Raw genomic sequence first — 56,638 nt, 5'->3', positions numbered from 1 at the left:
GCGCGGTGATGGCCTCCAAGGTCGACAACGACCTCGCGGGCAACTGGGCCGAGGCGGGGCTCCCGAAGCTCTCCCCGGCCGAGCTGGACCAGGCCGCGGAAGCGGTGCAGGTCGGCGCGCCGCCGGTGGCGCCGGGTACGCCGCCCGAGATCGCCGCGAAGATCACGGATGTCGCCCACGACACGTTCATCTCCGGCATGAGCCTGGCGAGTCTTGTCGCGGCGGGCGTCGCGGTCGTGGCCGTCTTCGTCGCCTTCCTCACGAAGAGGGGCGCCAACGCGGAGGCGGGCGCGGGAGTCGGCCACATCTAGGTCGGATCCGCTCCGTTTCCGAAATCCCTTTACACCCCGCCGAGTTCGCTCGGCGGGGTTTTCGCTTATCCGGGTGACACCTCTGCGTATGACTTTCATACCGCCCGTATCCCACGTCAGAGTGGTCTCAACTGATCTGTACGGAACGGGCAGTTCGGTTGAAGTGGCGGCGTGCTGCCGGAGGGGGGCAGCACGCCGCGCAACCACTTCAAAGAAGTACGCGTCTGAATTGACATGACCGGGGTACCCGACTTCCGAGCCCGAACCGACCGGCATTCGGTCGGCTCAGAGGTCCAGGGAGTTGATGATGGCGGGCTACAGCCACACCTCGCGCAAACACCCTCGCTCGCGTAGCCGTACGAGGTCACGGAGCGGGCCGGACAGCGCGACGCTCGGAATCATCGGAGTCATCTGCGCGGTCGCCGGATTCTTCGTGCTGGGGATCATCCTCGGCCCGGTGGCCATCGTCTGCGGCTGGCTGGCCATGGGACGCCGCTGGAGCGGCACCCGTCAGGTACCGGCGCTGATCGCGGTGGTACTGGGAGCGATCGACACCGTCCTGGCCATCGTGTGGATGGCCGGAACGGCGTCCCCCGGCGGAATGATGTTCTGACCGAGCCACAGCATTCAGATGTGCCCCGCGCCCTTCGTACGGGTGCGGGGCACATCGCTGCGCCGCGCATGCCCGTGCGGGTCCGGTGCTTTTAGGGGCGCGGGGAACGGCGCGCTCAGCCCCCACCGGACCCGCACCCGGTGCTTTTAGGGGCGCGGGGAACTGCGCGGCCAGCCCCCACCGGACCCGCACCCGAAGGTCACCCCCCGCGCGGAGCGCTACGCGTCACCCCCCGCGGCCCCGGGATCAGCCGCAGCCACATCAAGCAACTGATACCGATCGATCGCCTGCTTCAACAGCGACCGATCGACCTTCCCCTCGCGGGCGAGTTCCGTCAGCACCCCCACCACGATCGACTGCGCGTCGATGTGGAAGAACCGCCGAGCAGCACCCCGCGTATCAGCGAACCCGAACCCGTCGGCGCCGAGCGACTGGTAAGTCCCCGGCACCCACCGCGAGATCTGGTCCGGAACGGACCGCATCCAGTCGGAGACGGCCACGAACGGCCCCTCGGCCCCCGACAGCTTGCGCGTCACGTAAGGAACACGCTGCTCCTCCTCCGGGTGGAGCAAGTTGTGCCGCTCCACCTCCACCGCCTCGCGCCGCAGTTCGTTCCAGGAGGTCGCCGACCACACGTCGGCCCGTACGTCCCAGTCCTCGGCGAGCAGCCGCTGCGCCTCGACGGCCCACGGCACCGCGACCCCGGACGCCATGATCTGCGCAGGGATGGAGCCCGCGGTTCCCGCGGCGAAGCGGTGGATGCCCGCGAGGATGCCCTCGACGTCGACGTCCGCCGGCTCGGCGGGGTGCTGGATCGGCTCGTTGTAGACGGTGAGGTAGTAGAAGACGTCCTCGCCGTGCGGGTGCGCCTCGGACGAGCCGTACATCCGCCGCAGCCCGTCCTTCACGATGTGCGCGATCTCGAACCCGTAGGCAGGGTCGTAGGCGACACAGCCCGGGTTGGTCGAGGCGAGCAGCTGCGAGTGCCCGTCCGCGTGCTGCAGACCTTCACCGGTCAGAGTCGTACGCCCAGCGGTCGCGCCCAGTACGAACCCGCGCGCCAACTGGTCGGCCATCTGCCAGAACTGGTCACCGGTGCGCTGGAAACCGAACATCGAGTAGAAGACGTACACCGGGATGAGCGGCTCGCCGTGCGTGGCGTAAGCCGAGCCGGCGGCGATCAGGGAGGCCGTGCAGCCCGCCTCGGAGATGCCGTCGTGCAGCATCTGCCCGGTCGGCGACTCCTTGTACGCGAGGAGCAGCTCCCGGTCCACGGCCTCGTACTGCTGCCCGAGCGGGTTGTAGATCTTCGCGCTCGGGAAGAACGAGTCCATCCCGAACGTGCGGTACTCGTCCGGCGCGATCAGCACGAACCGCTTGCCGATCTCCTTGTCCCGCATGAGGTCCTTGAGTAGCCGTACGAACGCCATGGTCGTGGCGATCGACTGCTGACCCGAACCCTTCTTCACACTCGCGTACGTCTTGTCCTCGGGCAGCGTGAGCGGCTTCGAGCGCACGACACGCGTCGGGACGTACCCGCCGTTGCCCTTGCGGCGGTCGTGCATGTACTGGATCTCTTCGGAGTCCCGGCCCGGGTGGTAGTACGGCGGCGCGCCGGACTCCAGCTCCTTGTCGGAGATCGGCAGGTGCAGCCGGTCGCGGAAGCCCTTGAGGTCGGCGACCGTCAGCTTCTTCATCTGGTGCGTGGCGTTGCGGCCCTCGAAGTTCGGGCCGAGCGTCCACCCCTTGACCGTCTGGGCGAGCACCACGGTCGGCTGGCCCTTGTGCGCCTTGGCCGCCGCGAAGGCCGCGTAGACCTTCCGGTGGTCGTGACCGCCGCGGCCCAGGTGCAGGATCTGGTCGTCGGTCATGTTCTCGACCATGCCGCGCAGCCGGTGGTCGCCGCCGAAGAAGTGCTCGCGGATGTACGCGCCGGTCTCGGTGGCGTACGTCTGGAACTGGCCGTCGGGCGTGGTGTTCAGCTTGTTGACGAGCACGCCGTCGCGGTCCTGCGCGAGCAGCGGGTCCCAGCTGCGGTCCCAGACCAGCTTGATGACGTTCCAGCCGGCACCCCGGAACTGCGACTCCAGCTCCTGGATGATCTTCCCGTTGCCGCGCACGGGACCGTCGAGGCGCTGCAGGTTGCAGTTGACGACGAACGTGAGGTTGTCCAGGCCCTCGCGCGCGGCGATGGACAGCTGCCCGAGCGACTCCGGCTCGTCCATCTCGCCGTCGCCCAGAAACGCCCAGACGTGGGATTTGGAGGTGTCCGCGATGGAACGCGCCTCCATGTAGCGGTTCATCCGCGCCTGGAAGATCGCCCCGAGCGGACCGAGGCCCATCGAGACGGTCGGGAACTCCCAGAAGTCCGGCATGGAACGCGGATGCGGGTACGAGGACAGTGCGCGCGGGGCCTTCGACTTCTCCTGGCGGAACGCGTCCAGCTGCGCCTCGTCGAGGCGGTCCAGGAGGAACGCGCGGGCGTAGATACCGGGGGAGGCGTGCCCCTGGAAGAAGATCTGGTCGCCGCCGTCACCCCCGTCCTTGCCGCGGAAGAAGTGGTTGAAGCCGACGTCGTAGAGCGAGGCGGAGGACGCGAAGGTGGCGATGTGGCCGCCGACACCGATACCGGGCCGCTGGGCCCTGGACACCATCACGGCCGCGTTCCAGCGGGTCGCGTTGAGGATCTTGCGCTCGATCTCCTCGTTGCCGGGGAAGAACGGCTCGTCCTTGGTGGCGATGGTGTTGATGTAGTCGGTGCTGCGCATCTCGGGAACGGCCACGCGCTTCTCGCGGGCGCGTTCGATCAGCCTCAGCATGAGATAGCGGGCCCGCTCCCGGCCGCGCTGGTCCACGGCGGCGTCGAGGGAGTCGAGCCACTCCTGGGTCTCTTCGGGATCGAAGTCAGGGACCTGACTCGGAAGGCCGCCAATGATGATCGGGTTGCGATCGGGTCCGGAAGCCACGCTGTTCCTTCGCTCTCGGGGGGCCGCTTCTTCTCAGTTTTTTCTTTGCTTTATCTCTGGTTTCCTGGGCGTCTGCACCGTTCCCCATCGTGTACCTCGGGAGCGGAAACGTCATCTCTACCGAGAGGTAACCGTCACGTTCGAACCGTTCTCCCCAGGGCGGGTCCGGCAAATCGCAACGATACGCCCGACCCGTGACGCGTACCGCAAAGGCATTCGAGTCTCGTACCCTCGTAGGGTTCCGAAATTCACAAACCGGGCAGATTCCTGTGGTGTGTGTCACCAACGGCTGTGATTCCCTGACTGGAGTTGCGGCGACACGGCCTGGATCGTCACCGTTTCGGCGGTCTTGACGGCCGGGTACTTGCGCGATCCGCCCCGCCCGTGTGGACTACGGCCAATGCTGCGCGCACGCGCGTGGCTTGAACTTCCCCAGGATCTCGGCTTCGCCCGGGCCGGGGAGGACCCCATTACCGAACATGATCAGGAGGCAACCCGTGAGCGCGACCGCGGACCACGCGGAGGAGCGGACGAGCCTGGCCGCCAGGCTGGGATTCCAGCCCGAGCAGGTGGTCCAGGAGATCGGCTTCGACGACGACGTCGACCAGGAGCTCCGCTCGGCCATTGAAGAAGTAATCGGCAGCGAGCTCATGGACGAGGAGTACGACGACGTCGCCGACGCCGTTGTGCTCTGGTTCCGAGACGACGACGGCGACCTGACGGATGCGCTGGTGGATGCCACCACGTACGTCGAAGAGGGCGGCGCCGTCCTGCTGCTGACGCCCAAGACCGGCCGAGACGGTTATGTGGAGCCCAGCGACATCGCCGAAGCTGTGACGACCGCGGGTCTGTCCCAGACCAAGGGCATCAGCGTGGGGAAGGACTGGAGCGGCACGAAGCTGGCTACGCCGAAGACGGCGGCCAAGAAGCGCTGAGGCGCAGCCGAGGCCAGGAGGCCCCCACCGACTCGTCGGTGGGGGCCTCGCCCCGTTGGGGGCGCGGGGAACTGCGCGGCCAGCCCCCACCGGGCCGCACGGGCTTCCACGGGCCTGTCTGCCGGGTGCGGCGCCGTCGTGGCTGAGCGCGCAGTTCCCCGCGCCCCTTACGGGGCCGGTGGGGCGCGTGGTCCGCTTTCGGGGGGTCTGCGTAGGGTGGGTGTCACCCGAACGGCCGGATCTACGGAAGGGACGCAGGACCATGGCGATCGAGGTCGGCGACAAGGCTCCGGACTTCGAGCTGAAGGACAACCACGGTGCCACCGTGAAGCTCTCCGACTTCCGGGGCGCGAAGAACGTGGTGCTGCTCTTCTACCCCTTCGCCTTCACGGGCGTGTGCACCGGCGAACTCTGCGAGCTGCGCGACAACCTGCCGCGGTTCGCCGACCGCGACACCCAGCTCCTCGCCGTCTCGAACGACTCCATCCACACCCTGCGCGTCTTCGGCGAGCAGGAGGGCCTGGAGTACCCGCTGCTGTCGGACTTCTGGCCGCACGGCGAGGTCTCGCGCGCGTACGGAGTGTTCGCCGAGGACAAGGGCTGCGCGGTGCGCGGCACCTTCGTCATCGACAAGGAGGGTGTCGTCCGCTGGACGGTCGTCAACGCCCTGCCGGACGCACGGGACCTGGAGGAGTACGTGACCGCGCTCGACGCCCTGTAGGGCCCTGGATGCCGACACTTCGGGATTCTTCGTGCCCCAGGGACTGCGGTGGCGGGGAACCTCTCACTAGGATCGGCACGTTGATCCGATACCAACGCACTACGGGGCTTCCCGCCCCCGGACACCAATGGGAGGACTCGTGGGAGTCAGCCTCAGCAAGGGCGGCAACGTATCGCTGTCGAAGGAGGCCCCGGGCCTGACCGCGGTCATCATCGGTCTGGGGTGGGACATCCGCACCACCACCGGTACCGACTTCGACCTCGACGCGAGCGCGATCCTGACGAACGCGGAGGGCAAGGTCAGCAGTGACGCCAACTTCGTGTTCTTCAACAACCTGAAGAGCCCCGACGGCTCCGTCGAGCACACCGGTGACAACACCACCGGTGAGGGCGAGGGCGACGACGAGCAGATCAAGGTCAATCTCGCCGGCGTCCCCGCCGACATCGAGAAGATCGTCTTCCCGGTCTCGATCTACGACGCCGAGAACCGCCAGCAGTCGTTCGGCCAGGTGCGCAACGCGTTCATCCGCGTGGTGAACCAGGCCGGCGAGGCGGAGATCGCCCGGTACGACCTCTCCGAGGACGCCTCGACGGAGACCGCCATGGTCTTCGGCGAGTTGTACCGACACGGCGCGGAGTGGAAGTTCCGCGCCATCGGCCAGGGCTACGCCTCGGGCCTGCGCGGTATCGCGCAGGACTTCGGCGTCAACGTCTGAGCCGTTCCTCGGGGCCGGTCCGGCCCCGAGAAGCATCACCGCTTCCCGTCCGGCGCCGCACACTCCTAGTGCGGCGCCGGACGTGCTGGTACCACGGAACGATCAAACGGTTTCACCGGGGAGGACCGAACATGGGTGTCACGCTCGCCAAGGGGGGCAACGTCTCCCTCTCCAAGGCCGCACCGAACCTCACGCAAGTGATGGTCGGGCTCGGCTGGGACGCACGCTCCACCACCGGAGCGGATTTCGACCTCGACGCCAGTGCGCTGATGTGCAACTCGGGCCGGGTGCTCGGCGACGAGTGGTTCATCTTCTACAACCAGCTCAAGAGCCCCGACGGCTCGGTCGAGCACACCGGTGACAATCTCACCGGAGAGGGCGACGGCGACGACGAGTCCATCCTCATCGACCTCCACAAGGTGCCCGCCAACGTGGAGAAGATCGTCTTCCCGGTCTCCATCCACGACGCCGACAACCGCGGCCAGACCTTCGGTCAGGTGAGCAACGCGTTCATCCGGGTCGTCAACCAGGCCGACGGCCAGGAGCTCGCCCGTTACGACCTCTCCGAGGACGCCTCCACGGAGACCGCGATGATCTTCGGCGAGGTCTACCGCTACGGCGGCGAGTGGAAGTTCCGCGCGGTCGGCCAGGGCTACGCGTCCGGGCTGCGCGGCATCGCCCTCGACTTCGGAGTCAACGTTTCGTAAAGCCGAGTACGAGCCGAGTGTGAGCCGAGTACGCGGTGGGCGGCCCCTGTGATCAGTGGGTCGGCCGTGGTGTCACGAAGTGGTGCCGGTGCGTGAGACGGCCCAGGTGGCAGAAGGCGCGTCACCTGGGTTCGGACCCCCTGGACCTGCGATTCTTCGAGCGGCAGGGCCCGGCCCTCTCCTTCGGGGAGTCGGCCCTCTAGACTTCGAGGTCAATGTTTCGTAAAGCCGGGTACGGCGGGGGGAAACCCCCTCCGGACTTCGTCCGGGGGTAGCCCCCCAACTCACGATTGGGTAGCCAGTGGTTCTGAAAACCTTCGGCTGGTCGTTCGCGGTCACCGCGCTCGGTCTGGTCGCAGCGGTTTTGATCGGCGGATGGACCGCGTTCGGGATCGTGCTGATCCTGTCCATCCTCGAAATCTCGCTGTCCTTCGACAACGCGGTCGTCAACGCCGGAATCCTGAAGAAGATGAGTGCCTTCTGGCAGAAGATCTTCCTCACCGTCGGCATCCTGATCGCCGTCTTCGGAATGCGGCTCGTCTTCCCCGTCGTGATCGTCGCGATCAGCGCCTCGCTCGGCCCCATCGAAGCGGTCGACCTCGCCCTGAACGACGCCGACCGCTACCAGGAACTGGTCACCGACGCCCACCCGTCGATCGCCGCCTTCGGTGGCATGTTCCTGCTGATGATCTTCCTCGACTTCATCTTCGAGGACCGTGACATCAAGTGGCTCGGCTGGCTGGAGCGCCCGCTCGCCAAGCTCGGCAAGGTCGACATGCTCTCGGCGTGCATCGCCCTGATCATCCTGCTGGTCACCGCGCTGTTCCTGGCCCCGCAGGCCCACCTGCACGCGGGCTCCGCCGACAAGGCCGAGACCGTCCTGCTCTCCGGTGTCGCCGGCCTCATCACGTACCTCGTCGTCGGCGGCCTCTCCGGCTTCTTCGAGAACCGCCTCGAAGAGGCCGAGGAGCGCGAGCACGAGGCCGAGGAGGAGGCCAAGGCCAAGGGCAAGGAGATCTCCGCCGGAGCCCTCGTCGGCAAGGCCGCCTTCTTCATGTTCCTGTACCTCGAAGTCCTCGACGCGTCCTTCTCGTTCGACGGCGTGATCGGCGCGTTCGCCATCACCAACGACATCGTCCTGATGGCGCTGGGCCTGGGTATCGGCGCCATGTACGTGCGTTCGCTGACCGTGTACCTGGTCCGCCAGGGCACCCTCGACGACTACGTCTACCTGGAGCACGGCGCCCACTACGCCATCGGCGCCCTGGCCGCCATCCTGCTCATCACCATCCGCTTCGAGGTCAACGAGATCATCACCGGCCTCATCGGCGTCGTCCTGATCGCCTGGTCCTTCTGGTCCTCCGTCCGCCGCAACAAGGCACTGGAGGCCGCGGAGGGAAAAGCTGACCCCTCGGACGACAAGACAGAGGTCTCGTCCGGGGTGTGACACCGGTCAGGTTGAGGAACGCTCTGTGAGGGGCGGCCACCGAGGAGTCCTCGGCGGCCGCCCCGGCGCATGAGGCCCCGATCCTTCGTCGGGGCGGGGTGAACAGGCGAGGTGGGGGCGGGAATGAGTTTCTGGGATGGCCTGTGGCGTGGGCGGTCGACGCAGTTCGACTCGGGCAGCGCGGCGACCAACGCCATCGAACTGACCAAACGGAACCAGACGATCTCACTCAGCAAGCAGGGTGCGGCGACCGGCAATCTCCGTATCAACCTCTCGTGGCGGATGCGGACCTCCGACATAGGCGGGCCCCAGCGGGGCAGTCTGCTGCGGCACCCCTTCAAGGCCCTGAAGCCGGAAGTGGTGCAGGCGCACACCCAGTCCATGGTCAACGTCGACCTCGACCTGGGCTGCATGTACGAGCTGGCCGACGGCAGCAAGGGAGTCGTCCAGCCGCTCGGGGGCTTCCTGGGGGACCTGAACGGCGCGCCCTACGTGAAGCTCAGCGGTGACGACCGCTTCGGCTCCGGCTCGGGCGAGACGATCTTCGTCAACCTCGACCACCGGGAGAACATCAAGCGGTTGCTGGTCTTCGTCTACATCTACGACCAGACCCCCGCCTTCGACCGTACGCACGCGATCGTGACGCTGTACCCGAGCAACGGGCCGCGGATCGAGATCGGGCTCGACGAGCGGCACTCCCAGGCGCGGTCCTGCGCGGTCGTCATGATCGAGAACGTCAAGAACGAGCTGGTGGTACGGCGCGAGGTGAAGTTCGTGTACGGCTTCCAGGCGGAACTGGACCGCCTCTACGGCTGGGGCCTCCAATGGGGCCGCGGCTACAAGGCAAAGGCCGACCGTTAGCGCCCGTCAGGGGCGCGAGGAACCGCGCGCCCAGCCACGAACCACCCGCGGCCATGGACGCACGGGGCCCCGTCAGGGGCGCGGGGAACTGCGCGATCCGCCCCCACCGGGCCGCAGTCGAGGCGCTGCCCGCGGTCGGCTTCGCCGGGACGCCGCCGAGCTCGGGAGCGCGCGTTCGGGGGCGGGTGCGGCGCCGTCGTGGCTGATCGCGCAGTTCCCCGCGCCCCCAAATGCGCTCACGTCGGCCCCCGCGCACCCAGGAGGGGTGAGGGGCTGGCGGCTGCCCCTAGCGGCCGATGAACTGCGGCCCCTGCGGCGGGAGCCGGAAGTCGGGGTCGGGGGCCGGGCCCACAGGCTGCGGGTAGCCGTACCCGGTAGGAGCCGCCGCGGCGGGCTGGGGCGGCGGCGGATACCCGTAAGCCGGCGCACTGGTCGGCTGCGGATACCCGTAAGCCGGCTGCGTGGCCGGCGGCTGCTGCCGCGTCGGCTCCGGACCGGGAGCGGCCGGCGGATACCCGTACGCGGGCTGCACCGGCTGCTGAGGCACCTGCGTGGTCGGCTCCTCGGGCGGCAACGGCTGCGAACCGGCCCGCCCGGCGGACGCCGCCCCCTCCTCGGCCCCGGACTCGTCCACCGAGATACCGAAGTCGGCCGCGAGCCCCTGCAGCCCGTTCGAATAGCCCTCGCCGAGGGCCCGGAACTTCCAGCCCTCACCGCGCCGGTACAGTTCACCGCAGATCAGCGCGGTTTCCTCACCGGTCTCCGGCTTGATGTCGAAGTACGCCAGCGGCTCGGCGTCCCCGATCGTGGCGTCGAAGACGACGATCCGCAGTCCGCGTACCCGGTCGAAGGTGACGTCGTCGGCGGAAGCGACAAGGAGAATCCGTCCCACACCGTTGTCAACGCCCGCCAGATCCGACTGAATCGTATCGGTGAGCCCCTCGGCGAGGCCGTCGTTCACGCGCTTCTTACCGAGTCGCCAGACCTTCCCCGAAGGATGCCGGGGCTGGTTGTAGAACACGAAGTCCTCGTCGGACCGCACACGGCCGTCGGGACCGAGGAGGAGTGCGGAGGCATCCACGTCCGGGACACCCCGTCCAGGCGTCCAGCGCAGCACGGCGCGCACCGCCGTGGCGTCCAGCGGGACGTTCGACCCCTTCAGCATGGCGTGCGTCATACGGTCATCCTGCCTTCTCGGCCCTGGTCACGACAACGTGGGGGTGCGCTCCCGTTCGGCTTGCCGCCCGGATGGGCGGGCACAATGGTGTTTGTCTGCGTTACCTGAATTTCATGCCCGATGGGAATCCCGGACACGGATCTCTACGTACTATTACCGGCCACATATCGTCAGGCCATCTAGCCGCCCCGGGGGAGACTCATGCGTCATTTCGGGCATATTGCCCCTGAGGTGCGGGACCGCCTCTTCTTCCAGGAGCCGTGCGTCTTCACCGCGGACTCCTCGCCCCGGGTGCTGGCCACAGCACTCGGAGCCACCCTCTACAGCCCCGCGACCAGGCCGAAGCTCGCCGACGACATCGTGAAGCAGGCCGGTGCCGGGGTCGTCTCGATGGTGGTGTGCCTGGAGGACTCCATCGGCGACGCGGACGTCGCGGACGCCGAGGAGAACCTCGTCCGGCAGTTCCACGACCTGGCCGACCGCCCCGGCGACGAGCTGCCCCTGCTCTTCATCCGGGTCAGAGCGCCCGAGCAGATACCCGACCTCGTCCAGCGGCTCGGCGCCTCCGTGCGGCTCCTGTCCGGATTCGTACTGCCGAAGTTCACCGAGGAGCGGGGCATCCCGTTCCTGGAGGCGCTCACCGAGGCCGAGGGCGCGAGCGAGCGGCGGCTGTTCGCCATGCCCGTCCTCGAATCGCCCGAACTGCTGTACCGCGAGTCCCGGGCGGAGACCCTCGCCGGGATCTTCCGGGCCGTCGACAAGTACCGCGACCGCGTACTCGCGCTGCGGCTCGGCGTCACCGACTTCTGCTCGGCGTACGGGCTGCGGCGGGCGCCCGACATGACCGCCTACGACGTGCAGATAGTGGCCTCCGTCATCGCGGACGTGGTGAACGTCCTCGGACGGGCCGACGGCACCGGCTTCACGGTGACCGGACCCGTGTGGGAGTACTTCCGCGTCCAGGAGCGCATGTTCAAGCCGCAGCTGCGCCGCAGCCCCTTCACCCCGGAGGCCGAGGACCTGCGCGCCGCCCTGATCGAGCACGACATGGACGGCCTGCTGCGGGAGATCTCCCTCGACCGGACCAACGGGCTCCAGGGCAAGACCTGCATCCACCCCTCGCACGTACTGCCCGTGCACGCCCTCTCCGTGGTCAGCCACGAGGAGTTCAGCGACGCCCAGGACATCCTGCGGCCCGAGCGGGGCGGCGGGGGTGTGCTGCGGTCCGCGTACACGAACAAGATGAACGAGGTGAAGCCGCACCGCGCCTGGGCGGAGCGCACCCTCCAGCGCGCCGAGGTCTTCGGCGTCACCAACGAGGACATCGGCTTCGTGGAACTGCTCGCCGCCGGAATCCCCGGCTGACCCCCATCCCGGCCGAACACACGTCCCGGCTCACACAGAACCCGGCTCATACACATCTCGGCTCACACACATCCCGGCTGACACGCAAGGAATCCATGAACAAGGCTGTGAACGACGGGTCCGGCGTCTGGTCCGCGACGGGCTTCCGCCCCGGAACCAGGGCCGGAGCTCGTGGTTCCGTCGACGGCCCCGCCGACGGAACCAGCGAGGGACCCGCCGGCGAGGTCTGGTCCGGGAGCTGGGTCGCCGGGCGCCTGGGCGTCGAACTCGTCGGGGACGAGGGGCTCGGGGAACTGCTCGGGCTCGCCCTGCGGCGCAACCCCAAGCGCGCGCACCTGCTCGTGTCGAACGTGCTGGGCAAGCACGTACCGCAGTCACCCGCCGTCGTGTACGGCTACGGATTCGCCCTCGGGCTGCGCGTACGCGACCTGCTCGGAGAGGACGAGGCCGGCCGGGCCGTCGTCCTCGGGTACGCGGAGACCGCCACCGGGCTCGGCCACTCGGTCGCGGACGGCGTGGGCCTCGCCCCCTGCCTGCACTCCACCCGTCGCCCGGTCGAGGGCGTCGCGACGGCCGGCGGCTTCGAGGAGTCCCACTCGCACGCCACCTCGCACCTGCTGCTCCCGGAGAACCCGGACCTGCTCGCCGGCGACGGCCCGCTCGTCCTCGTCGACGACGAGTTCTCCACCGGCAACACGGTCCTCAACACCATCCGTGACCTGCACGCACGCTATCCGCGCGGCCGGTACGTGATCGTCGCCCTGGTCGACATGCGCTCGGCCGCGGACCTCGGCCGCCTCGCGGACTTCGCCCAGGAGATCGACGCGACCGTGGACCTCGTGACGGCCGCCTCCGGCACCGTACGACTGCCCGAGGGCGTACTGGAGAAGGGGCAGGCGCTGGTCGCCGAGCATGAGCGTGCGCACGAGCGACAGCGGGAGCGGGAGGTCGTGGCGGCCGAGAGCGGGGGAGCGACGGTGGCCCCGGCCTCCGGGGCGCGTCCCGGGCCCGGCGCGATCGCGCGCGTCGACCTCGGCTGGCCGCAGGGCCTCGCCGACGGCGGACGGCACGGCTTCACGCCCGAGCACCGCGTCCGCCTGGAGGGCGCCCTGCCCGCCATGGCGGCCCGAATAGCCGAAGCGCTCCCGCTGCGCGCCCGCCGCGGCCGCGTCCTCGTACTCGGCTTCGAGGAGCTGATGTACGCGCCGCTGCGGCTCGGGGTCGCGCTGGAGAAGCTGACCGACGCCGAGGTGCGCTACTCCACGACCACCCGCTCACCCGTGCTCGCCGTCGACGACCCCGGCTACGCGATCCGCACCCGGCTCGTCTTCCCCGCCCACGACGGCCCGGCCGACGGACCCGGCGAGCGGTACGCCTACAACGTCGCGGGCGCCGGCTTCGACGCCGTCGTCGCCGTGGTCGACTCCGCCGCCGACACCCCCGAACTGCACGCCCCGGACGGCCTGTTGGCGCAGCTCGCCGCGCACGCCGGCAGTGTGCTGCTCGCGGTCGTCCCTTCGTACGTCCCCGCATCCGTACCGGAAACGCCGGGAACGGCAAGAGAACTCGCACCAGAGTCAGTTGAAAGGTCCTCGATGCTGCCCGAGCCCCTCCGCGGCCCCGACTTCTCCTCGTACGCGGCGGACGAGGTCGGCTGGCTGCTGCAGGACCTCTCGGACACCCGCCTCGAAGCGCCGGTCGAGGAGCGCGAGGAGGCCATCCAGAGCGGCGGCGCCCACTACGCGGAGTCGCTGCCGGTGGAGTACCAGCCGAGCCCCGCGTACCAGGAGCTGTTCCGTGACGCGCTCGCCGGTTCCGCCGCCCGGATCGCCCTGGCCGTCGGCGCGGTCACCGAGACCGTCCTCGCCGAACGCTCACCGCGGCCCGTGCTCGTCTCCCTGGCCCGCGCCGGCACCCCCGTCGGCGTCCTGATGCGCCGCTGGGCCGGGCACCGCCACGGCCTCGACCTGCCCCACTACGCCGTCTCCATCGTGCGCGGACGCGGCATCGACGCCAACGCGCTGCGCTACCTCGCCGCCCACCACGACCCGGCCGACGTCGTCTTCGTCGACGGCTGGACCGGCAAGGGTGCCATCACCCGCGAACTCGCTGAAGCACTGCGGGAGTTCGAGGCCTCCGACGGCATCGGCGGCTTCGACCCGGAGATCGCGGTCCTCGCCGACCCCGGCTCCTGCGTGCGCACGTACGGCACCCGCGAGGACTTCCTCATCCCCTCCGCCTGCCTCAACTCGACCGTCTCCGGCCTCATTTCGCGTACGGTCCTCCGCGCCGACCTGGTCGGGGAGCACGACTACCACGGGGCGAAGTTCTACCGCGAACTCGCCGCCACCGACGTCTCCGTCGCATTCCTGGACGCGATCGCCGCCCGCTTCGACGAGGTCGGCGACGCGGTGGACGACCGGGTCAAGGAACTGCTCTCCGCGGACCGTTCGCCGACCTGGGAGGGCTGGGCGGCGGTCGAGCGGATCAGCGAGGAGTACGGCATCCACGACGTGAACCTCGTCAAGCCGGGCGTCGGCGAGACGACCCGGGTGCTGCTGCGCCGCGTCCCCTGGAAGATCCTCGCGCGCGCCGGGGCGGGCGCCGACCTCGACCACGTACGCCTGCTCGCCGAACAGCGCGGCGTACCGGTCGAGGAGGTCGCCGAACTCCCGTACACCTGCGTCGGGTTGATCCACCCCAAGTACACGCGCGGCGCGACCGGCGCCGACGGCAAGGCGGTGACGGTCTGATGTCCGCACCCGCTCCGCGCGCCCTGGTCGCCAGCGACCTCGACCGCACGCTCATCTACTCCGCCAACGCACTGGCGCTGACCGGCCCCGACGCCGAGGCACCCCGGCTGCTCTGCGTCGAGGTCTACCAGAACAAGCCGCTGTCGTACGTGACCGAGACCGCCGCGGGGCTGCTCACCGAACTGGGCGGCGCGGCGGACTTCGTCCCGACCACGACCCGTACGCGCGAGCAGTATCACCGCATCCGACTCCCTGGCCCCGCCGCGAAGTACGCGATCTGCGCCAACGGCGGCCATCTCCTCGTCGACGGCGTCTCCGACCCCGCCTGGCAGGCCCGGGTGAGCGCGCGCCTCGCGGACGAGTGCTCCCCGCTGGACGAGGTACGCGCGCACATGGCGGCCACCGCCGACCCGGCCTGGGTGCTCAAGCAGCGGGTCGCCGAGGACCTCTTCGTGTACTTCGTCGTCGAGCGCGAACTGCTCCCCGCGGACTGGGCGAAGGAACTGGCCGTCTGGGCGGAGAACCGCGGCTGGACGGTCTCGGTCCAGGGCCGCAAGGTCTACGCCGTACCGAAGCCGCTCACCAAGAGCGCGGCCATGCGGGAGGTGGCCCGCCGAACGGGCGCGGCCCTCACCCTCGCGGCCGGCGACTCCCTGCTCGACGCCGACCTGCTGCTGGCCGCGGACTGCGCCTGGCGCCCCGGCCACGGCGAACTGGCCGAGGCGGGCTGGACGGCGCCGGGGGTCACCGCGCTTCCGGAGCGGGGTGTGGCCGCGGGGGAGCGGATCCTCGGGGAGTTCCTCAGCGCGATCCGGTAGGGGTGTCGGCGGAACTGTCGGCAGGCGTACGGGGCTCAGGGGTACGGGGCTCAGGGGTACGAGGGTCCTTCGCCTCACGCCGTCGGCCGCCGCGCCCCGGCCGGAAGAGGCGCACGCCCACGAGGACCAGCAGCGCGAGGGCGGCGCCGGCCAGTACCACCTTCGAGTACGTGGACACGTAACCGGCGACGTCGGTCCAGTTCTCGCCGAGGAAGTAGCCGGCGAGGACGAAGACCGTGTTCCAGATGGCGCTGCCGAGGGTGGTCAGACAGAGGAAGACGGGCAGCGGCATGCGCTCGACGCCCGCCGGCACCGAGATCAGACTGCGGAAGACGGGGATCATCCGCCCGAAGAAGATGGCCTTGGTGCCGTGCCGGGAGAACCACGCCTCGGTCTTCTCGATGTCCGACACCTTGACGAGCGGCAGCCGTGCCGCGATCGCGATGGTGCGGTCTCGGCCGAGCAGCGCCCCCACGCCGTACAGCGCGAGCGCCCCGACGACCGAACCGGCCGTCGTCCACAGCAGGGCGGCGAACAGGTTCATCTGCCCGGTGCTCGCCGCGAACCCCGCGAGCGGCAGGATCACCTCGCTCGGGATGGGCGGGAACAGGTTCTCCAGGGCGATGGCGATGCCCGCGCCCGGGGCCCCGAGCGTGTCCATCAGGCCGTTGATCCACTGCGGTGCGCTGCTTTGGGTCACGCACCCGACGCTAGAGAACGAAAGCTGAAGCCAGACTGAAGCCGGGTCCGGGCGTCAGCGGGTGAGTGATATGCGGGTGTCAGCCGCAGCAGCCTCCGCCGCAACAGCCGCCTCCGCCACTTCCGCCACCCGGTGCGGGGGCGGGTGCCGAGGCGGAGCCCCCGACCGCCACCGTCGACAGCAGCTTCACCGTGTCGTCGTGACCGGCCGGACAGTCCGTGGGCGCGGACGACTCGGCCATCGGACGGCTCTTCTCGAAGGTGTCGCCGCAGGTCCGGCAGCGGTATTCATAGCGAGGCATGCGCCCAGGTTAGCGGTCGGAACGGCCGTCTCCCAGAGGAGCCGGGGCGGGAGCCGAGCCGGACCTCGTAGGGGCTGGGCCCTGGGCCAGGGCTTTCGCGCGCAACTCGGCCCCCGCCTTCACCCGCTGCTCACGCTCGGCCTGCTCGGGATGGCGGGACCGCCAGTACGGGTTGTCGTGGGGCAGGGCCGAACCGACGCGCCCGTACATCCCGAAGAACATCAACATGACGCCGACGACGAAGCTGAACAGCACGTTCGGGATGCGGAAGGCGAGGAAGTTCTGGTCGGTGTCCAGCAGGGCGAGGTTCAGGAACCCACTGAGGATGAAGAGCACACCGAGGACCATGTTGATCGTCGAGGCGACGTTGCCGCCGATGACCATGCCGACGAAGAGCAGCAGCCCGGCGCAGATCGAGATCACGCTCAGCGCGCCGTTGGTGCTCAGCCCGGAGACCTTGTCCCCCTGGGTGTCGAAGAATCCGACCCGGTCGACCAGCCCCAGAATCCCGAACGCGAGCAGCACGAGCCCCATGAGCCCCGCGCCGATCCGGTAGAACGTACTGAGCCGATGATCGACCGGCAGATGCTCGTCGAGCCTGATCCGCCGCCTGGGCGCGGTACGCAGAACATGCGCGGCCATGTCGCCTCCTCGGGTGCGCGCTCAGTTTCGAGCGGAGGGCGTCCGTCCTCTCCCCAGCATCCGCCCGGCGCGCCGCTCCCGCCATCCCTGGGATCCCGCGCCACCGGCCAACCAATGCAGTGGAGCCCCGACAGGCGAGCGATCTCTTGATCGAGGCGTCAGGGGCGCCGGCCGGCGGTCGGACGTGTATGAAACGCTCCGGAGGCCGCCGCGATCCCCGCCAACACGGCGGAGCCGCCCGCGGCTGCCGCTGCCGTCACCCGAACCCCCTGCGGTACGTCGTCCACGGCTATGCGCTCTCCGTCCTCCATGACGCACAGGGTGCGCAGAGTGAGGAACTGGACGTCATAGTCGGTCGCCCCCTTCAGCTGACTCATGCATGGATGGTTGTAGGGGAGCGGAGCGGAGTTGGTCCCGCCGTCCTGGGCCGTGCTCACGGTCAACATCAGATTGATGGCCCCCAACGAGTAGGAGGCCGTAGCCGTGGCCGCGCAGGCAAGGGCGCCGGCAACGGTCCAACGGCGCCATCCGGACCAGTGCCGGTTCCCCGGCAGGACAATCCCGATGCACTGGAGCACCAGGAACACGACCATCGAGATGGCCGCGAGAAACACCACCGGCACCAGGAGGATCACGGCAACCCTTTCCACTGGGCTCGGCTGCTCGTGGTCATCCTGCCTGCAACCCGCCGGACCTGACATCAACTGTGGCCTGGATCATGAAATGCGCGCGAGCCACCGACCGGACCGCGTCACCCCCACCCCGGCCACCCGCACCTCACGGCCTGGGACATCCGGATCGACGACACGGACCTGCGCGTCCTGGTCGCGGAAGCGAGGGCGTCAAGGCGGAACGCACCACCGTGCGAACGGCCTTCGGTGAGAACGATGAAGCCCCAGGCGGCCGGATGCGTACCGGCTGGCCTGGGGCCCAAGTCGTGTCCTCGGACTGGTGGGCGCGGACGGTTTCGAACCGCCGACATCCGCCTTGTAAGGGCGGCGCGAGCATTGATCGGGATGGCGCAGGTCGGTGCCGCCGTAGTGGCTGCCCAGCTCATCCGCGTGTTCCGACTGCGGCGAACCGCCGTTGACCGTGATTGACCGCACGATGTGGCACGCATGTGGCACGGGACTGGCACGCCCTGGCTGAGCTGCTGGCGACCCTGCTAATGGTTGATCGGGATCTCGTAGACGATCTCGCAATGGGCGACGGGCACCACGATGTCCGCCGTCTCGACGGGCCGTCCCTGATCGCTGTAGTACGTCCGCCGGATGTTCGTGACGAGCGCGGCCTTCTGAATGCCGAGAAGCGATGCCTCCGCGATGGTCGCTTGCCTGGGCTCCGGCTGTTCCACGGCATGGCTGACCGTGATGCCGATCGTGGCCATGCGGTTCACTACACCCGCTCCGGAGTGCGGCCCTCCCTCGGGGAGGACGATGAGCGTTCCCGCTGTGAGGTCGTACGGCTCCCAGCTCGTCGACAACTGCACCGGCCTACCGTCGGCGAGGAACTCGTACGACGTCCGGACACACAGGGCACCCTCGTCGACACCCAGCCGTGCCGCGATGTCTGCTGGGGCCGGCACCTTGGCCTCAGTCCGACTCTCCCAATCGCCCAGCTTGCCGACGGCTTTCATGTCCGCGCGGAACGGCGATCCGCTGGGCTGCTCGCGTGCCGAGGACCGAACGATCCGAACACGCTGCTGAGGCTCGGCGACGTAGGTGCCTGATCCGGCGCGACCTTCCAACAGCCCCAGGGAGATCAGCAACTCCTGTGCCCGACGAACCACGTTCTCGCCTACGCCGAACTCATGGCCGATTTGGGCGCGGGAGGGGAGACGGTCGCCCGGCTCCCACACGTGCTCCGTGATCCGTCGCCGGAGCTCGTCGGCGACGCGGAGGTAGGGCGGTTGCTCAGACATGTGGAAAATCTAGTCCACTAGCTCCAATCTAGTTAACTAGCTTCACGCAAAGTGATCGCTGGTGACGGAGGCTGTCTGTGTCCGCCTTAGGAGTTAGCGCGGCAGCCATCGCCGCTCGGCTGCACGCCGTCGGATTCACCACGCGAGTCACGGAACACGCTCACCACACATCGGTCGAAGCGGAGGTGCCGGAATCCCTCTCCGCTGATTCATGGCGGGAGGCCCTGGAGGTCGTGGCGGGAGCCGATCGGTTCGGACTCCTTGCCACCAGCCTGGGCGACCGCACCCTATGGGCGGTCGTACGCAAAGCGGTCTCCGTGGCAGGCGATGTCGGAGACCCAACGATCAGCGACAGGAGCTGATTCAGCGTGCTTGACCTCATCCGCCGCGCCGTCTTCCTCACCAGGGCGCGACACTCCCGCAGGGGCAGGCACCGCCGCCCCTCGATGTCTTCCCGGGTGCCAGTCACTCCCGCATCCACGGTGCCCGTTGACGAACCGACAGTCGCTCTGGGATGGCCTCGCGACGAATTGAGTCACCGATACCCGCTCAGGGGTGAGGACGCCGCACTCGTGCGCCCATACGTCCTGGCCTGTGAAAGGAGCGGACGACACCCAACGGTTGCCGTTGCTCCTTGCTTACCGCCCGACGGCTGTTCAGCTCTGCTGGGGGTCCGCTGATGTCCTCGCAACGGCAGCCCCGTGGCCCAGACGCCTCGGTTGCCTTCTATCAATCGATCGCCTGCCGAATCGGGACACACCACGCTTGCTCGGAATCCTCACCGGCGTCGGCGCCGGTCGACGTGCCGGTGATCTACGAGACCTGCGACTGCGCGTGCCACTCCATGCCCGACTACTCCACCGCCACGGAAATGAAGCGGTGAGCAGCTAGGCATCCGCCGGCGCGCCAGCACCCAACATCAAGGGCATAGAGAGGCAGAGACAGAGATGAAGACACAGGACGGACTGAGGCTTCTCCCGTGGGCGGGGCCGGACGGCAAGCCGTGCTACCTCAGCACCGAAGACCAGGACAGCTACGTCTCCCGCTTGGCAGACCAGATCGAGGCGACGCAACTCGGAATGGCATCCGCGCTGTTGGAACAAGCGCTTCAGGTACTCGAAGATGGGGCCTCAGATCCGGAGTGGCTGAGCCTTCTCGTTGCTCAGCTGGCTGGCTCGCTGCGGGATGTGTTGCGGGTGGCGAACAGCCGCGGGAGCTGTCTGGCGATGCCGGACATCCTTGAAGGGGAGCCACAGTCTGACCGCCGAGGGTGACTTCCGGTCGGGCCGTGTCCAGTGCGACAGGGGGCTCGGACATAGTTCGAGGCCCCTGCTTCGAGTGGGAGCTGACGCGGGTTGAGGAGCTGGCCACTATCTGGACGGAGGCGGCAGGCTACTGAACTTGATCGGGTGATGTCGGAGCCGTCTGCCTGACAGCCGACTGTCGGCGCCGGTAGCCCTGGGGTGTGAGGTACGCACAGGGCGGCGGGCTGACCGACGCCGAGAGAACAGCGCGGGAGCGGTTACGACTCCAGGCTGTGGAGCGTTTCGAGGCTGGGCAGAAGAACGCGGAGATCGCTGCTGCGCTACGGATCGATGTGCGGTCGGTGGAACGCTGGCGCCGGGCTTGGCGAGAGCAGGGCGAGGCCGGGCTGCTGTCGAAGGGGTCGCCCGGAAGGCCTCGGCTCAGCGAAGCCCAGATCGCCAAACAGGAGCGTGAGTTGGAGCGTGGCCCACTGGCCCACGGGTGGGTGGACCAGCGGTGGACGCTCGCGCGGATCAAAACCGTGATCGGCCGGCTGTTCCACGTCTCCTACACGGTCGAGGGCACCTGGCGCCTGCTGAAGCGGCACGGTTGGAGCTGGCAGCAGCCCACTCGGCGCGCGATCGAGCGCGATGACGACGCGGTCGAGGTATGGAAGAAGGAGACCTGGCCGCGGGTAAGAGCACCGCGGCGGAGCGCGGGGCCTGGATCGTCTTCGAGGACGAGGCCGGGCAATCCATGACTCCGCCGCGCGCCAGGACCTGGGGCCGGATCGGCCAAACCCCCGTTGTGAGAGTGCGGGGCCGCGGCTCCGGGCGGGTGTCGATAGCAGGCATGGCCTGCTACAAACCAGGCCGGCGGTCCCGGCTTATCTACGGGATCTGCGAGTACCGGGGCCGCAAGGACGAACCGAAGGGCTTCGGCTGGCGCGACTTCCGCGACCTGATCGTCCGAGCCCGCATCCAGCTCGGCGGCCCGATCGTCCTGGTCTGGGACAACGTTCGCCTCCACCTGACGGCCGGCATACGCGAGTTCATCGACGCGAATGCCGAGTGGCTCACCGTGCTCCAACTGCCCACCTACGCACCTGACCTCAACCCACAGGAGGGCATCTGGGCACTGGTCAAGCGAGACCTGGGCAACCTCGCCGCGGCCGACCTCGGCCAGATCACCAGCACGGTGAAACGTCGGCTTAAGCAGATCCAGTACCGGCCTGATGTGGTCGATGGCTGCCTCGTCGGCGCCGGCCTGAGCATCGATCCAGCCCCTTGACGGACGCCGTGATGCCAATGCCGAACCGCTGACGGAACGGGGTATGGCAGCATCATCGCCATGTCTTTGCTGACCTGGGACTACGACGGTGATCTGTTCTGCGCCCTCACCACCGAGACAGGTGCAGACGAGGGCCGGATGACACACTACGAGCTCAGCGAGGCCCGCATGGTTCCGGGTGAAGCCCCTTCCATATCGGCTTCACCGGCTCCAGGGCCGGCAGCCGTGACGGTGCTTGTCTACGCGCCCGAAGAGGAGAAGCCCGCAGAGGTCTACTTCGACGCGACACAAACGTTGCCGTTCGCGGTCCTCCAGCACTTCGTAGAGCTCATCGCCTCACGCCTGGCAAGCACAGAATCGTAGAGCAGCCGTTTTGACACCAGGCGAGAGCCTGGGCCGACATCACGAGTTCAAATTCAGTAGCTGCTCAGGAATATTACTGCATTGTTCGGCACAGAAATAAAGTATGACGGATTCCCTTGTCCTGTCCCTTGCTGGAATGATCGGAACTCTGGTTGGCGGCGGCTTGGCCGGTTTCCTGTCTCTGAGGTCCGAACACGTGAGACATCAGGCCCAAGAGCAACAGGAAGAACGCCAGTCTCACAGGCAAGAAGTCTTGCAGGTAATGGAACTTCGCTTAGAGCATCATCGGTGGAGAAGAGAGTGTAGAAGGGAGGTCTATCAGGAATTTGCTGGGAACGCCCAGGCAGCCCGAGGTGCTGCCCTTGATTATCACCGGTCTTGCTTGGAAGGAACTTCTGATCCACAGTGCATCGCTGACCTTCGTTCGGAAGGGAGAAAAACGCACAGAGATGCTGTACTGGCATCCTACGGAGTCGGGTTGCAGGGTCCCGAAGAGGTAGCCGCTATGGCGAATGACTGTATCGCCAGTCTCCGAGACCTATTGAATTGCGTCGAACAACACGAAGCGAGATTATCGTCAGAATTACCGACGGAGGAAGCTACTGCCGAAATGGAGGAGCGGATAGGGATTCAATACATAGACGTACAGGACAGGCTTCGATCTTTCGTTGACGCGGGACGCGTGGCCCTTGATCAGCCAATGCCTCCGGCATGATGTCTTCTTGCCCTGGGTTTCGACCGCCCGTTTTTTGGCGCTGATCAGCGGGGTGCCCACCCCAACTGACCTGCGGTCGGATGGTCGTTGGTGGTCGTTGTCTGTCGTTGCTGGCTGACCTCGGAGGTTCCAGACAGGTCCCGGCCCCTGGCTCGCTGATGATCTACGGCCGATGAGGTTTTCCGTCTCTCCGGACCCTCAGGTATCTGCCTGAAGGGCATCGGCTCGGGATAACAGGGCGACGTTTCCGACCACGTGCCGATACCGTCTTCGACATGACGACCGGCTCCCGCCCGCGCTTCTCCGTCCGTGTCGGACTATCCGAAGCGCCCGAACACGACGGCCCCTTCGAGGACGTCCCCGAGCACCTGCTCACGCCGCTCCAGAAGTGGGTCGACGACGCACTCCGCCACCAAGGCACTCCGCAGGAAAACGAGGCTCGTGCCGTCTGCCTGCGGCTTCGCATCACTCCGGACCAAAGTGTGAATCATTACCGCGATTCGGCTTACCTCCGACCGCTGACACAGACGGCCGGCGCCCAGTTGCTGGACGTGGTGGATGAGGTTCTGCGCACCCGGGTCATCGAGTGGAAGGTCGAACTCCTCCGCCGCATCCTGGACGACGCCGGATCGGCCTACAGAGTTAACGAGGACGGGGACGGACTAGAAGAGCGGGTAACTCCGGTCGTGCGCGACGCGGTCCGCCAGACGATCGTCGACGCTGCGGCTGGGTCTGCCTCCGGGTCGGCCGCCGATCATCTCGCCGCCGCATGGCAGGCGGCCTACGGGCGCAGCCCAGACCCGGTGCGCGCGTACAGCGAGGCCATCAAAGCGGTGGAGTGCGCGGCACATGCCGTCATCCAGCCCAACCGCGCCAAAGCCACCCTCGGCACGATGCTGGGCGAGATCAAGAACGCCCGGCACAAGTTCAGCGCGGCGATCCCCTCCCCTACCGGTGATTCGATCGCCCCGGCGGAGGCCATGATGCGGGCGCTGTGGGAGGGACAGACCTCACGTCACGGCGCCCAAACCGCGACCGTGCCCGAGACCCTGGAGGCCGCCCGAGCCGGAGTCCACCTCGCCGCAGCCCTGGTGCAGTGGTTCGTCTCCGGGGCCGTCGTCCGCACACCCTGAGTTTTTGCGCTGAGACCCGGCTCCCTGCGCCCACGCCGTGGACCCCCACCGGGCTGGCCCGCCGGCACAAGCAAGAGGAGCACCCGCGCCAGGCGTGCTCCTCTTGCTTGTGCCGGCGGGGCGGCCGTCCGAGCCTCCGTGAGTCGTTAGGCCCGCTAACGTTAGCGGCTCTGCTAGCGGACACCCCTTACATTTGAGCCGTTATCGATAGCAGCAGGGGGTGCTAACGATAGCGACCCTGATAGCGACCAAAACCGCAGGTGACCAGGGCATTAGCAGATAGCGGCCGATCGTCGCAGACCCCAGAAACGGCCCGATACGGGCTCCCGAAAGGGCGGCCCGCGCTGCTATCGCCCGAGACTCCCTCCGACCGCTCAGGCATCGCTCTGGGCTGCCCTGTATGCCTCGTACTGAGTCCAGGCGCGTTCGAGTGTCTCAATGGCCCGATCAATGGCGCCGCACTCCTCAAGGTAGTCAAGCTGGCCCTGCCGTCCCTTGCGTGAGGGCCAGTCTGGATCAGCGGAGACGTCCCGAGCTAGATCCCCGATGGCGTTGTGCTGGTCGGCATGGGTCTTCAACCACGCTGTGAAGCTCTTCGGCTTGGGCATGTCGGCATCCTTCCGCCGCCGTGTCGGAACAAACCCAATGAGGAGCGACCTACGGCCGCGCATCCCTAGGCGCTTGCTCCGCTCGCGCGTCGGCCACCGGCGGGGCTGGGCGCCGTGCTCGGACTGCGGCGCCGCTCAAGAGAAGAAGCCACCCTCCCCCGGCAGGGTGGAGTGGTCTCTTCTGCCGTCCGGCGTCTTCCAGGGGTAGGCGGCAGATGTGAGCGCGCGCCGCCGGGCCTCTCCCGCTCTGGAAGGCTCCCCGAGGCTCTTCAGCAGGGAGGACGGCCGTGCGTACCGCGTGCCTGCCCCCTCTGAAAAGCCATCCCGCCAGTTCCTCCCAGATGACGTTTGCAATGAGCTGAGTCCCGACTCACCCCGCCTCAGCTCCGTCACCGTTGACCGTGAGCCGCGTTGAGACAGGACTCACGCCCTTGCGACCGTGAGCGTTGACCGCACGATCAGTACGAGCGGGCTGGAACACCAGGGTGTTTCAGCTGTCCGCCAGCCATAGCCCCGCCGGATCGAGGCGCGGCGCCGAACTCCCACGGCCGCCGACCGCGAGCGGAGCGAGCCAGAGGGCGGGCGGCCGTCGGCCGCTCCTCAAGGTTCCAAAGGAATTCTAGAATGAAATGCCTCCCGCCCGCACATATGCGCAGGCGGGGGGCATGACCCCTGCTCCCACTCCTTCCGATGCTGGCGTCAGCGACTGGGAAAAGCGGCCGATAGCTTCCGACTAACCTCTTCTTCATCGGAAGGATTTTCCAAGACAATATACCTCAAACTCACACGAGGGAGATTACTAGCTTCGAGCTCGCTTACCAGCACCAAGTCAATTTTCTCCTGAACTGATTGCGGAACATCTACATTGCTAAGGATGGCAATTCGCCGGTACTCACTCTCAGCCCGCTCGATCCGACTTGCAAAATTCCTCACCTTATGTCTGAGCTGGGCTCGGACATTCCGGTCAGCCGATTGAAAATGCTGGATTTCAATGGCAACCATTCCAACGTCGAGTGCAACTTCTGCATCAAATGAGTGCTTGAACCTTGATACATTCGAGCCGAATTTCCTCTCCAAACTAGAGAGGACAGCAGATGTATAGGCGCCAGAAATCGCCATTCGAATACTAGGGTCCGTTACGGCAGCTGGATCATAGGCCGCCAAAACGCTTAGGGCGGCATCTAGCTCGTCGGCTGGCGTGCGAGAAAGTTGCAGAGCAGCCGCCTGCCGGTTATGCAATGTGATCTCATTGTCGCCGATCCTGGCCCGTTTGATAGAAACTCCGGAAATAGCGATCACCACCAGCAAGGCCCCAACGGTGATCAAGGCTGTTGGCCCAGCTTCAACCTTTCGCGTAAATACGGCTGTGGTGCCCCCGCCAATCATTAGAAGTCCCATCCCACCCGCCAACGTCCGCTCCAGGCGCGTCAGTGGCACCGACGGACCGTCGGCGGACTCTCCCTCAGGTGCAGCCTCATCCTGTGACATGAGGTTGACCCTACGGGTGCAGCACCTGCCCCCACGCTGACCCTCAAGGTGTACGCACACGTCACGCCAAGCAGTCATGACAGGTCCAGGAAGGCTCTCGGCAGAGCGCTTCGGTTCAGGGCCCCGAAGACCTAGGTTCCAGAGAGGTTCCAGCGCGTGAAAATGCCTCCCGCCCGCGCCGTATGCGCAGGTGGGAGGCATGATCAAGGAAGCTACTTCTTCTTGCCCTGGGTCTTGCCGGGGATCTTGGTGAGCTGGGTTTTTGCTGGTCGGGGGCGGTGGGATCGTGCGCCTGGCAGTCGTCGTTGGTCGTCATTGGCCATTGTCGAGCGACGTTGGACGGCCCAGGGACGGCCCAGCTTTTCAGCCTGAGCGGGCGGGCCGCTGGCTTCAGCGCGAGGGGCGCCTCTTCGGGGGGACCGGGCCTGGGATCACGTCCTTACCAAGGTGTTCCTTGATCAGGTACTTGAGTTCCGGGCCTTCGATGAGCTGGAGCCGACCATGTTGGCGGGCAAAGTCGTGGCTGGCCCTGCCGAACCATGATGTGGTGATCAGGACCCCCTTGGCGGCACGCTTGTGCTCGACCACTCCAGCGAGCGCCTGGACAGACTCCACGCCCACAAGCTTGCTGTAGCGCTTTGCCTGAATAATGCATTCACCGTTGAAGACGGGGTCCTTGCTGACAGCCACCGCGTCAACGCCCTCGTCTTTGGACGCCTGGGTGTTCCAAGCTTCCATGCCGATCGCCTCGAACAGTTGGCGGATGAGGTGCTCGAACTCGGTGGGTGTCAGCTTCACCAGTATGGGCCTGCTGTCCAGGCCGGCCACTACATCCATGCTGTCCATCAGTCGGTACTTGGTCAGATCGAACTCGACGATGGGACGAATCGGTTCGAGGTCATAAGGGTTGGGAGAAACCAGCGCGTTGAGCCCACGCAGACACTGTGCCGGGTCGACCTGACTGAGACGGAGCTTCCCGAACTGCTCCCTACTGGCACTGAGCGTCACCAGGCAGGGCGAGACTTCCTGGCCGGTGGCCCGGTCGACGGTCTTCACATGACCGTTCAAGATCACGCCGTTAACGACTCGGTCCGGATCGCTCGTCAGGACCTCATGGACTGTCCTCAGAGCGACTTGCGCCAGGACGGAAGCATAGATCTCCTTGCGCTCCTTCTCCGGACGAGGCAGCACGGTCGTCTCGTCTCGATTCTTCGCATACCGATAGCCCCGCGCGGCAGGAACGATCGCCTCCGGAGGCAAGTGGATCTCAACGAGCACGTCACCTGTGGCAGGCCGGAAGGCGATCCGATGCTCGTGCGGGAACCCCATCGGATACTTCGACGCATCCAGAACGGCACCTAGATGCGCCTCGACCGCAACGGGCTCCCCAGCCCGGTATGCCTCACGCTCCTCGCCCAACCTCCTGTTGAAAGCCGCCACTTCGTCAGCAGCTTGTTCTTCGGCTTGGCGGTGCTCGGCACGCTTCCGCTCCAGTGTCGCCAGCCGCTTCTCTTCCGATCGGCCGTGGCGTTCTTGTGCCTCGCCGAACCTCACACGCGCCTGGGCAACCTCGGCCTCATAGCGTTTCCTGCCAAGGCCCAGGACAGCAGACAAGCCACCAGGCTCCGGCGGTGCGAACTCCTCCCACCGCGGGGAAGGCTCCGATCGGGACCAGCGACGCTCATCCAGAACTTTGGGCGTATGGGTCTTCCGCCGGCGCTCAAAAGTCGTCGGCGGATCACCCACCAACGCATCCCGGAGCAACTGCCCCAGCTGCTCCACCTCGTGCTCAACCCCGATCGTGCGCACCTGCGCCTGCTCGGCTTGCTGCTCTTGATACGCGACCTTCCGCTCGCGTTCCTGCCGCTTACTGGCCGCTTCAGCAGCCTTGCGCTCCCGCTCAGATTGCCGTGCCTGTTGCTCTTGAGCACGTCGTAAAGCTTGCTGCTGCCGCTGGTAGTCGTTGCCTCGGCCGCCCCGTTGCGCCACCTGTCCACCCCTCCCCTGGCCCTACTCCGCCACAGGGCTGCATTCCCCGTCCCCATCGCAGAATCACGCAAGGCGGAGGTGTCACCCTCAGCCCGCCCACTTGGTGCACTGTGGACTCAGATCGTCTGCGCCTCAACCGACGACAGTCAGCCACGATGACGGGTTTGCCGACCAATTAGGTGCGCGTGTGCCTCGCTGCACCCACACGGGCCTCAGCCACGCTGTCGTAATGTCGTCGACCAGAGGACCCAGGACAGCCAGCCCGTGAGCACGATGCATAAGCCATCAGCTTGGGAAGCTAAGGGTGCTTAAGGCTCGCTCTGGGGTTGACCTGCGGCGGAGCAGCGTCGGGGCTATATGAGCGGTCGACCGGCTCCCCGGTGTTCCCCGTGGTTCCCCGCAGGATCTGACACGAGTTGGGAGAGGGCTTGGTAGATCGCAACGGTGATGACGTCGAAACTCCCTGACACGCGCACCTGCTGGCCCGTAATGTCGTTAGATCAATGTACTTGAGCAGAGGTGATGCATGGCCCCACGCCCGCGCCGTTTGTGCGCCTTCTGCGGCAACCCAGGGAAGATCACGGACGAGCACCTGTGGCCGCAATGGATGGGAAAGTACACACAGGCGACCGAACCAACACGATCCACTCGGTCTCTAGGTTTCGGCCACCAAGAGGCCGACACAATCACGATATACCCGCATGCCATGCGTGAGCGTCAAGGCTCCGTCCTGGGCTTCGTCGCGAGAGAGGTCTGCGGAGACTGCAACGGCGGCTGGATGAGCCGGCTTGAGATGAAGACCGAGCGCCTCATCGTGCCCCTCATGCAGGGGAAGCGGGTACTGCTGGACGAAGAAAAGGGCACCACTCTGGCGACGTGGGCCACGAAGACGGCGTGGGTGAACGAATTCATCGGCCGCCCGGGGCCTGATCCCACTCCGCAGCCGCTCGCTACGCCGGCCATGCGCCGCCACCTGATGGACCACTCCACCCCGCCGCAGCACACTCGGGTGTGGATCGCCTACCACCAGGGCCTCTATCACCTCGATATTCGTGCCGCTGAACTCCGTATCAGCCCATCACCGGATCCAGACGATCCCGAGGTTTACACCGCTCTGTTCACGGCGCTGACCGTGGACAAACTAACCATCCTGGTTTGGACCGCAGAGACTGATCGAGTGATCGTGCCACAGCTCCCCGCCAGCTACTGGCACCCGGTGTGGCCGTTCGAGGCGGCGTTCATCTGGCCGTTGCAGCGCACAGTGAACGATCTGGCCATCGATACAACTCTGACTCGGCACTCCCAACGCCATCCACTTCCGCCTCACGACCGCGTCGTGCAGGGAGATTTGGGGTCAGGTATCCGCAGACTGAATGAGCTGCGGGATCGCCCCCTGCACGACTGAGATTCGTGAAGCCTCAAGATGGCATCAACGCCGTCCTCGATCGATACTAAAAACATCTCGTAAAGCGGAGGTAGCGTCGTGGGGAATCGTGATAAGCGAGGCCGGAAACGCGGTAACCCAATTCCGCCAGAAGAAGTAATTGAGTTTGCTGAACTTCCGTACGGCCTTATGGTTCGACAGGGGCGTTTTATCGAGACGCATGGAACGCGCAGCCAGAGCGAGATGGATGAACTCGTAGACTATCTCTCGGGGCCGTATGCCGAGCATCTTAATAAAAAGAGGGAAAAGGCGAGCGCGCGACTGGATGAAATCCTTACGGAAACCGATCCGCTCGAGCTGATTTGCCGAGCGTCGTTGACGTATGCCCAAGTCGACCCCGTGACGTTTCGAGAGTCCGAGAATGATCAGCTCCCATCTCATATCGAATTTCTCGCCCTACGGGCGCTCCCACATGTTAAAGATGACCCGCAAGGTAACACGGGAAGTGACCCGTTGGAGGCAGCGATCCTCACTGGCGAGGCAATTAAGCTGGCTCGGGAACTCTTTGATGCGACCAGTGAAATTACCCTTTTCAGAGCACTGAAGGAGTCTCGCGGAAAAGAAAATGTCATCGAAGACGAGTACGTTCTGAGGACTCGAATTGACTCCATGAGTGTAAGGGGGGTTGGTTACCCCGAACATCTGACGAAGATTCTCCTCGGTTGCTTCAATGAATTTGACAGTGAATGCCGCCGATTTTTGGGGTTTACGGCATCTGAAGCAGTTACAGTCGTTCACGCGATTCACAATATTGTCGAAGAGAGAGTGTATCCGCTCCGCAGGGAGGCTGCCGATAGCTTTGGCCCCCTGTCCATCTTGCTGAAGAAGCAGCGCAGAAAAGGCAGAGGGCCTTTCCCAACATGGTTGGTCAAAGCCTCACCCACAGAGGGAAAGAACCTTCTATCCATGCTTGTTTTTGCTAGGGCGCTGACAGAATCGCGCGCTCTCTGTACTATTGTTCCGTCTGAGGTTGCATCACATACAGCGCTATCCGGTGAGTCGGTAAAGTCTGTCCTTGACTCATTCTCGTGCGACCCTGTGGAATATAACGATGAACACCACAAATATCCTGTCGGTGCCCACCCACTTACTGAACGGCCCGTTCTAAAGACAACCCAGGGGTACATCCTTCCTGTGTCAACCGCAATGTTTGAAGCGCTCCGGCCAAGGATGGAGGACTTGCTAAGAAATGCGGTAGGGGCGAAACTTTGGGAAAGGTACTTGGCGGCTCGCGGTAAATACCTAGTCCGCGAGGCTGTGGACCTAATTGCAAACACGCTCCCTGGGGCGGCCAAAGATTGCGAGATCCCATGGAAGTCAACCGTGACGCAGAGCGATCTGGATGGACTCGTATTTTCTGACGACGTTGCCTTTCGGATCCAAGGAAAAGCGGGACGTCTACATGCGGCCGCAAGACGCGGTGCTCCAGGGAGGATGAGGAAGAATATTGAAGAGCTGATCGAATCGGCGGCATCGCAGCACAAGGCACTGGCTGATGCTCTTCGAGATGAAGGTGCCGCAGCGATCGGCCTTAGTAAGTACTCCGATGCGCTTAGTAAGAGATTCCAGTTCGAAGTAATCGTGACTCTCGATGACGTTACGGTCTGGGCAACTGATACCCACCAACTGGTTCAGCATGGGAATTTGGCGGAAGATCGTCCGGTTCCATGGGTCCTTTCATTGGCTGACCTCATGGTGGTCACGGATCTTCTCCACGGCAGCTTGCTCCCACATTACGTGATCAGACGGCAGCGTTTGGAGAAGCAGGCCTTCGTGTCGGCGCATGATGAATTGGATTGGGTTGGGCACTATCTTAAGGAAGGCCTCTTCTTCGACGGCTTTCTTGTCGACGGGCCTGCCAGGATGCGACTCCTTAGTTACACCGATTTCATTGATGCTTGGTATCTAACCCGAGAGCTTGAGGGGGTTACACCCGCTGAGAAACCTGCTCCCAGAATTCCAGAGGGGTTGCGCGGTCTCTTGGATCGACTAGAAAAAGTGCGACCGGCACATTGGATTACTGCATCCCTCGCTCTTATCGATGGAGACGAAGCGGCCTGGGATGAGTGGAACACCTTCCTTGTTCGCGCGCAGCAGAGAGTTCAAACGGTAGGCTGGTCAAATGCCACCCAGATCTATAACGGCAGACTTGGTGTTACTGTCTACCTGAATTATGGGATCGTCCAGTTGCGCAAGCTTATTCGTGAAATCGAAAACTACTCGCGCCGCAAGAAGGATGAAATGGGACTTCCCAATTGGGTAGCCATTGGAGATGCTGGCGGCGATCGCCTATCTGTGCATGTGATCGAAGATTCTGATGGCGGAGGTCTTGAGCATGCATTTATGAAATCGGCGGCGCCCGCCACGGAGTAACGCGCGGTTCAGCCCACGGTTGGTGGAGCGGCTTTGGGCTCGCGCCAAAGTGGCTCCGTAAAGCCGTGGAGCCGACCGCCCCAGCCACGACGTACTCCTTCTCTGGCGTCAGGTGGCTGCATGCTAGGAGCGCGGCACGGGCGCCGGCCGGGGTGGAGCGGGGCGGAGACAGGAGCGCAGGCCCGGCCGGCGCCCGTGCCGCGCGCGGGGAGCGGAGCGAGCCGCCTTGATGAAGTAGGGAAAGTTCTACCGCGCACTCTGAGCGCCTTTGATCATCGCCGTCGGACGACCTACTCACGTGAGCAGGTCAGGGCTACGCTTGTTGTGCGTGCCGACATAACACGACGACAAGGAGCGTGCTCACGGGATGGGACCGAAGTCTGAGCGGGTCTACCGCACGATTCGCGAGTGGATCACGACAGGCAAGTACCACCCTGGTGCCAAGCTCCCGTCGGAGCGGACCCTGTCCGAGGAACTTGAGATCGGTCGCACCGCCCTTCGTCAAGTGCTGGCGAAGCTGGTGGCTGAGGGCGCCGTCGAAGTGCACGGTCGTAGCTCGTATCGCGTACCAGACCGCTCCGTCACCACGGAGACCCCGACGGACGTCGAGCCCTGGCAGATCCATGGTGAGCGGACTCTGTACGACAACCGCTGGGTGAAGCTTGGTCTTGTCGATGTCGAGCCGCCCGGTGTCGAGCGCTTCGAGCATCACGTTGTACGCCTGCATCACGTGGCCATCGCCGCCGTCCTCGACGATCAGGATCGTGTCCTGATGATGTGGCGGTACCGTTTCGTCCCCCGGTCCTTCGGCTGGGAGCTCCCTGGTGGGATCGTCGACGAGGGGGAGAACTCCTTGCAGGCGGCCCTGCGTGAGGTCGAGGAAGAGACCGGCTGGCGGCCCGACGGGCTTGAGCACGTGGTCACCTATCAGCCGATGGTCGGCATGGTCGACTCGCCGCATGAGATCTTCGTGGGCCAAGGCGCGAAGCTCGTCGGTGAGCCGACCGACCTGGAGGAAGCCGGGCACATCGCCTGGGTTCCCCTCGCCGACATCCCTGGCCTGATGGCTCGCGGTGAACTCATGGGGTCGGGGACCCTCGTTGCTCTGCTGCACGTGCTTGCTTCCCGGGGTGCCGGCGCTTCGCCTACAGCCGCTGGGTGAGCTGTTCGATGCGGCGGCGGTGACGCACGGACCCCGTACGGCTTGCCACCAAGCGGGCTTGGCGCAGGTGCTCGTGTGCCTGGTCGTACTCGCCGCGGGCCACGTGCGCCTGCGCGAGATCACAGCGCAGTCCTGCTGAGGCCCGGATGAACGTCGGGTCGGTCGCTTCCAAGGCGGTGTAGAGGCTGCCTACCGCTTCCTCGTCGCCTATCAGGGCCAGTGCGTTGCCTCGCCACCTGGCCAGGTGACCGCCGTTGAGGAAGATGCTCAGCATGTCGGGGTCGCGGGCTTCCTCGCCCGACGGTAGGCATTTTATCGCGTTGTCGAGTGCGCGACGGCACTCATTCTGGAGCCCTGCTCTTGCGCAAATCTCGGCTTCGGCCGCGTACAGCCATGCCCTGAGCCGCGGGGACATCGCCGAGCCGCCGAGTCGCTGCGCGTCTCGCACCAACTCGACAGCCATCGGGGCCCGGCCGGCATCGCAGAGTACGTACGCCTGCTCCGCGGTGGCATGAGCCAGATACATCGGCTCGTCCGCCTCCTGGGCGGCCCGCTTGCCCAACTCATAGTGACGCCAAGCTCGTTCGACTGCGCCGACGTCGAGTGCCTGCCATGCCGCCAGCGTCGCCGCTCCGGCTAACGCCACGGCTACCGGGCGTCGCGTCTCGGGCAGTACGGCGAACGTGAGGGCGTCTTCCAGCGTCGACAGGTGTGCGGTCATCTGGTCGACAAGGCTTGCCGCACCGAGCTGCCGGTCGATGGTCCGCAGTAGTTCGGTCTGGTCCATGAACGTCTTCACCATGGTCTGGCTGACGTTGCGGGCTGCGTCGATACGGCTCATGAGTTCGTCGTAGCCGTCGACTGCGGAGCCGGTGGGTGGTGCCTCCGGCTTGCCGGTCAACTCGTCGTCCGTGACGCCCAGGAGGACGCGGAGGATGCTTGCGTACCGGGTCGAGATGGCTCGCCGGCCGTTCTCCCACTCCGAGACGTACACGCGCAGGCTCGCTGTCGACGCGACGCTGAGCATGTGCTGACGCGCATGACGTTCGATCTCGCGAACCAGACGCTCTTGCGACCATTCGCGCGCGCTTCTTGCTGTCTTGAGTCCGTTCATCACCTGTGCCGCTCCGCATGGGGTGTTGAGCCGTAACAGCAGCATGCCTCACATCGGTGCAGGTCGGCAGGGGTTAACGAGACGGGTGTTAACCCCTGTTGGCTACCGATTCGTTGGCGTGAGCGCTTCTCTAGAAGTGTCGCAGTAAAGCGAGTTGCACCACCGGAGTCGCTACGGCACTTGACTTCTGGTGCGCACCAGTTGCAATCTACTGGTGCGCACCAGATGGACGGTGTGAGTGCCTACGGCTTTGCTGCGGGCCACCCGTCAACGCACAGGAGCGGCGTCCCCACCGCCAAGTAAGCACGCCGCTCCCACCCTCAGAGAGGTAGTTCCATAATGCGTCAGATCCCCGTCGACACTTCCAACGCCACCGTGATGGTCGCCAAGGCTCCGCAGACGAAGCTGAAGGACCGCCGGACCGGTGAGATCGCCATGGACGCCGAGACCGGCGCGAAGCTGCTGACCGTGGACGTGATGTTCGCGGCCAACAACGAGGTGGAGATCCTTTCTCTGACCGTTCCTGAGTCGGGCGTCTCCGAGGAACTGGTCATGGGCACCCCGGTCGCTCTGACCGGTCTGATCGCCCGGCCGTGGGAGAACGAGTTCAACGGTCAGAAGCGTCACGGCATCGCCTTCCGCGTGGTCGCGGTCACCTCGCTGGCTGTCGCGGGCTCGGCTTCGCAGGCGGCCTGATCATGACTGCCTTCCTGATCGCCCTGGTGCTGGTCGTCGCCGCTGCGGGTCTTCTGCGGTGGCGGCGCCCCGCCTGGTACTGGCTGGCCTTCGGCGTCACCTTCGCTGTCCTGCGGGTCCTGGTCCGCTACGTCTCGGTCATGGACGCCTGCGGGCTGACGGTGCCACCCTCCCGGTGGCGCCTGGCCCTGGCCCGGATCGCCAACCGACCGGTGCCGGAGTCCCGGGTTCCGCGCATCTTGCGGGTCCGGCCCACCCGTACGGGCCTGGTACTGCGTCTCAAGCTCCGCCCGGGTCAGGACGCCTTCGACGTCTCGGCCGCGTCGGACCGGCTCCGCCACTCGTTCGGCATGTACGGCGTGACCTCTCGTGAGCTGCGCTCCGGCGTGGTGGAGGTACGCATGACCGGCTACGACGTGCTCAAGCGAGTACAGATGCCGGCCACCGCCGACACCAAGCCTATGCGGGTACCGGTCGCGTTACGTGAAGACGGCTCGGTCCACTACCGCGACTACCGGGCCGTGCCGCACGGGCTCACGCTCGGCGCCACCGAGTCAGGGAAGTCCGTGTATCAGCGCAACCTCGTTGCCGGACTCGCCGCGCAGGACGTCGCCTTGGTCGGCATCGACTGCAAGCAGGGCGTCGAGCTCTTCCCGCTCGCCCGGCGTTTCTCCGCCCTCGCCGACAACCCGGACACCGCCCTCGAACTCCTCGAAGCACTCGTGACGCACATGGAAGACGTCTACCAACTCATCCGCGCCCAGCAGCGCATCAGCGTCAACGTCCCGGACGCACAGATCGCCGCCGACATCTGGGACCTGCCCGCCGACATGCGTCCGGTCCCGGTCGTCGTCCTGGTCGACGAGGTCGCCGAACTCGCCCTGTTCGCCACCAAGGACGAGGAAAAGCGCCGGGATCGCATCGTCACCGCCCTGGTCCGGCTCGCCCAGCTCGGCCGTGCTTCCGGGATCTACCTGGAGATCTGCGGGCAGCGCTTCGGCTCCGAACTCGGCAAGGGCATCACCATGCTCCGCGCTCAACTCACCGGTCGCACCGCGCACCGCGTCAACGACGAAGCCTCCGCAAACATGGCCTTCGGCGACATCGCCCCGGACGCCGTCCTCGCCGCCATCCAGATCCCCACCGACACCCCCGGCATCGCCGTCACCGGCGACTCCTCAGGCGGCTGGGCCCGCATCCGCGCCCCGCACACCTCGCTGCGCCAAGCCGTGAACATCTGCAACAAGCACGCCGACCGGACCCCTGACCTGCCCGCCCTGGAGCCCTTCCGGCCCGTGGTCGCTCCGCTGCCCTCGGCCCGAGTGCCGCTGTCCAAGACGGCCTCCGCCACCGCTTGATCCTCTCTGCACTCCCGGTCGGCGCGACCGTCCCTCGCGCTAGGTCCCTACCCCCTCCATGCCTCATTGCCGGAAGGAGCCGTGATGGCCCGCCCCGCCCTCCGAGTCGACGCCGTACTCGTCCAAGCCGTCATTGCCGGGGCGCTCTCCTTCGCCCACCTGCACGACCTGGCCGCCGCTGCCGGACAGAGCGGCTGGAAAGCCTGGGCCTACCCGATCAGCGTTGACCTGCTCCTGGTCGCCGCCTGGCGACGACTGCGCTCCGACGGGCCGTCCCGGCTGGCCTGGTGCTGGTTCGTCATCGCACTGGTCGCCTCGCTCGGCGCCAACATCGCCACCGCCGGGCTCCTCGACCTCGACCGGGTCCCGGCCTGGCTGAGCATCCTCGTCGCCGCCTGGCCTGCCCTGGCTTTCATGGGCGGCACGCTCCTGGCTCACTCCAACACCGATCACCCGGCGGCGCCCGAAGCGCCGGCCGCTGCACCGGAGTCCGAGACCTGCCCCGAACCAGTCGCCTCGCCTGCGTCGGGATCCGTACCAGCCGCGGTGCCCGAGTCCGAGGAAATTCCCGCGCTCTCTGCCGCTGGTCCGGTCCCAGTTCCGGAACCTGCCCCGGCTTTGCCCGTCACCGCGGCCCCGCCGGTTCCGGCCGCGTTGGTCGACCACGCCCGGAAAGTCGCCGCCGACCACCACGCCCGCACCGGCACCCGGATTGACCTCGACACCCTGCGCGCACGCCTCGGCGTTCCACCCCAGCTCGCCCATGCCATCGCCGCCCAACTCGCCTGATCAGAAGGGAGCGCCACCGACATGCCTGCTCGCGACCACTTCCACTCCGTGATGCGGATCGGGCCCGTGCAGATCGGCACCCACCGTGACCGCAACGGCCAGACCAAGCACGCCGCTGTGTGCACGAACGACCGGTGCGGCTGGTCCGCCGACCACGGCAGCGCGACCGCCGCCCAGCTCGCCGCCCGTACCCACCGCTGCACGGTCCGATAGGAGCCCGCCCCGTGGACGTCCCGCTCTGGCTCGCCCTTGCCGCCGTCGGCTACCTCGGCGTCAAGCTCATCCGCCCGCCGCTCTGGTTGGTCCTGGTGCTGCTCCTCGGCGGCTACCTCATCGCGGACAGCCTCCTCGCCCCGGTCATAGACACCGCCGTCAAGTAACCCGTCCCGAAGGGAAATCCGCCGATGTTCCGCCCGAAGATCCCGGCCATGCCGCAGCCCACCGGCTTCATCACCCCGCCCGCCGTCATCGAGCCGACGGCTGTCATCCAGCACACTCCGACTGCCCCCGCGCCCGTTGCTCCAACTCGGCCGACTGTTCAGCTCACCCCTGGCGCCGTCGTCGCCCTCGTCGGTAGCGGCACGGCCGTCGTCCTGGTCGTCGGCGCCGTACTCGTCTCGATGCTCCTGGCGGTCGCCATCACTGGTGCGTCCGTCGCTATCTGCGCCTTGGTCATCCGCTCGCTCATCACGACCGAGGCGAAGCACCGCTGACCGACTCCCGGGCGGCCTCAACCGCCAAGTCTCCGCCGCCCGGGAGCCGTGCCCCTCTCCGATCTCGCAACCGGAAGGAACCCCCAGCATGCCCCCGCACAGCCACCCGCAGGCTCACATCTGCTCGAACTGCAACGGTCATGCCTCCGTCGCCATCACCCTCGGCGGACGTGACCGGCACGGCCACCTGCGGATCATCACCGCCAACTGCCCGTCCTGCCACGGCACCGGTACCTCCCGCCGCTCGACCGCAGGGGAGGGCGCCCGTGCCTGACGTCCTCCTCAACCCGATCACCCTCGGCGACCTGCTGAGGGTGGCTTCGGCCGACGACTTCGACCGCTGGCAGGACCAGATTCGCCGTTCCGGCGGCTGCGCCGACCCGATCCACCTCACCGGCTGGACCCTCGCCAAGGACAAGACGACCGGCGAGACCCTGCACCGCTACTCGACCGAGACCGAGCCCGGCGGACGGCTCCGCGTCGCCTGCGGAAACCGCCGTGCCTCCCGCTGCCCCTCCTGCGCCTGGACATACGCCGGAGACACGTACCACCTCATCCGCGCGGGCCTGGCTGGGGACGACCGCCGAGACATCCCCGCCACCGTTCGCGATCACCCCCGCGTCTTCGCCACCCTCACCGCTCCGTCCTTCGGACCGGTCCACAACCGTCCCGACCGGGGCTCCTGCCGCTGCGGCACCCGCCACGCGTCCGATGCCCCCGCGCTCGGCACGGCACTCGATCCGAAGACGTACGACTACGCGGGCGCCGTCCTGTTCAACAACTGCGCCGGACAGCTGTGGCAGCGCTTCACCAACCGACTCCGCCGCGAGATTGCCGCCCGTGCCGGCCTCACCCAACGCGAACTCAAGGAGGTCGCTCGGCTCTCGTACGGAAAGGTCGCCGAGTTCCAGAAGCGCGGCGCCCTGCACTTCCACGCCGTCATCCGCATCGACGGCCCGGACGGACCTGACACCCCGCCCCCGTCCTGGGCCTCGGCGGGCCTGCTCTCGGATGCCATCGAGGCCGCCGCGGCGCACTCCTACACCTCTGTCTCCGTGCCTGCCATCGAGGACGAGCCCACCCGCACCTTCCGCTGGGGCACTCAGCTCGACGTACGGCCCGTGAAAGCGTTCGGCGACGGCTCCGACATCACTGAACAAGCGGTGGCCTCGTACGTTGCCAAGTACGCCACCAAAGCCGCCGAGAACACCGGCTCCATCGACCGCCGTATTGGCGAACTCTCCGAACTCGACCGCCACGGCGTTCCCGACCACACCCGCAGCCTGATCGAAGCGTGCAAGCGACTCGACCCGCTGTACCCGGACCGGCGGCTCTGGGCCTGGGCTCACATGCTCGGCTTCCGCGGCCACTTCTCCTCCAAGTCCCGGCGCTACTCGACCACCCTCGGGGAGCTCCGGCGGGCCCGTGCCGACTTCCGTGCCGAGCAGGAACGCCGAGCACTCGGCCTGGACGACGTCGAGCCGGACACCGTCCTTGTCCTGGCCGACTGGCAGTACGCCGGGCACGGCCACACCCCTGGCGAATCCGCACTCGCCGCCACCATCGCCCGGGACCTGCAACTCAACCGTGAAACCGCACGCGAAGCCCTACGCGACCAACGCGCCACGGAAGGAGCCGCAGTATGAGAGACCGCTACCTCAGCGTTGACCAGGTCGCCGAGCTGCTCGGTACGACGGCCCGCTTCCCTCGACGCCTGATCGCCGAGCGGCGCATCACCTTCGTCAAGGTCGGCCGTCACGTCCGCATCCCCGAAAGTGCTGTGGACGCCTTCGTGGCGGCGCACACCGTGGAGCCGATCACCGGTCGTACCTCGCGCCTCAGGGCGGTGGCCTGATGCCCAACGCCAAAGGGCGCCGTCGCCGCTTCGGATCCGTACGCAAGCTGCCCTCGGGGCGCTTCCAGGCCCGCTACCGGGGCCCGGACGGTCTGATGCGCACGGCGGACAAGACGTTTGCCACGCAGACCGACGCGGACCGCTGGCTCGTCAAACAAGAGGCCGAGATCCTTGACGGCAACTGGCAGAACCCTGACGTCACTGAGGTCTTCGGGGACTTCGCGGAGTCCTGGTTCAAGGATCGCGACTACGCCGCGACCACTCGGGAACGCAACGCTGGCGTGCTCAAGCTGCACATCCTTCCGACCTTCCGCGCGGTCCCGTTGCGAGAGATCACCACGCCGCAGGTACGGCGCTGGCGTACGGATCTCCTTGGTTCCGGGGTCGGCGTGGCCACCGTGTCCAAGTCGTACCAAGTCCTCCGCGCCATCATGAATACGGCGGTGGATGACGGGTTGATCCAGCGCAATCCGTGCCGGATCAAGGGCGCCGGGGCGGTCACTCACACCGAGCGGCCGTTCCTGTCCGTGCCCGAGGTCTACCGGCTTGCCGAGGCTGTTCCGCCGCACTGCCGCGTCCTGATCCTCCTGGCCGCGTTCACGGCGCTCCGCTTCGGCGAGCTGGCTGCTCTGCAGCGTCGTGACATCGACCTGGAGGCCCGTACCGTCTCCGTCCGTCGTGCGTATGCCGAGACGCGTACCGACGGTCTCACGGTCAAGGCTCCCAAGAGCGCGGCCGGTGTTCGCACCGTGGCGTTCCCGGCCTCGCTGGTCGAGGAGCTGGCTCATCACCTCGCTGAGCACGCGAGTGCCGGCCGGACCGGGCTCGTCTTCGTCGGGGCCCGTGGCGGTGTCCTGCGCCGGAACAACTTCCGGCGGATCTGGCTTCGGGCCCTCGATGCGACCGGTCTTGGTGACGTCCACTTCCACGATCTTCGGCATACGGGAAACACCCTCGCCGCGACCGGTGGGGCGACCACGCGAGAGCTGATGCATCGCATGGGGCACTCGTCCGTGCGGGCCGCGCTGATCTATCAGCACCTCGTCAACGGGCGGGACCATCAGATCGCCGATTACGTCGATGGGCAGATCCGGAAGGTCAAGCGGCCTCCGCAGGATCCTTCTGGCACGTAAGTGGCACGGCGGCGGAAACGCGCCGACAAAGATCAAGGCCCAGGCATCCGGCCTCACACCGGTTGACCTGGGCCTTGGCTGTGTCCTGGGACTGGTGGGCGCGGACGGTTTCGAACCGCCGACATCCGCCTTGTAAGGGCGGCGCTCTACCGCTGAGCTACGCGCCCGGGACGAGTCGACAGCCTACATTGCCCGGGGTGGTGCCCTGCAAACCCGTTCCCTGGGGTGCCGTGCGGGGGTTTTCCCCACCCTGGATCCGGGAGTGGTCCGGATGCCTCGGGTGGGACCGGCTCCGTACGGTCGAGGTGTGTCCCGGTGCTGCTTGGGGCTTGGGACTTGGGTGTTCGGATTTGGGGGGTTTCGGTATGAATGGGCGGCAGGGTTTTTCGGGTCGGGGTGGGTGGCGGCGTCGTGGGGGGCTGGCCGCTGTCGGGGTGGGGGTGGTCGCCGTGGGGCTTCTTGCCTCCGGGTGTGGGAACAGTGCTGATGAGGACACGGAACCTGAGACGCGGTCGTTCGCGCTCGACGGGCGGACCTTGACCGTCGACTCCGACGACTCGGCGCTGGAGCTGGTCGTGGGGGACGTGGACGATGTACAGGTCACTCGGTGGTTCAAGGCCAGTGTCGCGATCGGCAAGGATCCCGAGATCACCTGGAGCATGGAGAAAGGCGACACTCTCAAGCTGCGGGTGCACTGTTCTGGTGTGGTCGCCGACTGCTCGGCCAAGCACCGGATCGTCGTGCCGCGCGGGGTCGCGCTGACGGTGAAGGACCAGGACGGGAGTGTGCGGGCCACCGGGTTCGAGGAAGCCCTCGATATCCGGGCGAGCGATGGGTCCGTGCGGGTCCAGGATGTTTCCGGGCGTCTGACGCTGCGTACCGCGGACGGGTCCGTCCATGCCAGTGGTATCGACTCCCGGCGGGTTGAGGTGAACACGCAGGACGGGTCCGCGCACCTCGAATTCGCCTCCGTTCCCGACCAGGTCTCGGCGCGTGGGCACGACGGGTCTCTCACCATCGGGCTGCCGGACGCCAAGTACCGGGTCACCACCGGTGCCCAGGACGGGGCCGTGGACGTGTCGGTGCCGCGTGACAACAGCAGCTCCCATGTGGTGTCCGCGCACACCCAGGACGGGAAAGTCACGGTGCGTACCGCGAACTAACCGGCCCGTGTGTTCGTCCTTACCTGGTGGGAGAATGAATCGGGGCCACCACCGGGGCAGGACGGATCTCAGCACGGGAGAGGGAAGTGACGGCGACACCGGCGACACCTTCACAGCCGTATTCGCCGTTTGTGCCGTGCGCACAGCAAGTGCCTCGGTTCCGTGCGGGCCGTGACCTGTTGGGGCTTGTACTGCTTCCGCTTCCGCTGGTCGCGCTGGTGCTTCCCGCCGCCTTCGCCGGCGGGGGTACGCGGCGGTGGTTCGGGGGGCGTTCCGAGAGCCAGCGGGCCGAGGCACAGGCCGCGAAGGATGCCGCGGCGGCCGCGTTCTACGAGCTCGACACGGCACAGCGTGATCTGCGGATCTCGATCGAGACCATCACCGCCGTCGACGACACCCCGCCCGCCCGGCGCGCGGTCGCCGACTTCGAGGCGCTCGGCCGGCGTATCGACGAGGTCAGTCATACGTACATCGACGCCGTGGACGCCCATGATCTCGACCGGGACGATCTGGAGGCCTCCGTCGCCGCTCACGCTCGTACGGAGCTGAGCAAGGCCAAGGACGAGTTGGTTCGCGTCAAGCAGGAGCTCGATCGGTTCGAGCGGGGGCTCGGGCCGCTGCTCGGGAAGGCCGAGACGCAGCTTGCCCGGCTCGCCCCGGCCGTGGAGCGTGCCCGGCAGTCCCTGCTCGCCGCGTCGAACGCGCTCGACGCGGTGCGGGGGAGCGGCCTCAAGGCCGATGATCTTGCCGCCCGTCTGGCCGCGCTCGCCCCCGAGCTGACCAAGCTCAACCAGGGGGCCGGGCAGCACGGCGTGCCGGAGACGCTGGAACGGGCCGACCGGGTCGCCCGGGACGCCGGAGCCGTGCGCGCGGAGGCCGAGCGGCTGCCTGAGCGGGCCACCGAGATCGACCGCCGCCTCGTGTCGCTGCGTACGCGCGCGCAGGCCCTCACCACTCGGTCCGGGCAGGTGAATCCGGTGCTCAGCGAGTTGCGGCGGAGGTTCGTGGCCGAATGCTGGCAGGACCTTCAGCATGTGCCCGACCAGGCCGCGGAGGCCGTTCGGCAGGCCGAGGTGAAGCTGGCGGAGGCGCGGGGCGCTCGGGAGGAGCAGCGGTGGGCCGATGCGACCGCTCTGCTGTCCACGGTGCGGGCCTTGCTGAACACGACCGATGAGGCGGTGTCCGCGGCGGGGGACCGGTTGCGGCGGCTGAACGAGGTGTCGAAGGATCCGCAGCGGGAGATCGAGCGGACGCGGTTCGCGATCCGGGATGCGCAGCGGCTTGCGATGGCTGGGCGTAACACGCCCGACCCTCGGCAGGCGCGGCCGCTCGACGAGTCGGTGGCTCGGTTGGAGCGGGCGATCGGGTCGTTGGAGGGGCGGCATCCGGACTACTGGCATTTCTTGACTGAGCTTGAGGGTGTGCGGGGGGCTGTTGCGGGAGTTGTTTCGCAGATTCGGGAGGAGCGGGGGGCTGGCGCGTAGCTGGGCCGGGTCGGGTAGGGACTTCGGCTGCGGGTCGGTGGAGGTTGAGCGCGCAGTTCCCCGCGCCCCTGGGTGAGTAGGGGTGTGCCCCGGTTTTGAGGGGCCGGGTCGGGTGGGGACTTCGGCTGCGGGTCGGTGGGGGCTGGTCGCGCAGTTCCCCGCGCCCCTAGGTGGGTGGGGGTGAGCGCGCTGGTCCTCGCGGGCCTGGGTGGGTGGGGGTTGGGCGGGCTGGTTCTTGTGGGTTTGGAAGAGCGGTTGTGGCCCGGCTTTCAGGGGGTCCTGGGGCTCGGGTCTATGACGGGGGCCGGGTTTCCGGGGCTCCCGCGTGCTTGACGCTCATCCTCGCGTTCACCTTCTCCGTCGGTGTTATCTCCGACCAGAAGCGGTGGCAGGTCACGAAGACCGCCAGTTCTCGCTCGCGTTGGCGGAGTTTTTCCACCTCGGCCTGTTCGTCGGGGGTCCAGCCCGGGGAAGCGGGGCGTTCCACCTTGCGCCAGCCGTGGTCGTCGCTGAAGCCGTCCAGGGGCTCGACCGACCAGGGGAGCCGCTTCAGCAGGGCCAGAAGTTCGGCCCGGACCTGATGCAGTTCCTCCTGACCGGCCAGGAGGTCGCTTGGGAAGTCGTAGGTCTCAGCCACCCCTCAATGGTACGTCTGTTCGATTTTGCGATGCGAGTTCTTTGGGGGACTTCGCAGGGGGAGTTCACGCGAACGGTCGCGTTGTCAGTGCCGCGCGCGAGACTGGACGTATGTGCCGCAGCATCAAGACTCTCCGACCGCCCGTCCTGCCCGAAGAGGCCACGGAGGAGGACATCCGCGCCGCCGCTCTTCAGTACGTCCGCAAGATCTCGGGCTTCCGCGCCCCGGCCGCCCACAACCGCGAGGTCTTCGAACGCGCCGTCGACGCCGTCGCCGAAGCCACGGCCGAACTGCTGGCCGGACTGGAGGTGAGGGGGCAGCGGGGGCAGCAGGGTCAGACCGCCCGCACGTCCTAGGGGCAGTCCCGCCCCGTTGTCAGGCGCTCCGGCGCGGACACCGGTACGGGCGCGGATACGGGTAGGGGTAGGGGTAGGGGTGCCAGTGTGGATGTCGGCGTCGGCGTCCGTGCCGGAGTCGGGCTGCGCATCAAGTACGCCGCCCCCGCGCCCGCCCCGAACAGCGCCACCAGCGAGATGCCCGAGGCGAACCACGTCGCGCCCAGCCACTGGCCGCCGAAGTAGCCGAGGGCCACGCTGTACGCGGCCCACGCGAGGCCCGCGAGGATCGACCAGGGCAGGAACTCGCGTACGCGCCGGTGTGCGGCCCCCGCGCCGAGGGAGACCAGCGAGCGGCCCGCCGGGGCGAAACGGGCGAGCACGACCAGCGTGCCGCCGCCACGGGCGAGGGCCGCGCCGAGACGTTCCTGCGCCCCCCTCAGCCGCCGGGAGCGGGCGATGGCGCGGTCCAGCCGTGCGCCGCCGCACCAGGCCAGCCGGTACGCCACCAGGTCGCCGAGGACCGACGCGGTCGCGGCGCAGAGGATCAGGGAGAGGATGTCCGGCACGTGCTGGACCGCCGCTCCGGTGCCCGCCGCGGCAGCCGTCGCCGCCGTGATGACCAGCACGCCGCTCGGCAGCACCGGCAGAAAGACGTCGAACAGGACCGACAGCGCCACTACGGCATAGATCCATTGGCTGTAGATCCAAGGGGTGCCGGACAGCGACCCCACACTCTCAAGCACCGAAACTCCCCTGTGTCTCCCCCGTAGGCCCCGAACCGTGCCGGTGTGCCGCGGTGTCGCGGGGGAGCGGCAGGAGCGGCCTGTGACAGCCATACAGCGTACGCCTCGGGTGCGACAGCGGATCCACAGGGGGCTCGTGTGTTCGCCACACCATGTTCACCCGGCTGCCACACCCCCGGGGCGGACGGCCCGCACGTCCCGTACCAACGACTAAGGGGCATCCGACCACCGACCACCGACCACCGATCAGCGATCCACGATCCACCGACCACCGACCACCGACCACCGATCGTCCAAGGAGCGGAACCGACGATGACGTCAGGGATGGAAAGAACCGGCGTGCTCGTCGCTGGGGCTCTTGTTTCGCTCGCGCTCACCGCCGCTGCCGCTGTACCGGACGCCACCGGTGTGGCGGACTCCGCTTCCGTGGACCCAGGTCCCGTGGATCCAGGTCCCGCGGACTCCGGCCCCGCGCCCGGCTACCGGATGCGTACGGACGCCCGGTTCGCGCCGCCCGGCGCCTTCGTCCCGTCGGCGGCGGTCACGTACGACGGCACCGGACTCGTACCGCCCGCCGCGTGGATCGAGGTGAGCCAGCGGAGCGAGGAACGCGGGCGTACGACGGTGGAGCTGCGGGCGACGGGGCTGAAGGCGGGGTACGCGTACGGGGTTCATGTGCACCGGGAGCCGTGCGGCGCCGACCCGGCCGCGGCGGGCGGGCACTATCAGCACCGGCCGTCCACGGACCCCGCCGCGGTCGACCCCGAGAACGAGGTCTGGCTCGACTTCACGGCGGACGGCCGCGGCGAGGGCGGGGCGAGTGCGCGTCACGACTGGAACTTCCGGCGCGGCGAGGCCGCCTCCGTCGTGCTGCACGCCGAGCCGGGCGGTGCGGGCGCCCGGCTGGCGTGCTTCACCGTGCCCTTCGGGTGGGCCGGCTGACGCCATGCCACCGAGGCCGGCCTCGTGAAGGGCGCGGCGGACCGAGGCCGTCCCGTGAAGGGTGCGGCGGACCGAGGCCGGCCAGGTGGAGGGCGCGGCGGGAGCGTGCGTCAGGCCGCGACGGGCTCCGAGGGGCGGTTCTCCCCGGTCGTCGAGGACGAGCGGCCGGGGATCAGCCGGTCCAGGCCGAACGCGCCCGAGCCGGTGAAGACGAGCAGCAGCATCGACCAGCAGTACATGGCCGCGCCCTCACCGCTGTTCTCGATCGGCCACAGCGCCTCGGGCTGGTGGACCTTGAAGTACGCGTAGGCCATCGCGCCCGAGGCGATGAACGCGGCGATACGGGTGCCGAGGCCGAGCAGGACCAGTGTGCCGCCGACGAGTTCGATGACGGCCGCGTACCAGTTGGGCCAGGCGCCGGTCTCGACGGTGGCGCCCTTGCCGTTGAGGCCGCCGAGGACGCCGAGCAGCGAGACGGCGCCGTGGCAGGCGAAGAGCAGGCCGACGACGATGCGGAACAGGCCGATGGCGTATGGCTGGGCGCTGTTGAGGCGTCCGGTCATGTGGGATGACTCCTTCGGTGTCGTTACGGTCCATGGAGGACCGGTGGGGGACGTAACCGAGTGAGTGCTCTACGTTAGGTCTGCCTATTCAATGCTTGCAAGTTCAACTTTGGGCCATGGTTTTTCAGTCGAAACGGGTGTCGATACGGGTTCCGCTTCCGCCTCCGCGCCCCGTCCGACCTCGGCGGCGGCCGTTCGCAGCACGGCCCGCGCCACCGCGTCGGCGTCCGACAGTGTGACCGAGTCCACCCCTGGACGGACCCCGGCCGCGGTCACCCAGTGCACCCCTTCCGTTGGCACGCCGAACGCGAACCGCCGTGCGTGCGGCAGTCCTTGACGGTCTATCAGGTGATACGGGCGCTGTGTCACGTCCAGCCCCCCGGTCTCGTAGCCGCCCACGGTGTGCGGGCGGCACTGGCCCGTCTTCAGCAGCCTGGCGAGCAGCGCGTCGGCGGTGCGCCGCAGGTCCGGCTCCGGCAGCCGGGCCTCGACGAGCGTGGTCGCCGCCACGGTCGAGCCGGGCACGTCGGGGGAGTGCGCCACCCATGCCCCGTCCTCGGCCCGCACCTCAAGACGCGGGCCGATCACCTCCAGCACGCCCGCCTCGATGAGCGCGGCCATCTCCTCGATACGGCGCCGGGGCGGGCCGATGGACAGGAACGCGTTGAGCGGGGTGTACCAGCGGTCCAGGTGCTCCCGGCGCGAGGAGCCCGCGAGGCCGCCGTGGTCGACGATCTGCCGCAGCTCGTTGCGCAGGTCGCGCAGCACGTCGAGCGCCGCCTTGAGCGGGCCGTCGACGTTGCCGAGCGCGGCCTGTGCGGCGTCCTCGCTCAGATGGTCCAGCAGCCAGCCCCTGAAGTCGGCGGGGCCGGTGAAGACCCGTCCGCCGTGCGGGCGTGAGACGTGGTCCCAGGACCAGCGGTCGGCGGCCGGGACCCCGAACTCGTCGAGCACCGGCGCCTCTTGAGGGTCCCGGTGCGGTACGGCGAGGAAGCGCTCGCGGAAGCCGCGTACCGCCGTCGCCCCCGGGACGTCGGCGGCGCGGCGGCTCAACAGGGTCTCGTAGTAGACCGTTTCGACCTCCTTCGCCACCAACGGCCATATCTCCGTGAGGAAGTCGGGGGCGTCGCCCGAGTCGGCGCGCTTGCGGAAGGTGGAGATGACCTCCGGGGTGAGTACGAGCGGGAGGTGACGGCCGTACGGGCCCTTCGCGTTGTCGCCGCGCGCCTGGTACGGGATGCCGCGCCGGGAGCCGGCCACCAGACGCGGCTCGCGGCCCGAGGGGAGGTAGCGCGTACCGGCCGGGGTGCGTACGAAACGGCCGCCGCGGCCCGTCGTCAACAGGGCCATGTGGTCGAAGAAGTTGAGGCCGAGGCCGCGCAACAGGACGGTCTCGCCGGGGAGTACGGGGGAGAGGTCGAGGTCCGCCGGGTTGGCGGGCGGGACATGGCGCAGCCCGTGGCGTTCGGCGTGCGCGGACAGCCGCTCCTGCGTCTGGTCCGCCACGGCCGGCAGATGGCCCTGGGCGAGGACCACGGCCGCCAGGCCCGTCAGGACACGGCCGTTGTCGAGTACGAGGGTCTGGCGGCCGTCGGCCGCGTCGTCGAGGCGGGTCGCGCGCGCCCGGTGCGTCTCGATCCGCAGCGCGGGCGGCGCCCCGCGGACCACCTCGCCGAAGACCCACTCCAGGTACCGGCCGTACTGGGCGCGGGTCGGATAGTCATCGGGCCCCAGCGGTCCGACCGCGTGCGAGCCCGCCCAGGTGTGCAGGCCGGGCCCGGGGCGTATCGGGCCCGAGCAGTCCACGCTGTCGTCGGTGAACAGGGTGACCTGGGAGGCCACGGTGTTCATCAGCAGCTCGGCGGGCTGGGCGGTGCGCCAGACGCGGCCGGGGCCGGGCGGGGACGGATCGACGACGTGGACCGTCAGGCGCGTGCCGGGCGTGAGGAGTTCGGGCGCGGAGGCGCACAGGCGTTCCAGCACGCTGGTGCCGCGCGGTCCGGCGCCGACCAGGGCCACGGAGAGGCGGTCTGTTGGTTCCGACAAGGGTGTGACTCCCGGACAGGTGGGGCATGCGCGGCTCACCGCCCCGGTGGAAGCGGACGGTCCGCATCATCATGCCGTCGCGCACCACGGGAACCGACCCCTGAAGCGGATCAACGGCACCGGTTGTGGCATGCCTCACGGGACGCTCGGGACGCATGCGCACCAAGCACCAACATCACGGCAACACAGGCGATAGACGTACGAGGTCCGGTCAGGAGGCGGCGTCCGGCCAGGGGCAGCGCCCCGCAAGGGGCGCGGGGAACCGCGTGCCCGACTCCCACCGGGCCGGCAGCCGGGCAACCGCCCCAGGGGCGCGCTCAGCTCAGGACGGATTCCACGATCGTCCTCAACCGCGCCCCACCACCCCGCTCCTCACGCGCGTGATCAAGCCGCAACCGGGCCGAACGCCCGCTCAGCGTCAGCGTCATCAGCTGATTGCCGAACCAGGGCCCACCGGTCTTGCGCCAGTCCACCGGCGGAGCCGCGACCCTGCCGTGCCGGGCGAACCGCCGGCCGAGCGCCCGCCCCACCCCGCTCCAGCCGAAGCGGAAACCGACCCTTATGTACGGCGGGATGGAGTTGTGGACGGGGGAGCAGGTCAGCTGGACCACGCGGGCGTCGGGGCCCGCGAGCCCCTCCCGCCAGACCGGCTCGGCGACGTACGCGTGGTGCACGTCCCCGGACAGCACACAGATCGTCGCGGGTGCCAGTGGGCCCGAACCGGCCTCGGCGATCAGCTCCGCCAGTTTGTCGAAGGACGACGGGAACGCGGCCCAGTGCTCCAGGTCGGCCGCCCGCCGCAGATTCTCCCCCCGCCGCGCCCAGCGCTCACCCCGCTCGCCCCGGCACATCGCGGCGTTCCACGCCTCCGCGTCGTGCACGAGGTTGGGGAGCAGCCAGGGCAGGGAGGTGCCGATGAGGAGATGGTCGTACGCGCCAGGGGTGTCGGGGGCTTCGGGTGCCTGCTCGTCCAGGACGTGACCGTCCTGTATCTGGTCGCGCAGCCAGTCCCATTCCTCGGTGTCGAGCATGGAGCGGTTCTGCTCGTCGAGGACGCGGGCGGCGCGGCTGTCGACCATCACGAGGCGGGTACGGCCGAAGTCACGGCGGTAGCTCCAGCGGACCGAGGCCGGGTCGGCGTCGGCCCGGGCCGCGAAGGCGCGCAGGGCGTCCGTGCCGTCGGGCGTGGCGCGGACCTCCTCGTACAGGGGGTCCTCGGCGAGGCGGTCGGGGGAGAGGTTGCCGAGGTGCTGGTGGACCCAGTACGACATCAGGCCGCTGAGCACGCGCTCGCGCCACCAGGGGGTCTCCCGCATGTCGGAGACCCAGGCCTCGCTGGTGTTCCAGTCGTCGATGACGTCGTGGTCGTCGAAGATCATGCAGCTGGGCACGGTGGAGAGCAGCCAGCGGACCTCGGGGTCGAGCCACGATTCGTAGTAGAGGTGCGTGTACTCCTCGTAGTCCGCGACCTCGGCGCCGGGCGGCTGGTCCAGGCCGCGGCGGGACTGCAGCCAGTGGCGGGTGGCCTTGGACACCTCGTCCGCGTACACCTGGTCGCCCAGCAGCAGGAGGACGTCCGGGCGCTCGCCCCGCGGGTCCGCGGCGATCCGGGCCGCGAGGGTGTCCAGGGCGTCCGGGCCGACCGGGTCCTTCTCGCCCTCGGGCGGTGAGGCCCAGCGGCAGGAGCCGAAGGCGACCCGTACCGTCTCGTGGTCGTCCACGGGGGTGTGGATGGCCGAGGGCGGGAAGGGGGAGTCGGGGAGGGGCCAGACCCGCTCCCCGTCGAACAGCACCTCGTACGAGGTGGTGGTGCCCGGTGTCAGTCCGGTGACCGGGACCAGGGCGTAGTGATGGCCCGCCACCTGGAAGGTACGGGACTCACCGCCCGAGCCGTCCGCGCAGCGCACCTCGGCGGTGGCCGGACGGCTCGCCTCGACCCACACGGTCGCGGACGAGCCGTCGACATACCTCAGCAATGGACCCAGGCGCAGGCTCGCCACGTGATCACCCTCCTCCGTCGCCCCGTACGGTACGGAACGACGGAGGCCGGTGGGGAGGTTCCGGCGAGAGATCGCGTGAGATGGCGGGAGATCGCGAGCTGTACGGGTCCGATACCGGATCCGATGCGGGTCCGGTACGGGTCCGATTCGGGTTCCGGGCCGGGTCAGCAGCCGCTGAGGACCGAGGTGAGCTTGCTCTTCTCCGCGGAGTCGACGGAGAGGTCGTAGTAGTACTTCACCTGGACCCAGGCGCGTACGTACGTGCAGGCGTAGGCCGTGCGGGACGGCATCCACTCGGCCGGGTCCTGGTCGCTCTTCGACTGGTTCACGTTGTCCGTGACGGCGATGAGCTGGGGGCGGGTCAGGTCGTTGGCGAAGGCCTGGCGCCGGGCGGTGGTCCAGCTGTCGGCGCCGGAGTCCCAGGCCTCGGCCAGCGGCACGAGGTGGTCGATGTCCAGGTCGGAGGCGGCGGTCCAGGTGGCGCCGTCGTAGACGGAGTACCAGGAGCCGCTGGTGGCCGCGCAGGCGGAGCTGGTGACGACGTTCGTACCGTCACGCTTCAGAACGGTCTCGCGGGTGTTGCAGGTGCCGCTGATGGTGATCCAGTGCGGGAACAGGTCGCGGTCGTATCCGGTGCGGTCCTCGGTCGCCACGGTGAGCGAGGCGAGGTAGGTGCGGGCGGTGGCGGCGCTGACCGGGGTGGGCAGCGCGGCGGAGGCGGCCGGGCCGTTGAAAAGCCCGGCCAGGGCTATCAGACCTGCGAAGGCGGCCACTAGACTCAGCCGTCGACGCGCGTAGACCTTCGGCATGCGAACTCCCTAGGGGTGGGGGGAAGTTGACCTGCGAGCGACTGAATGCTCGCGGGGGCCGGTTTCCGGGAGATGTGCGTCAGGTGAGAAGTTAATGACGTGGGCATGACAGGACAAGATGTCGGACGGAGGTTTCTGTCCGGAGCGGGTGCGCGTGCGGGTGTGCATGTCGGTGTGCGGGGGTGGGTAGCGGGATTGCCCTTTTGTTTTGTACCGTGGAGAAACAAAGTGGTCCCCGCTCGCACTCCCTGACCGGCGGGCGGGGCCACCTTGTTCCCCCGGAGGCGTGCGGGGTTCCTACCCGCGGCTTGCTTCCGAGCTTTGACTCACGCCTTGATTCACTTCTTCATCCACTTCTTCATCCACTTCTTGATCTGTTTCTTCACCCACTTCTTGATCCACACCTCGACGCGCGTTCCGATCCGCGTCTCGAACACACGCCTTTGGAGCATGCCGATGACGGCCTCGACCGAGCTGACCGCCCGCGCCCTGCTGCTGGACATGGACGGCACCCTCGTCAACTCGGACGCCGTCGTCGAGCGTGTCTGGCGCCGCTGGGCCGACCGGCACGGGCTCGACGGGGACGAGGTCATGAAGATCGTCCACGGGCGGCAGGGGTACGCCTCCATGGCCGTGCTGCTGCCGAACCGGCCCATGGAGCAGAACCACGCGGACAACGCGCGCATGCTCGCCGAGGAGACCGCCGACATGGACGGGGTCGTGGCGATCGAAGGGGCGGGGGAGTTTCTCGCGTCCCTGCGGGAGTTGCGGGTGCCGCACGCGCTCGTCACGTCCGCGGACGTGGGGCTGTCCGCCGCGCGGATGGCGGCGGCGGGGCTCGCGCTGCCCGAGCTGCGGATCACCGCGGAGTCCGTGGGGGCGAGCAAGCCCGATCCTGAGGGGTTCTTGAAGGGGGCGGCGGAGTTGGGGGTCGCGCCTGAGGAGTGTGTGGTGTTCGAGGACTCGGGGGCGGGGATCTCGGCGGGGCGCTCCGCGGGGATGCGGGTGGTGGGGGTGGGGGCTCGGGCCGGGGTTCATCGGCCTGATGTGGTTGTTAGGGATCTTCGGGGGGTTCGGGTCGAGGGGGTCGAAGGTGGGGGTGTTCGGTTGCGGGTGGTGTGACGGCCCGCATGGCCCTCCGGGCGGGGCGGGGCGGGGTGGGGTGGGGTTGTGCGGGGTGGGGTTGTGTGTGGGGTGCGGCTCCGGTGGGGGCTGGTCGCGCAGTTCCCCGCGCCCCTTAAAAGCTAAAGATTGCGCCGTTCCCCGCGCCCCCAAAAACCGAAGACTGCGCCGTTCCCCGTGCCCCCAGAAGCCGAAGGTTGCGCCGTTCCCCGTGCCTCCAGAAACCGAAGACTGCGCCGTTCCCCGCGTCCCTGGAAGCCCAAGAGGGCGCGTGCTGTCCAGCGGGGGGCGGGGTCAGGGTTCTGTTGTTTCTGATTCCAGGCGGGATCTGGTTTTTTCTGTGTAGACGCCCTGGTCGTCGTCTATGCCTCGGGTGAACTGGTAGTTGCGTACCGCGTTCTCCGTGCGGTTGTCGTAGTCGCCGTCCGCGTCGCCCACGTAGAGGGCCAACTGCTTGAGGCGCAGCTGTAGTTCGGTGACCTCGGGGCCCTCGTCGCCGCGGCGCAGCACCGCCGGGCCCGCCTTGTCGGTCGGCTCGGTGGTCGGTGGCGACGTGCTGACCGCCGAATTCTCGGGTGAGGGTGCCTGTGTCGTGGCGGTCGTCCTGGACGGGGTCGCCGAGGTGCTCGGCGATTCCGAGGCCGAGGGTGTCGGGCTGTCGCTCGCCGACGCGGACTCCGAAGGTGACTCCGACGCCGACGGTGACCCGGAGTCCGACGGGGACGGCTCGTCCACCGCCGTGTCCGGCACGCTCGCGCGGATGTCGTCCGGGGCCGCGCCGTCGCGCGACGGCGACTCGTACGAGAACAGTCCGCTCGCGAACCCGGCCGCCGCGACCACGACCGCCGTGGCGCCGGCTCCGACGAGCACGAGACGACGTCGGCGGCTCGTGCCCGTGCCCGTGTTCCCGGGGGTGTCCGAGGGTGCCGCGGGGTCGTCGTAACCGTCGTCCGCGGCGTGGGTGTCCGGGGTCGGGAAGTCGTCGGGCGGGGTGCGCTGAAGAGGGATCGCGATGGTCGCCCGGTCGTCCGGCCCGTGACCGGGCTCCGGTGTCGAAGGGGCCTGCGGGTCGCTACCGGAGCCCGCGGCGGCGCCCTCCGCGGGTACGTCCAGGTCCACGTAGGGGCGTATGCGCAGTGGATCGAAGTCCTCCGCGGCCGCCGTCTCCGCGGACCGGGTCTCCAGGAGCTCGTCCGCCGCTCTGCGGGCGCAGCCGCATGTCGGCGAGCCCCCGGACTCCCTGGGTGCCCCGCATTCCGGGCATATATGACCGCTCCGGTCGCTCACGTCGTGGATCCTTCCCCGTACGAACTCCAGCGATTATGCAGACCCCCTCCACACAATCTCCCGGTTACCCCCGGAATCCCGAACTCCTGGCCGGATCCAACAGGCCATAACCGGTCACACCGACCAGGATGGAAGAGGAACGGGACAGGAACGGGATTCTCTTGGCCGGGAGGTCTTCATGGCCGAGGATGCGCACGGCAGGGGCGACAGGGGCGACAGAGGTGGGAAGGGTGGGAGGGGGAGTGGCGGCAGGGGGGACCGGGGCGTGGACCCCGCGGTCCCCGAAGGGCCGGGGCCACTGCATCCACGGGACCACTCGCGCGGTGCCACCGCCGTTCCTCCGCCCATGCAGGGCGGTGTCCTCGTCTCCATCGGGGCGCTGCTCCTGGGGCTGCTGCTGGCCGCGCTCGACCAGACCATCGTGTCGACCGCGCTGCCGACCATCGTCAGTGATCTCGGCGGGCTCGACCATCTGTCGTGGGTCGTCACGGCGTATCTGCTGGCCTCCACGGCCGCCACCCCGCTGTGGGGCAAGCTCGGTGACCAGTACGGGCGGAAGAAACTGTTCCAGATCGCTGTCGTGATCTTCCTGATCGGCTCGGCGCTGTGCGGTATGGCGCAGAACATGCCCCAGCTGATCGCCTTCCGCGCGCTCCAGGGCCTCGGCGGCGGCGGGCTCATCGTGCTGTCGATGGCGATCGTCGGCGACATCGTTCCGCCCCGGGAGAGGGGCAAGTACCAGGGGCTTTTCGGTGCCGTCTTCGGTGCGACCAGTGTGCTCGGGCCGCTGCTCGGCGGGCTGTTCACCGAGCACCTGAGCTGGCGCTGGGTCTTCTACATCAACCTGCCCGTCGGGGTCGTCGCGCTCGCCGTCATCGCCACCGTCCTGCACATCCCGGTCCGCTCGCGGAAGCACACGATCGACTACCTCGGTACGTTCCTGATCGCGGCCGTCGCCACCTGCCTGGTCCTCGTCGCCTCGCTGGGCGGCAACACCTGGGGCTGGGGCTCGCCGCAGATCATCGGCCTCGCGGTCCTCGGCGTCGTGCTCGCGGTGGCGTTCGTGGCCGTCGAGCGCCGCGCCGCCGAACCCGTGCTCCCGCTGAAACTGTTCGGGATCCGCACCTTCACCCTCGCCGCGGTGATCAGCTTCGTCGTCGGCTTCGCGATGTTCGGCGCGATGACGTACCTGCCGACGTTCCTGCAGGTCGTCCAGGGTGTGTCGCCCACCATGTCGGGCGTGCACATGCTGCCGATGGTGGCCGGACTGCTGGTCTCCTCGACGGTCTCCGGCCAGATCGTCAGCCGTACGGGCCGCTGGAAGGTGTTCCCCATCGCGGGCACCGCCGTCACGGCCCTCGGACTGCTGCTCCTGCACCGGCTCGACGTGGACAGCTCCACGGCCGAGATGAGCCTGTACTTCCTGGTCTTCGGGCTCGGGCTGGGTCTGGTGATGCAGGTCCTCGTCCTGATCGTGCAGAACGCCGTCTCGTACGAGGACCTGGGCGTCGCGACCTCCGGCGCCACCTTCTTCCGGTCCATCGGCGCCTCGTTCGGCGTGGCCATCTTCGGCTCCGTCTTCACCAGCCGGCTGAGCGGCGAACTGGCCGACGTGCTCCGCGGGCAGACCCTCCCGGCCGGCCTGGGCGCCGACGCGCTCAAATCCGACCCGAAGATCATCGGCGAACTGCCGGCCGCGCTCCGGCCACCCGTCGTCGAGGCGTACGCCGTCTCCATCACGGACGTCTTCCTGTACGCGGCCCCGGTCGCCGCCGTCGGCTTCGTACTGGCCTGGTTCCTGCGCGAGGACAGACTGCGGGGCTCGGTGACGGCACCCGACGCCACCCAGACGCTCGCCAGCAACCCCGTGGAGCGCTCCTCGTACGACGAGGTGTGCCGCGCGCTGTCCGTGCTGGGCACCCGGGAGGGGCGGCGGCAGATCTACGAGAAGATCACCGACCGCGCCGGATACGACCTGCTGCCCGCCGCGAGCTGGCTGCTGCTGCGCATCAGGCGCTACGGCTGGGCCGAGCCCGCCGCCCTCGCCGAACACAGCGGGGTGCCCCTGCAGATCGTCATCGCGGCCGCGCGCCAGGTGGAGGAGCGGCGTCTCGGCGTACGGGAGGGACTGGACCTCGTCCTCACCGAACAGGGGCGGGAAGTGGCCGGGAAGCTGGCGGCGGCCCGCGAGGAGTCCCTGGCCGAACTCCTCGGCGACTGGTGGGGCCCGGACCGGCCCACCGACCTCGCCCAGCTCGTGACGGAACTCAACTCCGAGCTGTGCGGTTCCGACGCGGAACGGCCCTACGCGGACTCGTCGCCGAAGCCGGCCGGGCGGTCGTGGCTCACCAAGTGAGGTGAATCGGGGCCCACTTGGGGTTCTCGTGACGTGGATCCGGCCATGGGCCGTTTGGCAGCCGAAGTCCGGGCAACCCGAACGGAAGAAGCGGCCCGCTGGGCCCAGAACCCGGAAGGCAATCCATGTCCACAGGCGTGATCATCGTTCTGATCGTGATCGTGGTGGCCGTCGTCGCCGCCGTGATCGCTCGGCTCGTGATGGCCCGCGGGGCGGGCGGCGGGCAGAGCCTGAAGCGGCGCTTCGGGCCCGAGTACGACCGGGCACTCGCCCGGCACGACGGCGACTCGCAGGCCGCCGAACGCGAGCTTGAGGAGCGCGTGCAGCGGCACGGGTCGCTGCGCCCGCAGCCGCTGGAGCCCGCGGCGCTCGACCGTTACACGGTCCGCTGGACCGCGATCCAGGAGCAGTTCGTCGACTCGCCGCGCGACGCCGTCGTCGAGGCGGACCGGCTGCTCGGCGAGGTGGCGGGCGCACGCGGCTTCCCGGCGGGCGACCGTTACGAGGAGCAGCTCTCCGCGCTCTCCGTGCACCACGCGCACCACGTGAACGGCTACCGGCGGGTCCACCTGGCCGCGCACCCGAACGGCGCCGGCCCGGACCGGGGCGACACGGAGGAGCTGCGTGAGTCCCTGGTCGAGGCCCGTGCGCTCTTCGAGGCCCTGACCACCTCGTCGACCACCTCCGCGCGCGGCGACAGGGCGCAGCTGCGGAAGGCCGACAGGGA

The 56,638-nt window shown here is 67.8% G+C and carries 54 protein-coding genes and 1 tRNA gene (2 of these 55 running past the window's edge); 36 read left to right on the top strand and 19 right to left on the bottom strand.

The window, feature by feature from the left end; genetic code table 11:
• A protein-coding gene (locus C6Y14_RS22160) for an MFS transporter (protein ID WP_107018507.1) crosses the window boundary here: on the top strand, positions 1–311 show its 3' portion. The gene continues 1,306 nt to the left of window position 1, outside the view; the window shows 311 of its 1,617 coding nt (coding positions 1,307–1,617); its start codon lies off the left edge, out of view; the stop codon is at positions 309–311.
• 304 nt (positions 312–615) lie between these two features.
• On the top strand, positions 616–924 hold the full coding sequence (locus tag C6Y14_RS22155) for a small hydrophobic protein (RefSeq protein WP_107018506.1): 309 nt from the start codon (positions 616–618) through the stop codon (positions 922–924).
• Positions 925–1,142: 218 nt separating this feature from the next.
• Here C6Y14_RS22155 and aceE read toward each other — a convergent pair whose 3' ends face one another.
• Positions 1,143–3,890 (bottom strand): pyruvate dehydrogenase (acetyl-transferring), homodimeric type, encoded by a 2,748-nt coding sequence (gene aceE / locus C6Y14_RS22150; RefSeq protein WP_107018505.1) that lies wholly within the window; start codon positions 3,888–3,890, stop codon positions 1,143–1,145.
• A 497-nt stretch (positions 3,891–4,387) separates the two neighbouring features.
• Between aceE and C6Y14_RS22140 the strand changes: the two genes are divergently transcribed.
• From C6Y14_RS22140 to C6Y14_RS22115, 6 genes are all read left to right on the top strand, one after another.
• Positions 4,388–4,825, top strand: a complete 438-nt coding sequence (locus C6Y14_RS22140) for a DUF3052 domain-containing protein (protein WP_055519877.1) — start codon at positions 4,388–4,390, stop codon at positions 4,823–4,825.
• Between the two features lie 262 nt (positions 4,826–5,087).
• The gene (locus tag C6Y14_RS22135; protein WP_107018504.1) at positions 5,088–5,546 is read left to right on the top strand and encodes a peroxiredoxin; all 459 of its coding nucleotides are present in this window, start codon (positions 5,088–5,090) and stop codon (positions 5,544–5,546) included.
• Positions 5,547–5,685: 139 nt separating this feature from the next.
• Positions 5,686–6,261 carry a TerD family protein gene (locus C6Y14_RS22130; RefSeq protein WP_055617911.1) on the top strand — a complete coding sequence of 192 codons (576 nt, stop codon included), beginning with the start codon at positions 5,686–5,688 and terminating at the stop codon, positions 6,259–6,261.
• 131 nt (positions 6,262–6,392) lie between these two features.
• A complete protein-coding gene (locus C6Y14_RS22125; protein WP_107018503.1) occupies positions 6,393–6,968 on the top strand; it encodes a TerD family protein in 576 nt (191 codons plus the stop codon).
• 301 nt (positions 6,969–7,269) lie between these two features.
• Positions 7,270–8,415: a DUF475 domain-containing protein gene (locus C6Y14_RS22120; protein WP_107018502.1), complete on the top strand. Its 1,146-nt coding sequence runs from the start codon at positions 7,270–7,272 to the stop codon at positions 8,413–8,415.
• 123 nt (positions 8,416–8,538) lie between these two features.
• Positions 8,539–9,276 carry a TerD family protein gene (locus C6Y14_RS22115; RefSeq protein WP_107018501.1) on the top strand — a complete coding sequence of 246 codons (738 nt, stop codon included), beginning with the start codon at positions 8,539–8,541 and terminating at the stop codon, positions 9,274–9,276.
• A 286-nt stretch (positions 9,277–9,562) separates the two neighbouring features.
• On the opposite strand, the gene C6Y14_RS22110 is transcribed toward C6Y14_RS22115, so the two are convergent.
• Positions 9,563–10,453 carry a TerD family protein gene (locus C6Y14_RS22110; protein ID WP_107018500.1) on the bottom strand — a complete coding sequence of 297 codons (891 nt, stop codon included), beginning with the start codon at positions 10,451–10,453 and terminating at the stop codon, positions 9,563–9,565.
• Between the two features lie 201 nt (positions 10,454–10,654).
• Here C6Y14_RS22110 and C6Y14_RS22105 point away from each other — a divergent pair, with 201 nt between their 5' ends.
• The 3 genes from C6Y14_RS22105 to C6Y14_RS22095 all read left to right on the top strand — a co-directional run bounded on the left by C6Y14_RS22105 (position 10,655) and on the right by C6Y14_RS22095 (position 15,389).
• Positions 10,655–11,818 carry an HpcH/HpaI aldolase/citrate lyase family protein gene (locus C6Y14_RS22105; RefSeq protein ID WP_107018499.1) on the top strand — a complete coding sequence of 388 codons (1,164 nt, stop codon included), beginning with the start codon at positions 10,655–10,657 and terminating at the stop codon, positions 11,816–11,818.
• 95 nt (positions 11,819–11,913) lie between these two features.
• Complete coding sequence (locus C6Y14_RS22100) at positions 11,914–14,571, top strand: phosphoribosyltransferase (protein ID WP_107018498.1); 2,658 nt, start codon at positions 11,914–11,916, stop codon at positions 14,569–14,571.
• Entirely contained in the window at positions 14,571–15,389 is an 819-nt protein-coding gene (locus C6Y14_RS22095) for an HAD family hydrolase (protein WP_107018497.1), read from the top strand. Before C6Y14_RS22100 ends, C6Y14_RS22095 begins: the two co-directional genes overlap by 1 nt.
• Here C6Y14_RS22095 and C6Y14_RS22090 read toward each other — a convergent pair.
• The 5 genes from C6Y14_RS22090 to C6Y14_RS22070 form a co-directional block, all read right to left on the bottom strand.
• On the bottom strand, positions 15,373–16,089 hold the full coding sequence (locus C6Y14_RS22090; RefSeq protein WP_404828813.1) for a DedA family protein: 717 nt from the start codon (positions 16,087–16,089) through the stop codon (positions 15,373–15,375). The genes C6Y14_RS22095 and C6Y14_RS22090 overlap by 17 nt on opposite strands.
• A 79-nt stretch (positions 16,090–16,168) precedes the next feature.
• Complete coding sequence (locus C6Y14_RS22085; RefSeq protein WP_107018495.1) at positions 16,169–16,390, bottom strand: FmdB family zinc ribbon protein; 222 nt, start codon at positions 16,388–16,390, stop codon at positions 16,169–16,171.
• A gap of 9 nt (positions 16,391–16,399) precedes the next feature.
• Positions 16,400–17,032, bottom strand: a complete 633-nt coding sequence (locus C6Y14_RS22080) for a DUF4383 domain-containing protein (RefSeq protein ID WP_107018494.1) — start codon at positions 17,030–17,032, stop codon at positions 16,400–16,402.
• A 158-nt stretch (positions 17,033–17,190) separates the two neighbouring features.
• Entirely contained in the window at positions 17,191–17,667 is a 477-nt protein-coding gene (locus C6Y14_RS22075) for a hypothetical protein (protein WP_107018493.1), read from the bottom strand.
• A gap of 530 nt (positions 17,668–18,197) precedes the next feature.
• A complete protein-coding gene (locus C6Y14_RS22070; RefSeq protein WP_107018492.1) occupies positions 18,198–18,953 on the bottom strand; it encodes a GntR family transcriptional regulator in 756 nt (251 codons plus the stop codon).
• Between the two features lie 77 nt (positions 18,954–19,030).
• On the opposite strand from C6Y14_RS22070, the gene C6Y14_RS45110 reads away from it, so the two are divergent.
• The 5 genes from C6Y14_RS45110 to C6Y14_RS44570 all read left to right on the top strand — a co-directional run bounded on the left by C6Y14_RS45110 (position 19,031) and on the right by C6Y14_RS44570 (position 23,699).
• Positions 19,031–19,315 (top strand): hypothetical protein, encoded by a 285-nt coding sequence (locus C6Y14_RS45110; RefSeq protein ID WP_107018491.1) that lies wholly within the window; start codon positions 19,031–19,033, stop codon positions 19,313–19,315.
• 585 nt (positions 19,316–19,900) lie between these two features.
• A complete protein-coding gene (locus C6Y14_RS22050) occupies positions 19,901–20,227 on the top strand; it encodes a hypothetical protein (RefSeq protein WP_107018488.1) in 327 nt (108 codons plus the stop codon).
• 191 nt (positions 20,228–20,418) lie between these two features.
• Positions 20,419–21,488, top strand: a protein-coding gene (locus C6Y14_RS46035; RefSeq protein WP_450152393.1) for an IS630 family transposase whose coding sequence is annotated in 2 segments (ribosomal slippage) — positions 20,419–20,868 and positions 20,871–21,488 — 1,068 coding nt in all. Because the reading frame shifts where the segments join, the coding sequence is not laid out codon by codon here.
• Positions 21,489–21,548: 60 nt separating this feature from the next.
• Positions 21,549–21,851: a hypothetical protein gene (locus C6Y14_RS22035; RefSeq protein ID WP_107018485.1), complete on the top strand. Its 303-nt coding sequence runs from the start codon at positions 21,549–21,551 to the stop codon at positions 21,849–21,851.
• 990 nt (positions 21,852–22,841) lie between these two features.
• Complete coding sequence (locus tag C6Y14_RS44570) at positions 22,842–23,699, top strand: hypothetical protein (RefSeq protein ID WP_199854804.1); 858 nt, start codon at positions 22,842–22,844, stop codon at positions 23,697–23,699.
• A gap of 374 nt (positions 23,700–24,073) precedes the next feature.
• On the opposite strand, the gene C6Y14_RS22025 is transcribed toward C6Y14_RS44570, so the two are convergent.
• From C6Y14_RS22025 to C6Y14_RS22020, 3 genes are all read right to left on the bottom strand, one after another.
• Positions 24,074–24,307, bottom strand: coding sequence for a YozE family protein (locus C6Y14_RS22025; RefSeq protein ID WP_107018484.1), 234 nt, complete (start codon positions 24,305–24,307; stop codon positions 24,074–24,076).
• 699 nt (positions 24,308–25,006) lie between these two features.
• Positions 25,007–25,795, bottom strand: a complete 789-nt coding sequence (locus tag C6Y14_RS44170) for a hypothetical protein (protein WP_159074298.1) — start codon at positions 25,793–25,795, stop codon at positions 25,007–25,009.
• A gap of 390 nt (positions 25,796–26,185) precedes the next feature.
• Positions 26,186–27,784, bottom strand: coding sequence for a restriction endonuclease (locus C6Y14_RS22020; protein WP_107018483.1), 1,599 nt, complete (start codon positions 27,782–27,784; stop codon positions 26,186–26,188).
• 706 nt (positions 27,785–28,490) lie between these two features.
• Here C6Y14_RS22020 and C6Y14_RS22015 point away from each other — a divergent pair.
• From C6Y14_RS22015 to C6Y14_RS22010, 3 genes are all read left to right on the top strand, one after another.
• Positions 28,491–29,189, top strand: a complete 699-nt coding sequence (locus C6Y14_RS22015; RefSeq protein WP_107018482.1) for a hypothetical protein — start codon at positions 28,491–28,493, stop codon at positions 29,187–29,189.
• Positions 29,190–29,267: 78 nt separating this feature from the next.
• Complete coding sequence (locus C6Y14_RS44165) at positions 29,268–31,601, top strand: hypothetical protein (protein WP_159074297.1); 2,334 nt, start codon at positions 29,268–29,270, stop codon at positions 31,599–31,601.
• A gap of 367 nt (positions 31,602–31,968) precedes the next feature.
• The gene (locus tag C6Y14_RS22010) at positions 31,969–32,763 is read left to right on the top strand and encodes an NUDIX domain-containing protein (protein ID WP_107018481.1); all 795 of its coding nucleotides are present in this window, start codon (positions 31,969–31,971) and stop codon (positions 32,761–32,763) included.
• On the opposite strand, the gene C6Y14_RS22005 is transcribed toward C6Y14_RS22010, so the two are convergent.
• On the bottom strand, positions 32,747–33,790 hold the full coding sequence (locus tag C6Y14_RS22005) for a tetratricopeptide repeat protein (protein WP_199854816.1): 1,044 nt from the start codon (positions 33,788–33,790) through the stop codon (positions 32,747–32,749). The genes C6Y14_RS22010 and C6Y14_RS22005 overlap by 17 nt on opposite strands.
• A 426-nt stretch (positions 33,791–34,216) precedes the next feature.
• Between C6Y14_RS22005 and C6Y14_RS22000 the strand changes: the two genes are divergently transcribed.
• The 10 genes from C6Y14_RS22000 to C6Y14_RS21955 all read left to right on the top strand — a co-directional run bounded on the left by C6Y14_RS22000 (position 34,217) and on the right by C6Y14_RS21955 (position 40,421).
• A complete protein-coding gene (locus tag C6Y14_RS22000; RefSeq protein ID WP_107018480.1) occupies positions 34,217–34,573 on the top strand; it encodes an SCO3933 family regulatory protein in 357 nt (118 codons plus the stop codon).
• A gap of 2 nt (positions 34,574–34,575) precedes the next feature.
• A complete protein-coding gene (locus C6Y14_RS21995; protein ID WP_107018479.1) occupies positions 34,576–35,931 on the top strand; it encodes an FtsK/SpoIIIE domain-containing protein in 1,356 nt (451 codons plus the stop codon).
• An 84-nt stretch (positions 35,932–36,015) separates the two neighbouring features.
• A complete protein-coding gene (locus C6Y14_RS21990; protein ID WP_107018478.1) occupies positions 36,016–36,720 on the top strand; it encodes a DUF2637 domain-containing protein in 705 nt (234 codons plus the stop codon).
• A gap of 21 nt (positions 36,721–36,741) precedes the next feature.
• Complete coding sequence (locus tag C6Y14_RS21985) at positions 36,742–36,933, top strand: mobile element transfer protein (protein ID WP_107018477.1); 192 nt, start codon at positions 36,742–36,744, stop codon at positions 36,931–36,933.
• Positions 36,934–36,944: 11 nt separating this feature from the next.
• Entirely contained in the window at positions 36,945–37,100 is a 156-nt protein-coding gene (locus C6Y14_RS21980; protein WP_107018476.1) for a hypothetical protein, read from the top strand.
• Positions 37,101–37,124: 24 nt separating this feature from the next.
• Complete coding sequence (locus C6Y14_RS21975) at positions 37,125–37,433, top strand: SpdD-like protein (protein ID WP_107018475.1); 309 nt, start codon at positions 37,125–37,127, stop codon at positions 37,431–37,433.
• Positions 37,434–37,521: 88 nt separating this feature from the next.
• Positions 37,522–37,707, top strand: coding sequence for a hypothetical protein (locus tag C6Y14_RS21970; protein ID WP_107018474.1), 186 nt, complete (start codon positions 37,522–37,524; stop codon positions 37,705–37,707).
• Positions 37,700–39,079, top strand: coding sequence for a replication initiator protein RepSA (gene repSA / locus C6Y14_RS21965; protein WP_107018473.1), 1,380 nt, complete (start codon positions 37,700–37,702; stop codon positions 39,077–39,079). Before C6Y14_RS21970 ends, repSA begins: the two co-directional genes overlap by 8 nt.
• Positions 39,076–39,288, top strand: a complete 213-nt coding sequence (locus tag C6Y14_RS21960; RefSeq protein ID WP_107018472.1) for a helix-turn-helix domain-containing protein — start codon at positions 39,076–39,078, stop codon at positions 39,286–39,288. The genes repSA and C6Y14_RS21960 overlap by 4 nt, the downstream gene beginning before the upstream one ends.
• Entirely contained in the window at positions 39,288–40,421 is a 1,134-nt protein-coding gene (locus C6Y14_RS21955; protein ID WP_107018471.1) for a tyrosine-type recombinase/integrase, read from the top strand. Before C6Y14_RS21960 ends, C6Y14_RS21955 begins: the two co-directional genes overlap by 1 nt.
• Before the next feature lie 92 nt (positions 40,422–40,513).
• Here C6Y14_RS21955 and C6Y14_RS21950 read toward each other — a convergent pair.
• Positions 40,514–40,588: transfer RNA gene (locus C6Y14_RS21950), tRNA-Val, on the bottom strand.
• A gap of 369 nt (positions 40,589–40,957) precedes the next feature.
• Here C6Y14_RS21950 and C6Y14_RS21945 point away from each other — a divergent pair.
• Positions 40,958–41,584 (top strand): DUF4097 family beta strand repeat-containing protein, encoded by a 627-nt coding sequence (locus C6Y14_RS21945; RefSeq protein ID WP_159074296.1) that lies wholly within the window; start codon positions 40,958–40,960, stop codon positions 41,582–41,584.
• Positions 41,585–41,670: 86 nt separating this feature from the next.
• Positions 41,671–43,068 carry a coiled-coil domain-containing protein gene (locus tag C6Y14_RS21940; protein ID WP_107018469.1) on the top strand — a complete coding sequence of 466 codons (1,398 nt, stop codon included), beginning with the start codon at positions 41,671–41,673 and terminating at the stop codon, positions 43,066–43,068.
• A 292-nt stretch (positions 43,069–43,360) separates the two neighbouring features.
• Here the strand turns inward: C6Y14_RS21940 and C6Y14_RS21935 are convergent, their stop codons facing one another.
• Positions 43,361–43,705, bottom strand: a complete 345-nt coding sequence (locus C6Y14_RS21935) for a hypothetical protein (RefSeq protein WP_107018468.1) — start codon at positions 43,703–43,705, stop codon at positions 43,361–43,363.
• Between the two features lie 110 nt (positions 43,706–43,815).
• On the opposite strand from C6Y14_RS21935, the gene C6Y14_RS21930 reads away from it, so the two are divergent.
• Positions 43,816–44,061 carry a DUF2277 domain-containing protein gene (locus C6Y14_RS21930; RefSeq protein ID WP_107018467.1) on the top strand — a complete coding sequence of 82 codons (246 nt, stop codon included), beginning with the start codon at positions 43,816–43,818 and terminating at the stop codon, positions 44,059–44,061.
• Here C6Y14_RS21930 and C6Y14_RS21925 read toward each other — a convergent pair.
• Positions 44,058–44,786 (bottom strand): DedA family protein, encoded by a 729-nt coding sequence (locus C6Y14_RS21925; protein WP_199854803.1) that lies wholly within the window; start codon positions 44,784–44,786, stop codon positions 44,058–44,060. The two genes, C6Y14_RS21930 and C6Y14_RS21925, sit on opposite strands and share 4 nt — an antisense overlap.
• A gap of 312 nt (positions 44,787–45,098) precedes the next feature.
• Here C6Y14_RS21925 and C6Y14_RS21920 point away from each other — a divergent pair, with 312 nt between their 5' ends.
• The gene (locus C6Y14_RS21920; protein ID WP_107018465.1) at positions 45,099–45,728 is read left to right on the top strand and encodes a superoxide dismutase family protein; all 630 of its coding nucleotides are present in this window, start codon (positions 45,099–45,101) and stop codon (positions 45,726–45,728) included.
• Between the two features lie 110 nt (positions 45,729–45,838).
• Here the strand turns inward: C6Y14_RS21920 and C6Y14_RS21915 are convergent, their stop codons facing one another.
• From C6Y14_RS21915 to C6Y14_RS21900, 4 genes are all read right to left on the bottom strand, one after another.
• Positions 45,839–46,291: a DoxX family protein gene (locus C6Y14_RS21915; protein WP_107018464.1), complete on the bottom strand. Its 453-nt coding sequence runs from the start codon at positions 46,289–46,291 to the stop codon at positions 45,839–45,841.
• Positions 46,292–46,375: 84 nt separating this feature from the next.
• Positions 46,376–48,337: an FAD/NAD(P)-binding protein gene (locus C6Y14_RS21910; protein ID WP_107018463.1), complete on the bottom strand. Its 1,962-nt coding sequence runs from the start codon at positions 48,335–48,337 to the stop codon at positions 46,376–46,378.
• A gap of 317 nt (positions 48,338–48,654) precedes the next feature.
• Complete coding sequence (locus tag C6Y14_RS21905) at positions 48,655–50,337, bottom strand: alkaline phosphatase D family protein (RefSeq protein WP_107018462.1); 1,683 nt, start codon at positions 50,335–50,337, stop codon at positions 48,655–48,657.
• 164 nt (positions 50,338–50,501) lie between these two features.
• Positions 50,502–51,146: an HNH endonuclease family protein gene (locus C6Y14_RS21900; RefSeq protein WP_107018461.1), complete on the bottom strand. Its 645-nt coding sequence runs from the start codon at positions 51,144–51,146 to the stop codon at positions 50,502–50,504.
• 450 nt (positions 51,147–51,596) lie between these two features.
• Between C6Y14_RS21900 and C6Y14_RS21895 the strand changes: the two genes are divergently transcribed.
• Positions 51,597–52,268: an HAD-IA family hydrolase gene (locus tag C6Y14_RS21895; protein ID WP_107018460.1), complete on the top strand. Its 672-nt coding sequence runs from the start codon at positions 51,597–51,599 to the stop codon at positions 52,266–52,268.
• 294 nt (positions 52,269–52,562) lie between these two features.
• Here C6Y14_RS21895 and C6Y14_RS21890 read toward each other — a convergent pair whose 3' ends face one another.
• Positions 52,563–53,387, bottom strand: a complete 825-nt coding sequence (locus C6Y14_RS21890; protein ID WP_225891202.1) for a peptidoglycan-binding domain-containing protein — start codon at positions 53,385–53,387, stop codon at positions 52,563–52,565.
• A gap of 514 nt (positions 53,388–53,901) precedes the next feature.
• Between C6Y14_RS21890 and C6Y14_RS21885 the strand changes: the two genes are divergently transcribed.
• Both C6Y14_RS21885 and C6Y14_RS21880 read left to right on the top strand, forming a co-directional pair.
• Complete coding sequence (locus C6Y14_RS21885; RefSeq protein WP_107018458.1) at positions 53,902–55,911, top strand: MDR family MFS transporter; 2,010 nt, start codon at positions 53,902–53,904, stop codon at positions 55,909–55,911.
• Positions 55,912–56,036: 125 nt separating this feature from the next.
• Positions 56,037–56,638, top strand: the 5' portion of a protein-coding gene (locus C6Y14_RS21880; RefSeq protein ID WP_107018457.1) for a hypothetical protein. 100 nt of this gene lie beyond the right edge of the window; 602 of the gene's 702 nt are visible here — the first part of the coding sequence; it begins with the start codon at positions 56,037–56,039; its stop codon lies beyond the right edge, outside the window.

The sequence above is a fragment of the Streptomyces dioscori genome (assembly GCF_003024195.1).
GTDB classification, from domain to species: Bacteria; Actinomycetota; Actinomycetes; order Streptomycetales; family Streptomycetaceae; genus Streptomyces; species Streptomyces dioscori.
Note: the sequence above shows the minus strand (reverse complement) of the source record. Positions and strands in the feature narration are given on the sequence as shown.

Bases quoted from the DNA above. Each gene is read 5' to 3' on its own strand.
- C6Y14_RS22155 (WP_107018506.1), top strand. From the start codon at position 616: ATGATGGCGGGCTACAGCCACACCTCGCGCAAACACCCTCGCTCGCGT.
- C6Y14_RS22135 (WP_107018504.1), top strand. From the start codon at position 5,088: ATGGCGATCGAGGTCGGCGACAAGGCTCCGGACTTCGAGCTGAAGGAC.
- C6Y14_RS22125 (WP_107018503.1), top strand. From the start codon at position 6,393: ATGGGTGTCACGCTCGCCAAGGGGGGCAACGTCTCCCTCTCCAAGGCC.
- C6Y14_RS22115 (WP_107018501.1), top strand. From the start codon at position 8,539: ATGAGTTTCTGGGATGGCCTGTGGCGTGGGCGGTCGACGCAGTTCGAC.
- C6Y14_RS22110 (WP_107018500.1), bottom strand. From the start codon at position 10,453: ATGACGCACGCCATGCTGAAGGGGTCGAACGTCCCGCTGGACGCCACG.
- C6Y14_RS22105 (WP_107018499.1), top strand. From the start codon at position 10,655: ATGCGTCATTTCGGGCATATTGCCCCTGAGGTGCGGGACCGCCTCTTC.
- C6Y14_RS22100 (WP_107018498.1), top strand. From the start codon at position 11,914: ATGAACAAGGCTGTGAACGACGGGTCCGGCGTCTGGTCCGCGACGGGC.
- C6Y14_RS22095 (WP_107018497.1), top strand. From the start codon at position 14,571: ATGTCCGCACCCGCTCCGCGCGCCCTGGTCGCCAGCGACCTCGACCGC.
- C6Y14_RS22085 (WP_107018495.1), bottom strand. From the start codon at position 16,390: ATGCCTCGCTATGAATACCGCTGCCGGACCTGCGGCGACACCTTCGAG.
- C6Y14_RS22080 (WP_107018494.1), bottom strand. From the start codon at position 17,032: ATGGCCGCGCATGTTCTGCGTACCGCGCCCAGGCGGCGGATCAGGCTC.
- C6Y14_RS22070 (WP_107018492.1), bottom strand. From the start codon at position 18,953: ATGTCTGAGCAACCGCCCTACCTCCGCGTCGCCGACGAGCTCCGGCGA.
- C6Y14_RS22050 (WP_107018488.1), top strand. From the start codon at position 19,901: ATGAAGACACAGGACGGACTGAGGCTTCTCCCGTGGGCGGGGCCGGAC.
- C6Y14_RS22035 (WP_107018485.1), top strand. From the start codon at position 21,549: ATGTCTTTGCTGACCTGGGACTACGACGGTGATCTGTTCTGCGCCCTC.
- C6Y14_RS44570 (WP_199854804.1), top strand. From the start codon at position 22,842: ATGACGACCGGCTCCCGCCCGCGCTTCTCCGTCCGTGTCGGACTATCC.
- C6Y14_RS22025 (WP_107018484.1), bottom strand. From the start codon at position 24,307: ATGCCCAAGCCGAAGAGCTTCACAGCGTGGTTGAAGACCCATGCCGAC.
- C6Y14_RS44170 (WP_159074298.1), bottom strand. From the start codon at position 25,795: ATGTCACAGGATGAGGCTGCACCTGAGGGAGAGTCCGCCGACGGTCCG.
- C6Y14_RS22015 (WP_107018482.1), top strand. From the start codon at position 28,491: ATGCGTGAGCGTCAAGGCTCCGTCCTGGGCTTCGTCGCGAGAGAGGTC.
- C6Y14_RS22010 (WP_107018481.1), top strand. From the start codon at position 31,969: ATGGGACCGAAGTCTGAGCGGGTCTACCGCACGATTCGCGAGTGGATC.
- C6Y14_RS22005 (WP_199854816.1), bottom strand. From the start codon at position 33,790: ATGCTCAGCGTCGCGTCGACAGCGAGCCTGCGCGTGTACGTCTCGGAG.
- C6Y14_RS22000 (WP_107018480.1), top strand. From the start codon at position 34,217: ATGCGTCAGATCCCCGTCGACACTTCCAACGCCACCGTGATGGTCGCC.
- C6Y14_RS21995 (WP_107018479.1), top strand. From the start codon at position 34,576: ATGACTGCCTTCCTGATCGCCCTGGTGCTGGTCGTCGCCGCTGCGGGT.
- C6Y14_RS21990 (WP_107018478.1), top strand. From the start codon at position 36,016: ATGGCCCGCCCCGCCCTCCGAGTCGACGCCGTACTCGTCCAAGCCGTC.
- C6Y14_RS21985 (WP_107018477.1), top strand. From the start codon at position 36,742: ATGCCTGCTCGCGACCACTTCCACTCCGTGATGCGGATCGGGCCCGTG.
- C6Y14_RS21975 (WP_107018475.1), top strand. From the start codon at position 37,125: ATGTTCCGCCCGAAGATCCCGGCCATGCCGCAGCCCACCGGCTTCATC.
- C6Y14_RS21970 (WP_107018474.1), top strand. From the start codon at position 37,522: ATGCCCCCGCACAGCCACCCGCAGGCTCACATCTGCTCGAACTGCAAC.
- C6Y14_RS21960 (WP_107018472.1), top strand. From the start codon at position 39,076: ATGAGAGACCGCTACCTCAGCGTTGACCAGGTCGCCGAGCTGCTCGGT.
- C6Y14_RS21955 (WP_107018471.1), top strand. From the start codon at position 39,288: ATGCCCAACGCCAAAGGGCGCCGTCGCCGCTTCGGATCCGTACGCAAG.
- C6Y14_RS21930 (WP_107018467.1), top strand. From the start codon at position 43,816: ATGTGCCGCAGCATCAAGACTCTCCGACCGCCCGTCCTGCCCGAAGAG.
- C6Y14_RS21920 (WP_107018465.1), top strand. From the start codon at position 45,099: ATGACGTCAGGGATGGAAAGAACCGGCGTGCTCGTCGCTGGGGCTCTT.
- C6Y14_RS21915 (WP_107018464.1), bottom strand. From the start codon at position 46,291: ATGACCGGACGCCTCAACAGCGCCCAGCCATACGCCATCGGCCTGTTC.
- C6Y14_RS21900 (WP_107018461.1), bottom strand. From the start codon at position 51,146: ATGCCGAAGGTCTACGCGCGTCGACGGCTGAGTCTAGTGGCCGCCTTC.
- C6Y14_RS21895 (WP_107018460.1), top strand. From the start codon at position 51,597: ATGCCGATGACGGCCTCGACCGAGCTGACCGCCCGCGCCCTGCTGCTG.
- C6Y14_RS21885 (WP_107018458.1), top strand. From the start codon at position 53,902: ATGCAGGGCGGTGTCCTCGTCTCCATCGGGGCGCTGCTCCTGGGGCTG.